Here is a 51,362-nt window from a genome sequence, read left to right as displayed (position 1 = left end):
AGTTCTTTCGAAAAAGAATAAATCAGTCAGCACTCTCATCATCAGAACCACTGGTTCAGACAACACCAAAGCGCCGCCAACATATCCCTTCCATAACCTATTCAATTTTCAAAGAACCCCACCTAACTCACTGATCTTACTCAGTCTTTCAGGCAGTCACCGCGGCGTGTTTCGCTGCGGTGAACGGGCTTTTAGACCCCACACCCACACCCGTCAACATATAATTTCAAAAAAATGACAGCGTGCGAGGAAAAAACTTTCTGCGTGGTTGAACTTCCCGCAGCGCGCCTCACAAAAGAAAAGGAGGCCTGAGCCCCCTCCCCTCTCGCGAAACGAGATCGCTTTATTCAGAAATCGACGCTGGCCGTACCACCCACGAAGAAAGGCGACGCGACGTAGTACGTCGTGCTTCCGGCAGACAATTTGTGTCCATACACCCCGGTCGTTGCCTTGCCGTTTGCAGCAGTGCCATTCACGAAGCCAAGATAGTGGTTGTTCGTGATGTTCTGCAGGTTGAGCTGCAGGACCGGGTTCTTCATGAAGCCAAAATTGTGGAAGCGATATCCGGCATGGACATTCATCGTCACATAGCTCGGGATCGACGTGTCATTGTTGAACGTCGCATACTGCTTGCCGACGTATTTGAGGTTGAAACCGCTGAACAGATGGCCATCGTCGTAGTCGAGGTTGAACGCCACCTGTTGCTTCGGCGTCTGGGGCGCAAACTTGCCCTTGCTGAACACGTAGTCACCGCTGCTGCCAGCTGCGACATTACTGTCCGTCCGGGCGTTGATGTACTCGGCCGAAACATAGGGACGCAGATGATAAAGGATCGGACGCGTACCGATTTCGAAATCAACGCCATCGGCGTGCGATCCACCGCCATTAATGCTCTGTGAGTAATAGGACCCGTTGGGCAGCACTACCGTCTGGGTGTAGAGACGGTTGGTGAAATTGTAGTGGAAATAGGTCAGTGTACTGTTAAACAGGCTTCCCTGATAACGGACACCAGCTTCTTCCGAAATCGAGATTTCCGGCTTCTGGTTCGGGTTCGCCTTCGTGCTGTAGCCCACGCCCTTGGTGTAGGTACCAGCGTCATAGAGCGATGTGTTCATCGGGATGCGGAAGTTGGTCGTCCCGGAAGCAAAAAGCTGGAACTGGTCATTCAGCTTGTAGCGAATGGACGCGGCTGGCAGCGGCTCATTCCAGCTTCCGTTGATATAGGGACCTGTCGACGTGTCCGGCAGATAGTTCTGCCCCTGGCGGGTGATCATCGCATATTTCAGGCCGCCCTCGATGGTGAGGCGATTGTTGAGCAATGAGAGCGAGTCATCGATGAAGAGCGTATGAATACGCGTCTGCGTCAGCGTGTCGCGATATTGGGCGGTTGTACCGTTGGAGAGCACAAGGTTCGGGCCGCCGCCATATTCATCGAGCGGCGCACCGGTCGCAGGATCGACGAGGCTGTAAGGTGCCGTCTGGATCTGTTTCGAATACTCAAACCAGTAACCAATCATCAGACGGTTGGCCCCGGTATGCAGAGCCAACTTTGTTACGGCACCCGGGCGATAAGTCTGGGTATTCGACGGATTGTAGAGAAGCAGACTCTTCGTATTCGATGGATTATATTGACCGATGGAGCCGCTCAGAGATTGCGAGCCGTATTGCTGGCTCGTGAGACTCTCATTGTAGGCGCCACCGCCATTGCCGTTGCCATACCAGAAATACGGTGTTTCCGTCAGCGTCAGATTGTCCGTCAGCGTGAAAGTGGACGGCGCACTGGCATAGATGTTCGTGAACGGATTCTGATGCAGCTTATAGTAATTAGCACTCGGGCTTTTTGGATTCCACTTGGAGTCATACGTGTAGGACGTGCCGTATTTCTGCCAGTTCGCGAGACTCATGGACGGAAAGAGTGTGCTGTCGCTTTGATTGCCGACGATAGCCAGCGCGATACGATTGCCCTGCCCCCATTCATTCACCCATTTGGTCTCGCCGTGCAGCTTCTTCTGTGCACCAGGACCACGCCATGAATCCTCATGAGCAGCCGAAAATGAGATATAACCCTTGAGATGCGTATTGCCGATACGACCAGTATCCACGCGGCCGAAGATGCGCCGAGCGTTATAGCTGCCATAAGTCCCGTCAAGATGGCCGCTGAATTTTTCGGTCGGATCCAGCAGGTACATATTCACGGCACCGCCCGAGGCACTGATATGGGGACTGTCGAGATCTGCCGAACCCTGCTCTACATTAATAGTGCGCAGATTCTCTGAATCGACGATCTCCTGAGGATAAACTGCGTAGTTACCAATGTCGTTGATTGGGAAACCTTCGAGCGTGAAGCCAATCTGGCTGGCATTCAGTCCACGCAGCGTCAGGTTGCCGCCGTTCAGACCAAGAGGATCGACCGAGGTGGTATTGACGCCGGGCAGCGAGGCGATGAGCTGCATCGGGTTGAGACCGGGCGTCTGTTTGGCGATAAATTCCTGCGTGACGGTCGAACGCGACTTTGCCGCATCCTCATGCACCATGAGGCCACCACCCGCAGAGGTGTGACGGCTTGCCCGCACCTGGACGGTTTCACTGCGTGCCGCATCCGCAGGAGAAGTCGAACCCATCATGGACGGCCCTGAGTCCGTGCTCTGCGCAGTTTTGGACGAGGCCGTCTTACGACCGGTTTCGCTTTGCTCTGCCTGTGCTGTAGAGACAGTGAGAGCGAAAACGGACGTCGCACATAAAAAATAGCGGGCGTTAAAGCGCATCATTCTTCCCGAGATACCTACTGGGTTATTAACGAACATCGTTTGTTACGTTAATGTTCCTATCACAGCGCATTGCGGGAGAGGGATGAAAATTTGATGACGATACGTAATATTAAAATTGCTTTATAATAGTTACATAGAGTATCATTGCGATACAATACAAAGCATCCGGAACAACGCAATTACGTCGAGCGAAGTAGTTCCACACAAAGAGAGATTGAAATTCTATATTAGGTTCCGTGGACAAAGGTTGACAGTAACGTCCGCGATTGATTCACGCTGCCTTTTGGAGATGTCGTTGGGCGAGCGAATTGGGCTTTCGGACGAGGAATGGACGATCATTGGGCCGCTGCTTCCGCCTGAGACGGGTCGTGGCTGCCGCCCGGCACGAGGTAACCGGCTGTATTTCGAAGGCATGATGTGGATTGCCCGAACGGGATCGCAATGGCGGCACCTGCCTGATGACTACGGCAAATGGAACAGCGTGTTCCGACGTTACCGGCGATGGGCAATGACGGGCGTGTTCGACGCGATGCTCGAAACGCTGGCTGAAATGGTGGAGCGAGATGCCACCGCTGATATGATCGACAGCACAGTGGTCCGAGCACATCACTGTGCTGTCGGTATAAAAAAGGGTCTCAGGAAACCGAGGAGCTTGGCCGATCGCATGGTGGTGTGGTTTCACCACCAAACTGCACGCCCGATGCGACGCGAGGAGACGCCCTCTCGGTTTTGTCCTGACGCCGGGACAGGCCCACGATATTCAGGGTTTCGGCCCGCCGTTCCACATGATCGCTGACAAGATCGAGGCATTGCTGGCAGACAAGGGTTACGATGCCGACGTCATTCGCGAGGAGCTTGCCAAGGCCGAAATCGAAGCCGCGATCCCGGCCAAAAGTAACCGCCGCACTCCTATCCCTCACGACAGAACCAAATACCGCTGGCGCAATCTCGTCGAGCGCCTGTTCAATAAACTCAAGAACTGGCGACGCATCGCCACCCGATATGACAAAACCAGGGAATCATATCTTGGCTTCGTCAGTCTTGTGTCGACACTCCAGTGGATCCCATTTGTCCACGAAGCCTAGAGAGTCTGTGTTTGGTTATCCTTCGAATTTTATCGCTATATGAATTTTCCAATGCGATCATGACCTCGGAAATTAAGCTCATCTAGGCATAACGTTACACAAATAACGCCGGAGCCGCCCCGATCGCGCGATATCGTTACCCCCCTTTCACGGACTCATCCCAGGTCGCTTTGTGCGCCGCCCCTTGGGAAGCAATGGCGATTGATCCTGCGACAAAGCCCCCTCTCCATGTTCGCGCAATTTAACGCTTTAGAACGCGCCATAGGTACACCGACCGACATACTCTATTCCAACGCGAAGCCCGAGACGAACAATGATCCCCCCCCCCCCTGACGGGAAGATAGACGCGGCAACCAGAGGTATGTGAAGCTGCTCATAGCTTAGCCCCGCGAAACCAAATCCATAGGTGCCGCAATGGCTGATCAGGACCTCTCCCACATGCTGCGCGATGTAGGTCATCGCTGCAGCACCAAGCCTGAGCTATCGCCACCCCACCCGGTCAGGACACCATTTGCACCATTGAGAAGGGCAGAATCATCCGTGATACTCAACCGATTACTCAGCACAGCATCCGAGGAACGGGCAAAGTAAGCCCGAGGGCGGCCTAGCGCCGTGTCGCAGCGCCAAAATTCAGGCTTGCAAGACATTTGAAAGCACCCCGTCGAACGTGGTGCGGGATCTTTGCCAGACGGGAAAAGGCCCATGCAACCGCATCGTTCGCCCACTAACACTTTCAGTGGGGGCCATTCCAGGATCGCATCGGCAGGCGACACAAGCTTCGAGACGTTTCTCACACCAAAAACAGAGCTTTACGGACGTAGACGTCTTGCTCCCCCGATCAAATGCAGGCGAACGGGTCATGCCAATTCGCCCGATCTACGCCTTCCCCATCCAGAACAGGTCTCAGCATACGCGAACCGACCCGCGTCTAGGGTTTCCCGAACTGCGTAACTCGCGAGAAAAGATACCCTACGGGCATGGGCTGCTTTACGGCGGATCGCAAAGGCAGGACACGACCCATGAACGAGGTGGAACCAGTTGAACGCGTCTATGGCTTGTTAGATACGCAGGCATATACCTGTGCAATCCACAATTTGGAGAGTTGAATTTTAAGGAAAATGGCTGGGGGACCTGGATTCGAACCAGGGCTGACCGGGTCAGAGCCGGTAGTTCTACCGCTAAACTATCCCCCAGCAGTTGAGCCGTAGCTCAGTGCCTTGCGGTGGCGGTCAGATAGCATCCACCCCACAGCGCGACAACCCCCCTTTTGACATTTTTTTCCATAAATCCGTCTTTGCCCCGTCACAAAATCCTTGCTGTGCTCTGCCCGCGCCATCACATTGTTTTTTGCAGAAGATTTCTGGTGCGTTGCACCATCACAAAAAGGGGACGATCATGGGCTACCGCCAAAGCGATGCTACCTCCCCCTCGATCGGGGGACACACCCCGAGGCATTTTGCCGCGCTCGATCTCGGCACCAATAACTGTCGCCTCATGATCGCCAGGCGGAGTGGGCACGGCGTGCAGGTGCTGGACCGCCAGAACCGCATGGTCTGTCTTGGCGAGGGTCTGGTGGAGACCGGCGAACTCAGCTCTCGCGCAATGGACCGCGCCATCCGCACGCTTGATAGCTACGCCGCACGCATGGATGGCCTCCCTTCGCTTCAGGTCCGCGCCGTCGCTACAGAAGCGTGCCGCCGCGCCCTTAATCGCGAAAGCTTCCTCTCACGCGTCCATTCTGAAACCGGTCTTTCTTTAGAGATCATATCACCGCGAGAAGAGGTGGAGCTCGCTGTAGAAGGATGCCGCACACTTTTGCATCGTGATCCGGACGGTGGGCGGCGAGCCATTCTTTTTGATATTGGCGGCGGCTCGACCGAAATTGCCTGGCTAAGATTACAGCCCGAGACTCATGAGCACGAAGTTGTCGGGCTGGTAAGTCTGCCCTTCGGGGTTGTTACGCTCTCCGAGCAGTTCGGACACAAGCGCGGTGAAGATGACACCGCAAATCTAGCCGGAGTGTACGAGGAAATGGTCCGCCTCGTGCAGGACCCCCTTTCGGCGTTTGAACGTGTACACCAGATCGGACGGGAAATGCGCCGCAGCGCTGTGCAGATGCTGGGAACCAGCGGCACGGTAACGACTTTGGCCAGCGTCGCGCAGAACCTGGCGCGCTACAGCCGCCATGCTGTTGACGGCTTCACGCTCACAGCGGAAGCCGCTTATGACGCGATCGGCCTTGTGCGTCAGGCTGCCTCAGGCCAAAAGGCGTCACCTCCCGGCCTCACCCCGGACCGTCAGCACTTCATGCTGCCTGGCTGTGCGATTTTCGACGCCATCCATCGTGTCTGGCCATCACGCGAAATCATTGTCGCCGATCGAGGGCTGCGCGACGGGATGGTGGCCCGCATGGCGTCGCAGTCGCGTCGCTCGCGCGTTCACGCTCATGGCGTACGTCAGCACACGGTCCCGCAGGACAGGCACGCGAATTATCGTGGCCATCATGTACCGTCTTCCTTTATGGGACGCGCATGAGCAAAGATAATGACAAGCGCGGCCGTCAGGGCGGCAAGGCGCAGGAGCGCCGTATTCCGGGCAAGGCCCTCAAAAGTTCAGCCGCGCCCGGTGAATCTGACAGCGCATTGGATGGCAGCTCTGTCCAGACGGCGCGCAACAAGACCATCATGCTGCGCACGGCGCGTGGGCGCTCCACAGCGCAGCAGCGTTGGCTGAACCGCCAGCTCAACGACCCTTATGTGGCCGCAGCCCGCAAGCAGGGTTGGCGCTCGCGCGCAGCCTTCAAGCTGATTGAAATCGACGACCGGCTCAAGCTGATCAAGCCCGGGATGAGAATCATCGACCTCGGCGCTGCCCCGGGTGGCTGGACGCAGGTTGCGGTCAAGCGCGGTGCCAGCGCTGTCGTGGGCGTGGATCTGCTGCCGGTCGATCCTGTCAGTGATGCCACGATAATAGAAGGCGACTTTACAGATCCCGAGATGCCTGCCCGTCTGATCGAATTGCTAGGCGGCCCTGCCGATCTGGTCTTGTCGGACATGGCACCCAACACGACAGGCCATGCGCCGACAGATCACCTGCGCATCATGGGACTGGCGGAAGGCGCGCTTGATTTTGCGATGCAGGTTCTGGCGGTTGGCGGCGGATTCGTCGCCAAGGTATTTCAGGGCGGTTCCGAGCGGCAGATGCTCGAGCCCATGAAGCTCGCCTTTTCCAGTGTGCGTCACCTCAAACCCCCTGCATCACGCAAGGAGTCGAGCGAGCTTTACGTTGTGGCGACCGGGTTCCGCCCCGATCGCCTCAAGCAGGACTGAGAGGTGCCCCTTACTCGGTCACGTCCCACAGCCAGGCGGCACCGCGCACGCCTGAGCTGTCGCCGTGCTTGTTCCGCACGATCGGGGTGGTGCAGGTCGGCGTGATCACATGACGCGCCAGCATGGGCGGTACGCGCTCATAGATGCTGTCGAGGTTGGACACGCCACCGCCGAGCACAATGATGTCAGGATCAAGAAAGTTGATCGCGAGAGCGCAGGCGCGCGAGAAGCGGTCCATGTAGCGATCAAGCGCCCCAATGGCAGCGATATCACCGTTTGCAGCGGCTTCCTCAATCCCTGCGGTGTTGTGGTGCCCTACGCCCTTCCAGTCCTTTGCCAGTTCCGGTCCGCAAAGATAGCGCTCAAGGCAACCCTCATTGCCGCAAAAGCATTTCGGCAGAGGGAACTCTTCAAGACGCACCCACGGAAGCGGCGTATGACCCCACTCACCCGCAATGCTGTGTCGTCCACCGATGACCTTGCCGTCAACAACGATACCAGCACCCATACCCGTGCCTATGATGATGCCGAACACCGTGCGGTTTCCTGCGCCTGCACCGTCTGCTGCCTCTGAGAGGGCAAAGCAGTTCGCATCATTCTCGACGCGCACTGAGCGGTTCAGAGCGCGATCAAGATCGATGCCGAAAGGCTGGTTGTTCAGCCACGTCGCGTTTGCGTTCTTGATAAGGCCGGTTTCCGGCGAGATGGAACCCGGAATACCGATGCCGAGTGTCGAGGTGAGCTGACCCGGTGCGGCAAGGTGCGAGGCCACACTGCCCAGGCGCTGATCGACGCTCGCGACGAGATCGCGCACAGCGATCACGGCGTCTTCATAGATTCCCGGGTTCGGTACGCGTTCGCGCAGTTGCAGATCGCCAGCGCGATCGAGAACTGCGATTTCGATTTTTGTGCCACCGAAATCGATGCCGAGGCGATAATCAGCCATCTCTTGCCTTACTGATGTTGCTTCTGAAAACTGCGGCGCATGTTGCGGACGAATACGGTCCGAGTAAAGATGTATTGGTCAAACAGAGCGGTCAAACAGCGCCCGACCTTGAAACACACATGGCGCTGCGCGCATAGTCCTGAAAATGACAGCTTCGCCTTCAGAAACCCTGCTCGATGTTCGTGGGATGGCCTGCCCCCTGCCGGTGCTCCGTGCGCATCGCAGCCTCAAGACCCTTTTGCCGGGTGCGAAACTGCGCGTTCTGGCGACGGATCGGGCCAGCGTTGCTGATTTCCAGGCATTCTGCCGCGAGACAGGCCACGCGCTTGTGGCATTTTCCGAAGATGGCGAGACACTATCCTTCGTGATTCGTCGCAAATCGGACACAGCTGTGTCCTTGCCTGTCACGGAATAATCATAGTCTCTCCACCCTTGGGCTTGGAGAATGGAGTGCGACGGGTTATCCCTCCATCCCAATGGCCGTCATATGCTGACGGCATTTTTCCGAAACAGCGGAGCGGGACGGCAGTTACGGCATGGACGCACAGCTATCACAGCTCTCTTTCGAGGATGCCCTGTCAGAACTCGACAGGATCGTACGCGGCCTCGAAAGTGGCCAGATGAAACTCGAGGACGCGATAAGCGCCTATGAGCGAGGTGCTGCCCTGCGCCGCCATTGTGAAACAAAACTCTCGGAAGCCGAAATGCGCGTTCGGGCCATCACACAGCGTGATGGTACGACTGGCACAACGCCGCTTGCCGAGTTCGACGAGAATTCTGGCGGAAAAGCCCCATGACGACCACCTCATCACCCTCAACTGCATCGCCCGAGACCCTTGCGGCCTCACTTGGCACGGCAGCGCGCGCAATCGAAAGCACGATCGATCGCCTTTTCCCCATGGTCGAAGGCGACGAATCGGTTCTGATTGAGGCCATGCGCTACGCAGCCCTTGGCGGTGGCAAGCGACTGCGCGGCTATCTCGTAACAGAGATTGCCGGCATTTTCGGTGCAGAGCCCGAGGGCGCCCTTCGTGTGGCAGCCTCAGTCGAAATGCTTCACGCCTACAGTCTGGTTCATGATGACCTGCCTGCCATGGATGATGATGATCTGCGCCGTGGGCAGCCCTCAACGCACAGGAAGTTTGACGAGGCCATTGCCATCCTGGCTGGCGACGCCCTTCAGACCTCTGCCTTCGAGATTCTGGCGGATGAAGCCACCCATTCCGATCCTTCCGTGCGTATCGCCCTGGTGACTGCCCTTGCACAGGCTTCAGGTGCGGCGGGCATGGTCGGTGGTCAGGTGGTCGATATCCGCGGCGAGGGCAAATCGCTGCCGCTCGATCAGGTGCGACGCCTTCACGCCATGAAAACCGGCGCGCTGATCCGCTACGCCGCCGAGGCCGGTGCCATTCTTGGCGGTGCGACACGCGTCCAGCGCGACGCCATCATCGCCTATGGTCGTGATATCGGCACCGCCTTTCAGGTGGCCGATGACGTGCTCGACACCACGGCCAGCGCTGAGGAACTCGGCAAGACGGCCGGCAAGGATGAAGCTTCCGGCAAATCCACCTATGTCTCCCTTCTCGGCATTGACGGCGCACGTGCAGAAGCCGCGCGCCTTGTCGAGCAGGCCACACAGGCCCTGACCTCTTTCGGGACCGAAGCAGCCGCGCTCAGAGCCCTGGCACACTACATCGTCGAGCGCAGGAATTAAGAGAATGAGCGATACCAGCAAACCGAACCAAGCCTCGCCCATCCCGACCATGGGTCGTTTTCCCAATCTCGACCGGGTCGTCGTTCCCGCCGATCTGAGAAACTTCTCGACCGATCAGCTGAAGCAGCTGGCTGAGGAGCTGCGCTCCGAGACGGTTGATGCGGTGTCCACCACGGGCGGCCATCTTGGCGCTTCCCTTGGCGTGGTCGAGCTGACCGTGGCCATGCATGCCGTGTTCAACACGCCTGATGACCGGATCATCTGGGATGTCGGCCATCAGGCCTACCCGCACAAGATCCTGACCGGGCGCCGTGACCGTATCCGCACGCTACGTCAGCCAGAGGGTCTCTCGGGCTTCACACGTCGCTCGGAAAGCGAGTACGACCCGTTCGGTGCTGCCCATTCCTCCACGTCCATCTCCGCCGGTCTCGGCATGGCCGTGGCGCATCATCTGCGTGCCAATGATGATCCGTCCTATGAAGAACGCAATGTCATTGCGGTTATTGGCGACGGGTCGATTTCAGCTGGCATGGCCTATGAAGCCATGAACAATGCCGCCGTGGCCGGTCCTGGCGCCAAGCGCCTGATCGTCATTCTCAACGACAACGAGATGTCCATCGCGCCGCCGGTCGGCTCGATGTCCAACTATCTCTCCCGTCTGATGACCTCGCGTCAGTTCCTGAGCCTCCGCGATCTGGCTGGCAAGCTGGCCAAGCGCCTGCCTGCCGGGCTGGAGCGTACCGCCAAGCGTGCTGACGAACTGACGCGCGGCCTGATCACGGGCGGCACGCTGTTCGAGGAGCTCGGCTTCTATTATGTCGGTCCGGTTGACGGTCATGACCTCAACCAGCTGGTGCCGATCCTGCGCAATCTTCGCGACAGCGATGAGGGCCCGGTCCTGCTGCATGTCATCACCGAGAAGGGACGCGGCTACAAGCCGGCTGAATCTGCGGGTGATAAATATCACGCTGTCAGCAAGTTCAATGTGATCACGGGTGAGCAGAAAAAGGCTCCCGCCGGTCCGCCGAGCTACACCTCGGTCATGGCACGCGAATTGCTGCGTCGTGCCGAGACGGATGAGCGCATCACGGCCATCACTGCGGCAATGCCCTCGGGTACGGGTCTGGACAAGTTTGCCCAGAAGCATCCCGAGCGCTTCTTCGATGTCGGCATTGCCGAGCAGCATGCCGTAACTTTTGCTGCCGGCATGGCTTCGGAAGGGCTGCGTCCTTTCTGCGCCATCTATTCCACCTTCCTGCAGCGCGCCTACGACCAGGTGGTGCATGATGTGGATCTGCAGAACCTGCCGGTTCGTTTTGCCATCGACCGTGCCGGTCTTGTCGGTGCCGATGGTGCGACCCATGCTGGCTCGTTCGATCTGAACTATCTGTGCTGCCTGCCGAACATGGTGGTGATGGCCCCGAGTGACGAGGTCGAGCTTACCCATATGACCGCCACGGCCTGCGTGTACGATGCGGGTCCGATCGCGTTCCGTTACCCCCGTGGTGGTGGCACGGGTCTCGACCTGCCGGAGAAGGGCGAGGTTCTTGAGATCGGTCGTGGCCGCATCGTCCGTGAGGCCGTTCGTCAGCCGGGCAACAAATCCGGCGTCGCCATTCTCTCGTTGGGCACGCGCCTGACCGAATCGCTCAAGGCAGCCGATCACCTTGCTGCGCAGGGCATTGCCGTGACCGTTGCCGATGCCCGCTTTGCCAAGCCGATCGACACGGCAATGGTCGAACGTCTGGCCCGTGAGCACGATGTCCTGATCACAATCGAGGAAGGCGCCGCAGGCGGCTTCAGCAGCCTCGTGGTCCGTCATCTGGCCGAGACGGCTCTTCTCGATCAAGTCAGGTTCCGCCCCATGGCGCTGCCTGACACCTATATCGATCATAACCTGCCGGACGTGCAGTATGACGAAGCCGGGCTGAATGCGCCGCAAATCGTCGATACGGCGCTTGCCGCGCTCGGTGCACAGAACGCCCAGCAGACGGCCTGATGGCCAAGAAGCGGGCAGACGTCCTGCTGGTCGAGCGCGGCCTCGTCGAGAGCCGCGCCCGCGCGCAGGCGTTGATCATGGCGGGACTTGTGTTCACCAAGGACCGCCGCATTGCCAAGGCGGGCGATATGCTCGCCGAGGATACCGCGCTTGACCTCAAGGGGCAGGATCACCCCTGGGTCTCGCGCGGCGGTCTCAAGCTGGACCATGCGCTCAGCCATTTCGGGCTCGATCCTGCAGGGGCAACGGCGGTGGATGTCGGTGCTTCCACAGGGGGTTTTACCGATGTGCTGCTGACCAAGGGCGCCACAAAAGTCTATGCCGTCGATGTCGGCCATGGTCAGATTGCATGGAAGCTGCGGTCTGACCCGCGCGTTGTGGTCATGGAAAAGACCAATGCCCGGACGCTGGATGAGACGATCATTCCCGACCCGATTTCCATTGTTGTTTGTGATGCGAGCTTCATCGGGCTACGCATCGTACTGCCCCCTGCCCTCGCTCTCTGTCAGCCAGGTGGATGGGCGGTGGCCCTGATCAAACCGCAATTCGAAGCCGGACGCTCCGAGATTGGCGCGAAGGGCGTCGTGCGTGACGCCGCGGTGCATGAGCGTGTTTGCGCTGAAATCCGTGCCTGGTGGGAAGAACTCGAAGGTTGGGAGGTTCTTGGCATTGAACCAAGCCCCATCACTGGCCCCGAGGGGAACCGCGAATTCCTGATCGCCGCCCGGCGCGTTTGAGGAGTCGGGGGTACTTCATCTGGACGTAGCGAGAGGGTCAGCCCAGAAGCGCCCCGTGCTTTGCAGCGGTTTTGCTTGCGTTCCCGGTGCCTATTCGTGATAGAGCACCCCCATGTCCGACATCTCGACCACACTCGACCTGAATGAGCAGGAGCGCGCGCGCATCCTTGCCAAATCCGCGCTTTTCGCACCGCCCCCGGCTGTCCTGCCCGACGGGCGGCGTGACCTCGTGGGCCTGTCCCGCGAAGAGCTGATTGCCGAGATGGCGGAATTCGGTGAAAAACCGTTCCGGGCCAAGCAGCTCTGGCATTGGATCTATCATCAGGGTGCCACCGATTTCGCCCGTATGAGCAGCATCGCAAAGCCGCTCCAGGCGAAACTTGCAGAGCGTTATGTCGTTGGCCGCCCTGCGACGAGCCTGGAGCAGACCTCCAGCGACGACACGCGCAAATTCCTGTTCCGTTTCCGCGATGGGCAGGAAGCCGAGACCGTCTATATACCGGACCGTCGCGAGGACCGCGGCGCAGTCTGCATTTCGTCTCAGGTGGGCTGCACTCTTTCCTGCACATTCTGCCATACCGGCACACAGAAGCTGGTGCGCAATCTGGGTGCGGCGGAGATCGTGTCGCAGTTCATGGCGGCCCGCGATTCCTACGGTGAATGGCCCAGCCCCAAGGGCGAGACACCGCGCCTGCTCTCGACCATTGTTCTGATGGGCATGGGCGAACCACTCTATAATTACGACAACGTGGCCAAGGCGATGCGTATTGTAATGGACGGCGAGGGCATCGCCTTGTCACGCCGCCGCATCACACTCTCGACGTCGGGCGTGGTTCCGATGATGGATCGCTGCGGTGAGGAACTTGCCGTCAACCTCGCGATCTCCCTGCATGCCGTAACGAACGATCTGCGTGACAAGATCGTACCGCTCAACCGCAAATACCCGATTGAGGAACTGATGGCGGCGTGCCGACGCTACCCGGCAGCCTCGAACTCCCGACGCATCACCTTCGAATACATCATGCTGCGCGGCATCAATGACAGTGAGGCCGATGCCCGTGAACTGGTGCGGCTGATCAAGGGCCTGCCCGCCAAGGTGAATCTGATCCCCTTCAATCCCTGGCCCGGTTCGGAGTTCAAACCCTCGACGCGTGAACAGCTTCAAAAATTCGCCGCCATCGTGATGGATGCCGGGTTTGCTGCGCCAATTCGGATGCCACGCGGGCGCGATATCCTGGCCGCTTGTGGCCAGCTCAAGACTGAAAGCGAAAGACTGCGCCGCAGCACAACCGCCGACGCAGAATAACCCGACACTGGCCAGCCAGTCAGGCTGGCCAGTGCGCGAGGCGAGTGATAAGAATGACTCTGTATTTGTCATTCTATCAGAGGGAAGCCTGGCCTCATGACTGCCCGGGACGTCAAAAAAGTTGTTCTCGCCTACTCGGGCGGGCTGGATACTTCCGTCATTCTGCGCTGGCTGCAGAAGGAATATGGTTGCGAAGTGGTCACCTTCACCGCCGATCTCGGTCAGGGTGAAGAGCTGGAGCCGGCGCGCCGCAAGGCCGAGATGTTCGGCGTCAAGGACATCTTCGTCGAGGACCTGCGCGAAACCTTCGTCAAGGATTTCGTGTTCCCGATGTTCCGCGCCAATGCGCTGTATGAGGGGCAGTACCTGCTGGGTACGTCAATCGCGCGTCCGCTTATTGCGCAGCGCCAGATCGAGATCGCCAAGATGGTCGGTGCCGATGCCGTGGCCCATGGCGCGACCGGCAAGGGCAATGATCAGGTTCGTTTCGAGCTTGGCTATTACGCGCTGCAGCCCGACATCAAGGTCATCGCGCCGTGGCGTGAGTGGAACCTGACCTCGCGCACCAAGCTGCTGGCTTTTGCCGAGGAAAACCAGATTCCGGTTACCAAGGACAAGCGCGGCGAGGCACCTTTCTCGGTCGATGCCAACCTTCTCCACTCGTCTTCCGAGGGCAAGATCCTCGAAGATCCCGCAGTCGCCCCCGATGAGATCGTTTTCCAGCGCACCATCTCGCCCGAAAACGCGCCCGATGTCGCAACTGAAATTGCTATCGATTTCTTCGGAGGTGATCCGGTCGCGCTCAATGGCGTCACGCTTTCCCCCGCCGAACTGCTGACGCGCCTCAACAAGCTCGGCCATGACAACGGCATTGGCCGTCTTGACCTTGTCGAGAACCGCTTCGTCGGCATGAAGTCGCGCGGCATCTACGAAACGCCGGGCGGTACGATCCTGCTCACGGCGCATCGCAGCATCGAATCCATCACACTCGACCGCGAGGCCATGCACCTCAAGGACAGCCTGATGCCGCGCTATGCCGAGATCATCTATAATGGCTTCTGGTTCTCGCCCGAGCGCCACATGCTGCAGGCACTGATCGACACCAGCCAGAAATCGGTCACGGGTCGTGTGCGGCTAAAGCTCTACAAGGGCAACGTGATCTGCGTCGGTCGTGAAAGCCCGAACAGCCTGTACGACACCCGCGTTGTCACCTTCGAGGACGATGAGGGGGCCTATAACCAGATCGACGCTCAGGGCTTCATCAAGCTCAATGCGCTGCGCCTGCGTCTGGGTGGCCAGATTGGCCGCACCGGCGGCCAGCCCTGATCGCCAGCGTCCAGAGGTACACCATGCGTATATCCCGCTCCATCAAGACCCTCGTTGCCGGGGCGTCCTTCCTCGCTCTCGCAGCCTGCGGCGGCCCGAAAGAAGAGCCGGAGCTGACGCCAGAGCAGTTCATGGCCAAGGTCCGCGCGGAGCCGGGGGTCAAGACCCTGCCCGACGGTCTGGCCTACAAGGTGCTGAAATCGGGCCCCAAGGACGGTGAGCAGCCGTCCAAGGGCCGCCAGATGATGCTGATCTATGAAGGCCGCCTGCCGGATGGTGGAATCTTCGACAGCTCGGAGCAGCATGGTAACGGCGCCTATATGCAGATGCCTCTCGACGGCCTCGTGAAGGGCTGGATGGAAGCCCTCCCAATGATGCATGTGGGCGATACCTGGATGCTGTATGTCCCGCCCGAGTTGGGTTACGGCAAGCGTTCCATGGGTATTATCCCGCCAAATAGCCCGCTTGTGTTCAAGATCCAGCTTCTGGGCCTGGGTGGTCAGGAATAGGAAGGGTCTGGTCTTGCGCGCCCCCCTTGCCCTTGCACTTCTTGCCGCTCTCGCTTTGACAGCTTGCGGCAAGAAAAGTGCGGGGCAGAAGATCTACGGTCCCAATTGCGGCATCTGTCACCATGGCGGCAACGGTCTGCCCGGCGAAGTACCTCCCTTGGTCGGGCGTCTTGACCTGATTGCCAAGACGCCAGAGGGGCGCGACTATCTGGCGCGTGTCATGCTGAACGGCCTCGATGGCCCCATCGAGGCCAATGGCGGCCACTATAATTTCTCCATGCCAAGCTTCCGCAGGCTGAGCGACAACCAGCTTTCGCTCATCCTCAACTGGTTGATCTCGCGCGGTGCAACACATCCCGCACCTCAGATCACGCCTGATGTCATCGCAGCGGCCAGAAAAGAAGAAATCGGCTCCAACCGCGTGCATACCATGCGGCAGGCCCTCTCGGCCAAGGGGCAGATTCCCTGATCCAGGAGCGGGCGAACCGGAGCTCTCTGTCTTAACGAGCCTCCTGCCCTGCCCTCACTGTCGCGTCGTGTGGGCGACAAACGTTCAGGGTGGCGCCCAGTGGCTTTCGCAACAGGCTTCGTAAAGATCGTCATCGCCCGTCTCGAGTACATACGCGGTCTGGCGCTTCTTGGCCGTCCAGTACGCAGGCGCTCCGCAAACGTGGCAACGCGCCTGCAACAGGACATACCGATCGGCCATGGCACGCAGCCGGGCCATGACATCGAACTCTTGACGCATGAAATCAGTGTCGAGGCCTGACACACTGACATGAACACCCTGGTCCAGCGTCTGGTTGATATCGTCCACAACGTCACCCGCATAATGCGGGGCGATCATGAAATGCCCCTCATCAAGCAGGATATGGTCGTATTCTGCGGCATCGTCAGGCCATGCCCTTACCGATCGTGCAGGGCGGCTCAATCCCACACGACTATGGATAGCGGCACCTGAACGCGTATCGAAGGCAGGGGCGAGGCACAGTGTGGATCGGACGTCCGGGTGCTCCTGCAACAGATGGGCAGATTTCCCCGCAAACATCGGGCCTGCATAGACTGTCAGAATTCCCCGTACCAAAAATCTTCTCCCGCAGCTTGATGCGCAGGGTCAAACGCGCATTGGCGAGGCATTACAGGCATTTGCATGGGCTGGGCAATCTTTCCACTTGACCGCTATGGCAGCAGATTCGACAACACTGCCCATGCAACGTGTATTTTCCGGCATTCAGCCGACCGGCGTCCCCCAGCTTGGCAATTACCTTGGCGCAATCCGCAACTGGGTCCGGTTGCAGGACGATCATGACTGCGTTTTCTGCCTTGTCGATATGCACGCCCTGACCGTGTTCCGCGAACCCGCACAACTCCGTCATGACAGTCTGGCGCAGGCCGCCTGCCTGATTGCCTCGGGCATCGATCCGCAGAAACACGTGCTCTACAATCAGTCTGCCGTCAGCGCGCATGCGCGTCTCGGCTGGATCTTCAACTGCGTGGTTCGCCTTGGCTGGCTGAACCGCATGACGCAGTTTAAGGAAAAAGCGGGCAAGGACCGTGAGCAGCATTCTGCCGGCCTGTTCGTTTACCCTGCCCTCATGGCGGCGGACATCCATGCCTTTCACGCCACACGCGTACCCGTTGGCGAAGACCAGAAGCAGCATCTCGAAATCGCAAACGACATCGCTGCCAAGTTCAATCATGATTATGGCGTCGATTTCTTTCCCACGATCGAACCGCTCATCCCGCCTTCCGCCGCACGCGTCATGAGCCTGCGCGACGGCACGAAGAAGATGTCCAAATCGGATCCCTCCGCGCAATCACGGATCGAACTGACGGATACGGCTGATGAGATCGCGCTGAAGATTCGCAAGGCGAAATCGGACACGGAACCCTTGCCCTCGGAAAATGCCGGCCTCGCCGAGCGCCCCGAGGCGCGCAATCTCGTGACCATTTTTGCCGCCATGTCCGATTTGCGCAATGACGACGTTCTGGCGCGCTTTGGCGGCCAGGGCTTTGGTCCTTTCAAATCAGCTTTGGCTGAATTGCTGGTGGAAAAGCTCGCACCTGTTGCCAACGAAACCCGTCGTTTGCTCGAAGATCGCGCGCATCTCGAACAGATCCTGCGTGAGGGCGCTGCCCGAGCCAACGCAATTGCCGAGCCGATCGTGACTGAGGCGGAACGCCTCGTGGGCTATCTGCGCTAGAACTGCCAGCAACACACACGAAGCCGGTGCAAACCACTGCGCTCCGGAGGAGGTCCATCTCATGAAGCAGGCATTCCACCGTCTATCGGTACGCACCCGCGGCAAGGGCCTCACCATGATCACTGCCCCGATACTCGACTGGGTATCGGAAAGCGGGATCACCGACGGGCTCCTCACCCTGTGGTGCCGTCATACCTCGGCATCGCTGATCGTGCAGGAAAACGCTGATCCGACAGTGCAACAGGACATCAACAGCTATTTTGAGGATCTGGTGCCCGAAAGCCGGGCCTATCGTCACGACTACGAAGGGGCTGACGATATGCCCGCTCATATCCGATCCGTGCTGACCAATGTTCAGCTCACGATCCCGGTCATGGGTGGGCGGCCGGTACTGGGGACGTGGCAGGGCATCTATCTTTTCGAGCATCGCCGCGCGTCACATGGACGCGAGATCGTGATGCATCTCCTCGGTGACTGAAACCTGACCGGCATGCACCAGACATGCCGATTAAACAAAGCGTCTACCAGCGTTTGACCCAGAATTCCGCCGGGCAGTTATCCTGATTTTGCGGCGATGCCAGATAGCTTCCTGCAGCAGGGAAGAGATGCATCTTGCCGGGTGCCAGCGTAAACCAGAGCTGCGTCAGAACAATACGTCCTTCGTGATCGGTCTCGCATCGCAACTGCAGGGCGCGCGGCAGAGTGGTCTGGCTCGCTGTTCTGAAGAACGCCATGAGCTCGTCATGACGCACGCGCAACCCGGCGCGTTCGGCAAGATAGGTACCCATCGGTGACTGCGCGAAACGTTCGCGCAAGGCACTCGCCTTGGCGAAGAACGGACCCGCAGAATAGCCAAAACACGCCCCGTGCTTGACCCACTCATGTGTAATCAGCGAGGGCTGGGTGTGCGGCATGATCTGGCCGAGCGTCGCGCTCATGGCGTTATCGAGCACGGGAGCCTGAGCATCGGGCTCGAGCAGGCTGCATCCGTCACGCCACCAATGCTCGACCGGAATATTCTGCGCCTCCAGCGAATGGGGTTCTGACGCCCACAAACCGTGAAGCCCGATCAGGGACTGGCGTGGTTGATCAGCGCTGCATCCTTTCCCGACAGTGCAAAAACCGGGCTGCCACGTCAAAGCCAGCGTGTTGTGATCGAAGTCAGCATGACGTGTCGGGGTCAGTGCCGTCGGCCAGGGTGCGGGCCCGGTGCTGCATCCACTGAGCGCCATCACACCCAGTGCGAGGCATGAGAGAGGTCGCCATAACGCGCTAAGGCTATCGGAAAAGGACTTGATCATCGGGAGGAAGCTCCGAGCAGACGCGCATGATGGGCCACATGGTCACTAATAACGGTCTGGATAAACCAGTATGAGTGATCGTATCCCTCATGATAGCGCAACATGAGCGGCTGCCCTGCCGCCGCCGCTGCATTTTCGATCAGATCGAGCCGCAGTTCCTGTGCGAGAAAAGAATCCGCCACGCCCTGATCGATCAGGATGCTGGCAGGATGGCTGTGGCCCGACTCAAGCAGCGAAACCGCATCCCATTGCGCCCAGATGTCACGATCACTGCCAAGATAAGCCGTGAACGCTTTCTCACCCCAGGGAACGACCGAGGGATGCACAATCGGGGCGAGCGCGCTGATCGAGCGCCATTGAGCAGGGTTGCGCAGCCCATGCACCAGGGCACCATGTCCGCCCATCGAGTGACCCATGATCCCGAAAGACGCGCCATTGAGCGTGAACATCCGCTTCAGCAGCGCAGGAAGCTCTGAGTCGATATAGCTGCCCATGCGGTAATGCCGGTCCCAGGGCGCAATCAGCGCGTCCAGATAAAAGCCTGCCCCGGTGCCGAGATCATAACTTTCCTCCTCGCCCGCAATGCCAGCGCCGCGCGGCGAGGTATCGGGGGCGACGAGCATCAGCCCGTGCTCTGCGGCATGGGCAATGATCGTCGATTTCTGCAGGAACGTCTCATGCGTGCAGGTAAGCCCTGCAAGCAGGAACAGCACCGGAACGACCTCACCTCGCAGCGCCTGCGCGGGCTGGAACACGCTGAATTGCGCATCCAGACCCAGGGCTTCGGATCGATGACGCCAGCAGGAAACGCTACCGCCGTGACAAAGCTGATCGGTGATTCTCTCCGGCTTCAAGCGTCGAACTCAACGACGGAGCGGATCGACTTGCCCTGGCTCATCAGCTCGAAGCCATAATTGATCTCGGAAAGCTTGAGATGCTGGGTGATCAACGAATCAATATTGATGCGCCCTTCCATATACATGTCGACGATTCTGGGCACATCGGTGCGCCCCCTGGCCCCGCCGAAAGCCGAGCCGATCCAGCGCCGTCCTGTCACCAGCTGAAACGGGCGCGTGCTGATTTCCTGACCGGACCCGGCCACGCCGATCACGCAGGAAACACCCCAGCCGCGATGGGCACATTCGAGCGCCTGACGCATCAGCTTTACATTGCCGATACACTCGAAGGTGTAATCCGCCCCACCACCGGTCAGCTCGATAAGATGTCCCACCAGATCGCCATCGGGGCCGAGATCGGCAGGGTTGACGAAATGCGTCATGCCGAATTCACGCGCGATGGTGGCGCGCTCGGGGTTGAGATCGACACCAATGATCTGGCGGGCACCAACCATACGTGCGCCCTGCACGACATTGAGGCCGATACCGCCAAGACCGAACACGACAACGGTAGAATCTGCCTCGACCTTGGCCGTGAACAACACAGCGCCGATCCCTGTGGTCACGCCGCAGCCGATGTAGCAGATCTTGTCCAGCGGTGCGTCACTACGCACCTTGGCCAGAGCGATCTCGGGCAGCACGGTAAAATTGGCGAAAGTCGAACAGCCCATATAGTGGTGGACCGGCTTCCCCTTGTAGGAAAAGCGCGTCGTGCCGTCAGGCATCAGCCCCTTGCCCTGTGTGGCGCGTATCGATGTGCAAAGATTGGTCTTGCGCGACAGGCAGGACGGGCAGTTCCGGCACTCGGGCGTGTAAAGCGGAATGACATGATCGCCCGGCTTGAGCGAAGTCACGCCAGCACCGACCTCGCGCACAATGCCCGCCCCCTCGTGACCGAGGATGGCAGGAAACAAACCTTCCGGGTCATCACCGGACAAGGTGAACTTGTCCGTATGGCACAGGCCTGTTGCCTTGATCTCGACCAGAACCTCGCCCGCGCGCGGTCCCTCAAGCTGTACCGTGTCGATTTCCAGCTTACGACCGGCCTCTAGTGCAAGTGCGGCAATCACATCCATCTTATCAAATCTCCGATCACAGGGTGTTCACGATACGTCACAGAACAGATTACGTTTTAACGAGTTTTATCGGGGGCGTCCTGTCTAAGATATTGCCCTAGCCCAATAGTAGCCTTTGAGGACCACGATACCTTGATCGTCGACAAGAATTACGGCCTTTGGATCCTGTTACGTGAGACAGCGGTCCCCCTTGGCATTCTCGCCTTGTGGGATTTCGTCGTCGTTATTCTCTATCAGGTCTATCATCAGGAATGGATGGAGCAACCTGCGCTTCCCATTTCCCTCATGGGATCGGCGCTGGCCCTCTTTCTCGGCGTGAGAAACAATGCCGCCTATGCGCGCTGGTGGGAAGGGCGGTCACTGTGGGGCCTGATCACCAATAACAGTCGTTCATTCGCCCGTGAAGCTGCCACACTACTTGGAGGCCGCCCCGATCTGGCGCGCGCCATGGCCGCCTATCCTTATCTCCTGCGTACGGCACTCTCCAACCTCGAACAGGGGCCGGAAGCCAAACGCTTGCTTACCCCTGAAATGTATGCGCGCATCATGAGCCGTGCAAACAAGCCCAACGCGCTGCTTTATGAAATTGGCCTCGGTGTGGCCGAGGAAGTGGCGCTCAAGAACATCGACGGGGCTGTTCATGGTACCGTTGATCGGATCCTGTCCGATCTGGCCAATGCGCAGGGCGGCCTGGAGCGCATCAAGAACACCCCGCTGCCCATACAATATTCCGTCCTGCCACTTCTTGTGGTGCATGTTTTCTGCATCGTACTGCCGCTCTCGGCCGTGCAGTCGCTTGGCTGGATCACGCCATTAGGTTCGAGCCTTGTGGGCTTCCTGTTCCAGGCGTTGGACAAGAGCGGTCGCGACCTCCAGGAACCGTTCGTCCCCAGCAAGCACGCCCTGCCCATGCTGACCATGTCGCGCAATATCGAAATCGACCTGTTGCAACCCATTGGTGACGATGTTGGCAAGCCCATTCCGCCAAGCCGTGGTGTACAGCCCTGATCACGCCGGATACCTTGGCTGGCTTACGGATACGCACAGGGCAAGAGCCTGTCAGAGACACAAGACAAACTGTGGAGTTTCTGATATAGGCTTTTGCCATGAGCACGTTCAAAACCCCTCCCAAGGGAGGCATGACAGACGCGATGGCGCGTAGCGCCGCCGCGCTGACCGCAACACAGGCCGACTCTCATGCCGGAGACGACGATCCCTTCCAGGAAGGGGATTCCATCGTCTACGCCGCACATGGTGTTGGTCGCGTCGACCGCATCGGTGTCGATGAAATTGCCGGAACGAAGCTGGAAATCATCCAGATCTCGTTTCCCGGCAACCAGATGACACTGCGCATCCCTCTCTCGAAGGCCCGCAAATCGGGACTGCGCAAGATCGTCACGCGCGATATTGTCGAGAAGGCGATGTCGATCATCAAGGGCAAGCCGCATGTCAGCAAGGGCATGTGGGCACGTCGTGCTGTTGCCTATCAGGAAAAGATCAACTCGGGCGATCTGATCCAGATTGCCGAGGTGCTTCGTGACCTGCGGCGCAACGTCGATAGCCTTGATGGCAGCTTCAGCGAGCGCAAGCTTTTCGAGGCCGCTCAGGAGCGCTTCGTCAGCGAAGTTGCCGTGCTGGAAAACAAGGACCCCACCGCGGTTCTCCAGGCGCTGACCGAGACCATGAAGGCAGCCTGAAGTTTCAGGCATCCTTTCGGCAGCGGGTGCGTTTCACTCTTCTATCAAACCTGCCAGCCCTCCGGGGCTGGTTATCCGCAATAGAAGAGGAGCGCCCCGCGTGACGGAAGAGAAAAACAAGCGTTTTGCCCACAAGAAAATCCTGATCACGGGAGCCTCTCAAGGCATAGGCGAAGACGCCGCCATGCATTTCGCCCGTGCAGGCGCACAGGTCGCCATCAACGGTCGCAAGGCGGAAAAGCTTCAGTCTCTTCTTGAAAAACTGCCCAAGCCAGTCGATGGCAGCCATCTCATCGTTGCTGGCGACATGTCGGTCGAGGAAGATGTCGATCGTGTGATGAAGGAAACACTCGAAGGCTTTGGCGGTCTCGACGTACTGATCTGCAACGCGGGCATGCAGATCGAATGTCCTTCAGAGGAAATTGCGCTCAAAGACTTCAACATGGTGATGGCCGTGAACGTGACCGGGGTTGTGCTTTGTGCCCGCGCCGCCCTGAAATTCTGGCGTGAAAACAATGCACCCGGAAACATCATTGTGAACAGCTCCGTTCATCAGCAGATCCCGAAGCCCCATTATCTTGGTTACTCGGCCAGCAAGGGAGCGATCGGCAACATCGTGCGCACTCTGGCGCTCGAATACGGACGCTTCAATATCCGCGTCAATGCCGTAGCCCCTGGTGCCATCGTGACACCGATCAACGACGCCTGGGTCAAGGACCCGGAGAAGTATGAGGCCACGGCCAAGCACATTCCGATGAAACGCCCCGGTGAATGTCGTGAGATCTCCGATGCGATGGCCTTCCTTGCATCCAACGAATCGAGCTATATCACGGGGCAGACCCTGTTCGTCGATGGGGGGCTGACGCTCTACGCTGACTTCGAACAAAACTGGTCGTCCTGAACCGTTTGAGATCCACACTTATGTCACTTCCTCCGACCATCCTTGTTGTTGAAGATGATTTCCTGATCAGGTCGTGCCTGATCGAATTTCTGGAGGATAGTGACGTTCATGTTCTCGAAGCTGATAACTGTGAATCGGCGCGTCGGCTGATTGACAGTGACCAGCCGCTGGATGTCATGATTATGGACATCTCCCTCCCGGATGGGAGTGGCGCTGACCTTGGGCAGGAAAGTCGGACGAAACGGCCAGACCTGCCCATCATCTACACAACCGGTCACGGCGTGCAGATAGACCGCAACTCACGTCTCGATCGCGTCATGACCAAACCTTATCAGCTCGATGCGATCCTGAGCGTGGTTCAGGAGCTTGTTCCGGAGGCCTGATCATGTCTCCCCTTACCGGTGCGGCACCGGCACAAGACGCCGACTTATTTGGCAGACAACTGGCCGACGCTTTCCACCGGCGCGACATGGCGCGCTGCATCGCTCTGTCGCGTTGCACCGCTTACCAACATGGCCCTCACCCGCTTGAGGCATTGTTGGCCATGGCCGAAGCGCAGGACCGGCGTACCGATCTCCTGACACTCGTTGAGGCCGCCGTCACAACTTCGCCACAAGATTGTCGACTGCTTGAACTCGGCGGTGCTTTGCTCATGCAAATTGGCTTCCTGGATGAGGCCATCAAACGGCTGGAACTGGCCGTAGCAAGACGGCCCAGCCACCTCCCTGCCCTGAGTGTTCTGGCGACCGCCTTCAACCAGGCGGGACGATTTGACGAAGCCCGCGCCGTACTTGAACGGATCCACGCCCTCGATCCGCATGATCCGGCTTCGCTCTCCAACATCGCCTATCTGATGTCCGCTGCTGGCAATTTGGACGAAGCCCTCAATATGTATCGCCGGGCTATCCAGATCCGGCCTGACCATCCGCAGATGCGACTCAACTATTCCATCGCGCTTCTTAAGGCCGGGTATTTCCAGCAAGGCTGGACAGAGCACGAATGGCGTTTTCAATTACCCGGCCATACCTCGCTTCCCATGTCGCGCCTCCTGCCGAATATCACGCCGTCACTGGATTTGGGGGGAAGACACGTTCTGGTGACACATGAAGAAGGCTATGGCGATACCTTCATGTATCTGCGTTACATTCCTCTCCTTGCCGCACGTGGGGCTATCATCCGTGTATGGGGAGCTGACATCATGGCTGATCTTTGCCGCCGGGTGAGCGGGGTCGATAGCATACAGGTTGGCGGAGACATTCCCCCATATGATTACCATTGTCCATTCATCAGCCTGCCGCGCGCTTTTGCGGCGAGCGCCTCCCCTTTTGGCATCCAGCCTCCCTATATCACGGCGGATCCGGACAAATCAGCGCGTTTTGCCGCACATCTTGCCCATGATGACCAGTTCAGAGTGGGTCTCGTCTGGGCCGGGGCACCAAGGCGGGACCAGACCGAGTCCTATATGCTCGACCAACGTCGTTCGATGCCCCTGGCCGCGCTGGCCCCGCTTTTCTCCCTTGATGGCGTGAGCCTTTACAGCCTGCAAAAAGGCGATGCAGCGGCGCAACTCGTTTCTCTGCCCAACCCTGTGATCGACCTGATGTCTGAAGTCGAAAGCATGGACGACACAGCTGCGCTGATCGACAATATGGATATGGTGGTTTCGGTCGATACCTCGATGGTTCACCTTGCCGGCGCCATGAACAAGCCAGTTCTGCTGATGGACAGGGTCAATCCATGCTGGCGCTGGATGACCGAGAGGGAGGATAGCCCCTGGTATCCGTCCCTGCGTATCCTGCGCCAGAGCAGGGCCTGGGACTGGCAGGATGTTGTTGCCCGGGTTCGGAATATTCTGTCGGATGCTAGCAAACGGAAATACCATGACGCATGATTACCAGATGGCAAGGGCGCGTGTTGCCCAACTTCTAACGCGACCCGGTCGCGTCATCCTGGGGTTGGTCGGGGCGCCGGGCAGTGGCAAATCCACGCTCGCAGAAAAACTCGCCGCCGATTTTGGCGAGAAGGCACTCGTTGTACCTATGGACGGGTTCCATCTGGCCAATTGCGAACTGGCCCGCCTGGGCCGCGCTGCCCGCAAAGGGGCGCCCGACACGTTTGACGCAGCCGGCTTCGCAAGTCTGCTCTCACGCATACGCCATCAGGAGCAGGAAATCATCTATGCGCCGTTTTTCGACCGTGCGATCGAGGAGCCTATTGCCGGTGCCATTCCGGTGTTGCCAGATGTGAAACTGGTCATTGTCGAGGGGAATTATCTTCTATGCGATGGCCCGTGGCGCCCGGTGCGCACCTGCCTTGATGAGAGCTGGTTTGTCGCGACAGACGAGGCGCAACGCAATCTTTGGCTTGAGGCACGGCACGTCCGGTTTGGGCGGACACCCGAAGAAGCCCGTGCATGGATTGAGAGCACCGATGCACCCAATGCCCGCATCATCCTTGCAACCCGTAATCAGGCAGACTGGGTCTATATCCCTCAGTCCCAGCCCTGACGACAACGCACGCAGGAGCGTGCCCGGTCGCTTACGGTAAGCGAAGCGACCGATCAGCACCCCAAAATCAGTAGTCAAATCCGTAGCTGAGTCCAACGCTCGACCCGGGATCGTTCTCTGGCGTGGTAAAGCCGGTGATCTGACCTCCTGTGCCCACAGTCGTATTCAGCTTGAGCCTCTTCGTCAGATCGACCTGCACCTGCGCCTGCGTACCAGAGCCGCTCGTAGCCTGCTTGGCCCCCACATACACGCCTTTCATGACGTATTTGCCCGCCTCAAGGCTCGCCCCACCATTATTCACGCCACTGCCACCGCCAACAGCCAGACGATCGAGGCCCAGAAATCCTCGTACCTTGTCCAGCGGATCGAAGCTGGAACCTCCCGTGATCTGTGCCACTGCCGCTGCAAGACTGGCAAGCTGGGTAGGTGAGAGCGATGCTGTCGTGCTGCCAAAGAGCAGCATGGCAAGAACCTGATCACGTGGCAGAGACGGCTGCGACGTGAAGTCAATCTTGGGCTCGCTGGCATAACCGCCCACGACAAGGCTGGCGAGTGTGCCCTGCACATTGCGATCGGCACGGAAATCCAGGGACGGATCGAGCTTGTGATCGACCCCCGAGCCATCGAAAGCCACCCGTCCCTTGGTGAAATTGAGATTGACGCCTGCAAGGTTGAAAAAACCGCGCTTGAGGTCAAACCCGCCCGAGATATCGGGGGCTGTGCTGACCCCCCCGATATGAAGCTTGCCGGACATTTCGGCATCCAGCCCATGACCGCGCACGAAGAAGTTGCCCGGTGAGATCACGTCCATATTGAGCCCGACGATCATGGCCCGCGTTGCAGCCTCCCGCTTTTCCCCTGGGCGAATCACGGTGAGTTGAGGCACGGAAGCAGGCATGGAACTTGGGATATTCACGATGACGGAGGGCAGACCTATGGTGCCGTCGACGTCGAGCCGGGTCGAGAGCTGACCGTGCGCACGCAGATCGGTATCGATCACCGCGGTCAGCAGGTCACTGGTGACAGGTTGAGCCTTGCGTGACGTGACCTTGATGTCGAGCGGCAAGCCTGGGCGGAGTACCCCGATACTTCCTGTCAGGGCAATGGTGCCCTTGCCCGCATGCGCAACAACGTCCTGCAATGCAAGAGTATCATTGGCGGCTACGATTGTGCCGTTGATATCGGTCAGCCGCACCCCCTGGCCGTAATGGGCGAAGTTGATGCCCTCCAGCGTTACCCTGCCATTAGCCGAAGGTGCCGCCAAGGCGCCCCCCAGCGCCAGGTCGATTGCTGATCGTCCGCTAAGGGCCATACCCTGTGCACCAAGCACCGCATTCGCAACCGCCAGATCCAGGGCACCATTCACCTTGAGGTCCAGATTGCCTGTCCCGCCGGCCGGCACACTACCCGCCACACGCAGGCCAATACGTTTTCCGGCATCGGCCTGTGCGGCAATCTGTGCGCGTTCGCCCGCGAGCGTAGCGTTGGCCTGCATGTTGAAAGCGGGCAAGGACTCTGCCGGTCCGCTGCGCATATGCAGGCCGGAAAGCGTGACAGCAATGGTCCCCGCTGGACGAGCGATGTCACCGCTGAGGTCCGCCTGTGCGGCCAGTGTACCAGCAGCGTCAAGCGTCGGCATGAATGGCTTTGCAAGCGCAGGCGTCACATGGGCGACGCGCAGATGAATATCGAGACGTGGTTTGATGGACCCTGAAACGTCGAGCGTAGCCGGAGAGATGCCGGGCGGTGCCACAGCGACCTGCAGACGATCCACCGCTGTCTTCTCGCCAAAGCTTATTGTGCTTGCTCCGGCACTACGCAGTGTCTCGCCCTTGAGAAGCGCTGAAAGGTGATCGAGACGCACGGTTTTTCCCGGAAGATCGAGCACCAGCGCCGTATCCAGAGTCGCTGGGGCGCCAAGCACGTGATCGAAGCTGCCTTTGGCAGCGAGGGCGAGCGCGTCAAGCGTACCGTGGGCCGATAACGTCGCACCACCTTTCATCTCCTGAAATACGACATTACTGACAGCAAGCTTCAAACCCAGGTCTGGCTTGTCGACCGGGTCACGCACCGTGCCCGACAAGTCGAGCGTACCGATCCGGGCCTGCTTCGCCTGCACCCCGCCCTTGAGTGACATCGTCAGGACCGGGGGGGTGTCCGGGGTTGGATCGCTTGTCTTCAGGTCAAGTAGTACCCTGCCGCCAAGCCTCTGACCGGCTAGTGCCGAGAAGTCATTGAGGTCGCCCGCTTTGATGGCGAGATTCCCAAGGGGTAACGTTGCGCCTGCGGGCAGCACAAGATGCCCGGCGCCAGTCAGGCTTGCCCAGTCGAGCTTCCTCAGGTCGAGCTCTGCCTTGCCATTCTTCTGCCGGATAAACCCGGCCTCAATGGCAAGCGCGCGGCCATCAAGCTTGCCATCGGCGTGAAGCGTTCCCTCGGGTGCGTTCGGCAGATGCAGCAGGGCAAGATCAAGTGTCAGCGGTCCTGAAGGGACGCCTGCTGTTCCGACTTCTCCCCTGAGTTGAAGCTTGGCCGCCAGATCGTCGAGTGGCCCTTCACCGTGAGCCGTCAGGACAACACGCCCCCGAACCTGCGGCGCTGCGGCCTTGAGGTCCGGCAGGGTCAGCGAAAGATCATTCAGAATGGAAGGCTGTGCGCCAAGCTGTATCGAGCCCTCATCGTGCAGGTGAAGGGCTCGGCCATCAACATGGAGCGCTGCAATCGTGATCTTTTGTGCCGCCCTGGGGGCAGACATCACGGTTGCATCCAGATTGATGGCCGTACTGTCGCCAAGAAGCGCAACCAGCGTCTTCATGCCCCCGGTGATGGCAAGTTTGTTACGCAACGCAACGTGGGATTCACCCGCAGCTCGGTAGGTGTAATCCAGGTGGGCGACATCATGCCCCGTCAGATCGACCTTGCCGATTGCTGCGAGCGGCCTGAGATCAGGCAGAACCAGATCGAGCGCGCCCGTAATGTCCGGCTTGAGCATCCCTGTAGTACTGAGTTGGAACAGGGGATGCGTAACCGAAAGCGAAAACGGTTGCGCCTCTCTGTCCGGGAACGCCTCAAGAAGCGCCTCGATCGGCGCCTGCGCCAGAAGTCCGCCAGGTACACCAGGCGCCCTGACGCCATCAGCGCGTGCTGTCAGCCTTATCTTCGCAGCCCGCGGCCCCTGGCCATCATCACCCGAAAAACGCAAGGCAAGGTGATTGAGCCCGGCGCCCGATGCGGCCAGCGCATCGATATCCAGTGCACCATCACCTGATGGCGCAAGAAGATCACCGCGTAGATTGGCTTTCAGGGTCATGCCGGACCAGGCCACACCTGCAACCGGGGTCATGGCCGGGGTGGAGGCCGAAACACCGAGCGTACCGACGTGCTTCAGCAGATCGAGCGTGCCTTTCGCATCGGCCTGAACGGTACCGGCGCGCATGGACAGCCCAAACTCATTCGCTCGTACCGGTCCATGAAAATCAAGTGCAAGCGCCAGCGGATCGAGCATGTCGAGTTTGGACGCCTGCGCGACCAGCCCATGCGCCTCATCCTGCACGCGAAGACGCAAATCAAGCGTGTCATGGGGTGTGGAAACATCCAGCGCGATCGTCGCCGGTCGATCGAGACGTTTGAGAGTCAGACCAAGATCTGCCTTCGGCAGCTTGTCAATCTTCAGACCATCCAGCACTGGCGCAAGATCGGCGAGTGTCAGATGACCCAGAGCAGACACACTAAGCGGAAACCCTGCCAAGGATTTGCCGAGATCGATACGACGAACATCCAGTCTTGCAAGCGCGACACCGAAATGAAGACCGGAGGGCTTGTTTGAGGCTGGCGCAGGAGTCGGGGCCGCAGGGTCTGCCACAGGCAGCCGCTCGAAACGCAATGACTGCGCCTGAAGGAGCGAAGCCCGAACGGTCATGTGAACAAGGGCGAGCGGCGACCAGTTGAGTCGGGCGTCGTTAACGGTGAGATAAGGTCCAAGGTGATCGTTCAGCGTGACGCGGGCAATGTGCAGTCGTGAGGGTATGAAGCCGCCGACCCCTTCCAGCTGAACCATCCCCCCGGTCAGACTTGCAGTCTGACGCTCAATTACGCGCTGCCCATACGGGATGTTGACGAAGACCATGACCCCAATCAGCACGATACTGATGAGTGCCACGGGCAAACCCACGAGCAGACCTGCGCCCCAAAGCAACAGCCGATGCAGGCGCGAACGACGCGGTTTTATGACATCCGGTGACGCGTTGTCGTGCTTGCTGCCTTCTTTCTGGCGCGCGGAGGCACGTCCGGGGAAATGGATCATCAGAACGTCTCCCCGAGACCGATATAGAGTTCCCACTTGTCACCATGGGGCGGACGATTGGCCGGCAGGGCCACATCAAGCCGCACTGGACCGATCGGGGTGTAATAGCGCACACCAGCGCCATAACCGACCCTCAGCTTGCCCTGGAAAGGGCGGCTTCCTACACCAACCTGACCGGCATCAACAAAAGCAGCCGCACCGAAGCTCTTGAGAAACCGTTGGCGATACTCCACCGTCCCGGCATCCAGCGAGGTGCCGCCGATGCCGTATTTACCGTTTTGTGGTCCAACTCCCTGATACCGGAAACCGCGTACCGTTGCGGGACCGCCTGCGTAGAGCCGCTGATCAGGTGGTATCTGATAGGTGGAGGCGCCCTGCACCGAGCCGACAATACCGCGCACGGCAATGACGGAGCGCCCCGGCGCACTCAGCCCGATCCGGTTGAGATCGAAATAGGTCGAGGCCCCGGCACTCATGATTGTGAAAAACGTGCTGCCGCTCTCGAGTGACTCCGAAGGTGTAATGTTCACATTGGCCCTGATACCATGTGTGGCGGGATCGATCGGATTGACCAGCTCGGTAGAATCATAATTGGCACCAAGCGGCAGCTGCACGATGAGGTAGTCCGTTGAGACGCCGAACTGCTTTATGTTCTCCTGCTCCGCCAGAACGCTGCCGTTGACGCTCCAGTATTTGCTGAGCTTTCTGATCAGGCCACCACGTACGAGAAGAGCCGTCTGGTGATAGGAGTAGAGGAGCTGACGTATTCCCTCCACCCGCAGGCTGAGGTTCTGGTCACGTCGCATGAAGTCTGGTTTGAGAAAATCAGCGTACACGTCATAGCCAAGGCCCTGCTGCGCACTGCCACCAACCCCTGTTACAAGGGCCGTCAGGCGCAGGCGCTCTGCCGCACCCAGCAGATTGTGATGGGTCCAGCTCGCACCAACACGACCGCCCAGATCAGTGGAATAACCTACCTGACCTGAAACCGTATGCCGCTTTGATTCCTCGAGCTTGAAGCGCAATGGCATGGCCTGCGTCACGCCCGGGGTCGCATCACCCTGCGCAAGGGTCACCAGAGGCGGGGCATCGTGAACACCCACAGACGAGAAGATACCAACGCCGGCCAGGTCCTGACGGGCGTCCTCAATCCTGCTCGGCTGATAGAGCTGCCCTTCGTGGATGAGCAGGCGACGTCGAAGGAATTTCTCCCGCGTGTGCTTTTCCCCTGCAAAGCTGATGGGGCCAATATCGACCACCGGTCCCATGCCAACCGCAAATTCGAGGTCGAGCGTATGGGTTGCCGGCCGCAGATAGGCCAGAGGCGTCTCAACGCTGGCCTGTGCGTGCCCCTCTTCAAGCAGGGCGCGCTGCAGCGAGGACTGAGCGCTGAGAATGTCGCCGGCTATGGCTTTCTGCCCTGTTTGAAGTCCGAAGGCCTTGCGTTGTTTTGTATCAAGCGTCACCAGGCGTGCCGAGCCGTGTGTGTTCTTATCTGCGCTGACGCTGTCTGGTCGATGACCCTGGCCAGGCCCAGCTTTGAGATTACGGCCCCTGCCCGAACTACCGAGCTGGTTCTGCGTATCACCAGCCGTATTCGCCCCTGCCATTTTGCTGGCAGCTGCGACCTGACCACCAGCCCCACCCGACGAGGGCACGCCGTCATGAGCGCTACCATCGTTTATCGGCCCACTCACCAGGGTAATCTTGCCAATATGAAATTGCGGCCCTGTTTCCGGCTTGATCGTGATACGCAATTTGCTGGTGCTATGCAGCGCAGCGATCCGGTCTGGCAAAGACGGGTTACGCCCATCGATCTCCTGCCCGTCTGGCAGCTTCACGGTGATGACCACAGTGCCGGCATAGAACCCGCGGCTCTCAAGCGCCGTTTGCACACGATCGTAATCTCCACGAATACGTCCTGCCAGAGCGTAAGGATCGACCGCCTTCGTTTTTTGCAAAGAAACAAGCGAGGAAGCCGAGTTGACCATGGGGTCGAGCTCAGGGTCGCTCGATGGGGTAATTGTCACCTGATAAACGGTATCCGGCTCGCCTGACTTGCCCGAAACATCGCTTGCCTTGTTTTTTGCGCGTGCTGTCTCTGATGCCAACGCGAAAAAAAGGACGCCTATCGACATCAAACGGCCAATAGATACGGCCCAGTCAGACGAGTGTCGTCTGTCTGCGCTGTCGGCACGGACGGAAAAACGTGGGACGTGGTAAAACGACAGCAATATCACCCCTGCTGTAAGCCTAAAGCTTGATAACCGTGGCAAAAAGACGTGTTATGATCATGTCACGGGTCATCAGGCAAGAAAAGGTATGGTGCATCTCGAACGCCATGCGTGAACAGTCGCCTTGACCGTTTGCCCTGGCATTTCGTGCAATCTTAATAAATTCGGCACCGGATGGCTGTTGTCCCACTTCACCATTTCACGCTAGGTATCGCGCGATGACTGACGCGATCACGCGCCGCCGTCCTGCTAGCGACGCGCCCGGCCCCGATTCCTGGACCGCCCCGCTTGAACCTGCGCTCTCCGAAGAGCGTGTTTCTTCGGGGAATGGTATTCTTTGTCGGCTGCGCGCGGTCCGTCGCATGGGCCTGTCATGCCTCTGGACGCTGGTGGCCAGTATCCCGCAACGCATTCTCCTCAAACGCAAGGGCGCGGCCAAAATCGTGTTCGCCCGTTTCTACTGGGCGACCATATGCCGTATTCTGGGCCTGCATGTGCGCGTGATCGGAACACCCGCCGGAACGATACGGGACAGTATTGCCGTGAAAAACGGAGAACGTCCGGTCATTTTCGTGGCGAATCATTCATCCTGGCTTGATATCGCGGTTGCGGGTGGGATCCTGCCCACCGTGTTCGTCGCCAAGCAACAGATTGCCGATTGGCCTGTCATTGGCACGCTCGCTCGCTTGGGCCGTACGATCTTTGTCAGCCGCCAGCGCAACAATACAGGCCGTGAGTTGCTGGCCATGACCGATCGCCTGAACAACGGCGACAACCTGATTCTCTTCCCCGAAGGCACGTCGACAGATGGCACGCATGTCCTTCCCTTCATGTCTTCCTTCTTTGCAGTCGCCAAACCCACGCGTGTCGACACAACCCTGCCGGCACCTCCTTCAGTGCTGATCCAGCCCGTCTCGATCGTCTATGATCAGCTCGAAGGTCTGCCCATAGGCCGCGCCAGACGTACCGCTCTGGCCTGGTATGGCGATATGGACCTCGCACCACATATCTGGTCCGTCACGCAATGGCGCTCTCTGGGAGCCACCGTCATCCTTCACCCTCCTGTCGATCCAGCGGATTATCCTAGCCGCAAGGAACTCTCGATTGCGGTGCAGGAAATTGTGGCGCAAGGCGTGGCGCAGCTGCACCACAACCCCGAACACCCGGAACCGGTGCTGCACTGAAACGGGTCTTTCATGTTTCGATGCCCTCTCGTAGCTCGATCCGGAACGCGACTGTTATCTCCAGCGTCCATCGCTGCGCCATGCGGCACAAAATATTAGAAATGCATTTACCGAAACCTTGCGCTAGAAAGTGACAAGGACACATCAAAACGATCAGCTTCCTATAGTAGACAGCACCCAGCCAGAAGCGGCCCGTGCTCTCCTATCGTTGCTGATACAAACGGACCACTGGGCCAAAGGTCAGGATACGTGAACGTCGAGACTTTGATTGACAGCACTCTTCCCGTGCAGAACGACAGCCAGACCAACACGCGTGGGCTGCATGTCATCACCTGGGGCTGTCAGATGAATGTCTATGACAGCGCACGCATGACCGACGTGCTCGCGCCGCTCGGCTTCAAGCCGGTGACCACGCCAGAGCAGGCAGAGATGGTCATTCTGAACACGTGCCATATCCGCGAGCGCGCTGCCGAGAAGGTGTTCTCTGAACTGGGCCGCCTGCGCAAGATCAGTGAAGAGCGCGAGACCGCCGGGCTCAGCCGCTCGATCATCGCTGTTGCCGGCTGCGTGGCCCAGGCGGAAGGCGAGGAGATTCTCGCCCGTGCGCCCTATGTGGATATCGTTCTCGGCCCGCAGACCTATCACCGCCTGCCCGAGATGGTGGCGCGTGCCGCCCGCGCTGGCGGTGCCGTGATCGACACGGATTTCCCTGTCGAGATGAAGTTTGATTTCCTCCCTCAGGATTCCGCCCCTCAGGTGGAAGGGAACCTGACAGCGTTCCTGACCATTCAGGAAGGCTGCGACAAGTTCTGCTCCTTCTGCGTCGTGCCCTATACGCGCGGCGCCGAAACGAGCCGTTCTCTCTCTTCCGTGCTGGCCGAGGCGCGCCGCATGGTGGAGAGCGGTGTGCGTGAGATCACCCTGCTCGGGCAGAACGTGAATGCCTATCACGGCGATGATGGCGAAGGTGGCACGGCTGATCTGCCGCGCCTTGCGAAAGCCCTGGGCGAACTGCCCGGTCTCGAACGCATCCGGTACATGACGTCGCATCCGCGCGACATGGACCAGTCCCTGATTGACGCGCATCGTGACAATCCTGCGCTCATGCCTTTCCTGCACCTGCCTGTGCAATCCGGGTCGGATCGTATCCTCAAGGCCATGAACCGCGGTCATACGGGCGATGAGTACCGCGCGCTGATTGCGCGGCTGCGTGAAGCCTGTCCCGATCTCGCTCTTTCTTCCGATTTCATCGTCGGCCATCCGGGAGAGACGGAAGAGGATTTCGAGGCGACGATGCAGCTCGTGCGCGATATCGGTTTCGCCCAGGCGTTTTCGTTCAAGTACTCGCCGCGCCCCGGCACACCCGCAGCCGGGCAGCCCTTCCAGATCGAAGAGGCCGTGAAGGACGAGCGCCTGCAACGTCTGCAGGCCCTGCTGCGTGAACAGCAGGACGCCTTCAACGCCGATATGGTCGGCCGGACACTGCCGGTGCTCTTTACCGGGCGCGGCCGCAAACCCGGACAGATCACCGGGCGTTCACCCTATCTGCAACCGGTTCATGTCGAAGGGACCGATGAACTGATCGGTCAAACCGTGCCGGTTGTGATAACCCAGCGTCTTACCAATTCGCTGGCTGGTACACTCTTACGGGAGAGAGTCTGCGCTTGAGCCACCCCACGGCACCCCAGTCGCATCCCGGATACGGGACCAATGACCGTAACTCCAGGCGGCACCTCCCGCCTGAAACCCCTCCTCACGAACAGGGACACCGCACCTCGGCGCTGCGTTTTGGAGATAACATTCTTCTTCAGCAACTGCTGGGCGATCACGACCGCCACCTCATCAGGCTCGAACAGGGTTTCGATGTCCGCCTGACGTGCCGCGGCAACAAGATTGCCATCACGGGTGAAGCGGCTTCTGTCGCTCGCGCTCAGGCCGCCATCACCGCGCTCTATAACCAGCTTGAGCATGGCGGCAAGATTGATGGCCCCGTGGTCGACAGTGTCATTCGCCTGTCTGCCCTGCCGCGGCCAACCCGTGCGGCGGAGCCCCGGAACACGCCCCGCCAGAACGAGGCATCGGCAGCCGAACTGCCACGCACCGAGGCCGAGGGCCCAGCGCCCTTCCTTGACTTGCCCGCCATCAAGACCAAGCGCGGGGCCATTGCGCCGCGTTCGCGCGGGCAGGCCGCCTATATGCAGATGCTGGCCAAGACCGAACTGACGTTCGGGATCGGGCCGGCCGGTACCGGCAAGACCTATCTGGCCGTGGCACAGGGTGTTGCCATGCTTCAGGCCGGTCAGGTGGACCGGATCATCCTCTCCCGCCCTGCCGTTGAGGCAGGCGAGCGCCTGGGGTTCCTGCCCGGCGACCTGCGCGAGAAGATCGACCCCTACCTGCGCCCGCTCTACGATGCGCTCAATGACATGCTGCCGGGTGATCAGGTCGCCCGCCGGATGGCCAATGGCGAAATCGAGGTGGCACCGCTTGCCTTCATGCGCGGCCGGACCCTCGCCCATGCCTTCGTCATTCTCGACGAGGCCCAGAACACCACCCCGGCCCAGATGAAGATGTTCCTGACCCGCATGGGTCAGGGCGCTCGCATGGTCATCACCGGCGATCTCAGCCAGATCGATCTGCCTTCGGGCGTCGCTTCGGGGCTGCGTGAAGCGGTCGAGACCCTTGAAGGCTTGCCGGGAATTGGTATTACCCGTTTCGAGTCCGCCGATGTCGTGCGTCACCCGCTGGTGGCACGTATCGTGGACGCTTATGATCAACGAGTGGCTGCGGCACGGGACTATTCCCGAGGCAGGTCGCGCCGGGAATACAATGGAACCTCGAAGTAGTCTGACCCCATCCGCCGAAGAGCCGTCCTCTATCACGAGGGCGGCCCTTCGTTCACGTCTCGATCTGATCGTGGCCGACCGCCGCTGGCGTGCCAGCGTGCCTAATCTGGAAGCGCTCATCGCCCGCTGCCTCGAGGCAAGCTGGCCGTGGCTCGACCGCGATCGTGTTCCGGCCTTCCTTCTTGCGGGCGACCACGCCATCAAGGCACTCAACGCGACGTTCCGTGACAAGAACAAGCCGACCAATGTCCTCACCTTCGAGGAAAACGGGTCGTTCGGCGATGGCGATATTGCCCTTGCCTTCGAGACCGTCCGTCGCGAGGCCAAGGCAAGCGGCAAGAAATTCTCGCATCACTTCGCGCATCTCGTCGTTCATGGCCTGCTGCACCTCGCAGGTCACGACCACCACCGCCCCGATGAGGCGCGGCTGATGGAAATGACAGAATCCCGCATTCTGGCCCGCCTTGGTGTACCCAATCCCTGGCGTATGGGCGGGGGGCGCGGCGCATGAGCGAGAGCGACGACCATCGCCAGAGATCGGCCAAGGGATTGTTCGGCATCTTCAATCGCAAGGGGCGCGAACAAGGGCTACGACTATCGATTGCAGCTCTTGTGGAAGAGGCGGCGGCACCCCACCCCGAAGCGGGCACCCGTCCGGAGCTGGATCGGCAGGAACGCGCGCTCATCACCAATGTGCTGCATCTGCGCGAAAAAACCGCCGATGACGTCATGGTGCCACGTGCCGATATCGTCTCGATGTCAGCGGATATCACGCTGGACGAAGCGCTGGACTTCATGCGCCGTGAAAACCATTCACGTGTGCCAGTCTATCGCGAGCATCTCGACAACGTCATCGGGATGATTCACGTCAAGGATCTCATTGCCTATATCGGCACCTCGGAGGCGTTCGATATCGAACCGCTTCTGCGCCAGCCCTTGCTGGTCGCCCCGCAGATCCCCGTGCTCGATCTGCTGTTGCAGATGCGCCAGCGTCGCACCCATCTGGCGCTCGTGATCGACGAATATGGCGGCGTGGACGGGTTGGTCACCATCGAGGACCTCGTGGAAACCATCGTGGGTGACATCTCCGACGAACATGACGAGCCGGTCTCGGCCATGATTTCGGAGCGTGCCGATGGGTCCTTCGACCTTGATGCCAGATTGCCGGTGGATGAGCTTGAAGGCTTCATGGGGCCGGTGCTGACCGAGGCGGAACGTGAGGCTGAAATCGAAACCGTGGGTGGTCTCGTTTTCCGCCTTGCCGGGCATGTGCCGATACGCGGTGAGGTGTTTACCCATGAAAGCGGCCTTGTCTTTCGTGTGACCGATGCCGATGCACGCCATATCCGGGCGCTCCGGATGCGCGTCCCGCCCGACTGGATACGTAGCGACAATCCAACGCCCCACCACGGCGACGAGAAACGCTGAACCGTTCACCCCCTCCCGCCTCGTGATGTCCGGCGCCGCGTCGCGCGGGACACTTGACGCGGAGAGGGCTTCCGGTCTTCAAAACTCCGGTATCATTCACGGGGAGAGTTCTTGATGTCTTTGTACCGGCGCAGTTTCCTGGCAGCCATGCCTGCCCTCGCCCTTATGCCGAAGGCCCGGGCTGAGGATGCCCGACTGACCCCGCGCACCCTTGGCAACCCCAAGGCCCCTGTCACGGTCAATGAGTGGTTCTCCCTCACCTGCACCCATTGTGCCCATTTCGAAATGACGGTGTTCCAGGATGTTAAGAAAAACCTGATCGATACCGGCAAGGTGTTTTACGTCTATCACGATTTCCCGCTCGATCAGATCGCCCTGCTCGGGGCGATGGTGGCGCGTTCGCTGCCGGTCGATCGCTATGTGCCTTTCGTGAACTCGATGCTCTCTAGCCAGGATCGCTGGGCTTTCGCGCGGGACGTGAACCCCAAGCAGCAAATTCAGCAGATGGCTGCTCTCGCAGGTATCTCGGCTGAGCAATTCGCCAAGATTGACGCCGATGATACATTCCGTCAGGCACTTGTGGCCCAGCAGGATGCCGATCAGGCGAAATACAATATCGGCGGCACGCCTTTCTTCATGTTCAACAAACAGCCCTATAATCAGGAGCTTCTGACCTATGAGGCCTTCGAGGCCGAGGTCAAGAAAGCCGGCGGCTAAACAGAGGACCCCGCTTTTCGCGTATGTCAGCCAAGATCACGCGCCTGCGGATAGCGGGTTTCAAGAGTTTTGCCGATCCAGCCACAATCGACATTCTGCCTGGCCTCACCGGTATCGTGGGGCCGAATGGTTGTGGCAAATCCAACGTCGTTGAGGCCCTGCGCTGGGCAATGGGCGAGAGTTCCGCCCGTGCCCTGCGCGGCGGCGAGCTCGACGACCTGATTTTTGCAGGGACGAGCGCACGTTCGGCCCGCAGCCTCGCCGAGGTGACGCTGTGGCTGGATGAGGCACAGGGTCTCGCCCCACCCCCGTTCAGCGAGACTGATCGGCTCGAAATCACCCGGCGAGCCGAACGCGGATCGGGCAGTGAGTTCCGCCTCAACGGGCGCGCCCTTCGTGCGCGTGACATCACCACGATGTTTGCCGATCTCTCTTCGGGGGCACGCAGCTCATCCATTGTCAGCCAGAACCGTGTCAGCGCGCTCATCAGCGCCAAGCCCGAAGAAAGACGATCGCTCCTTGAAGAGGCTGCGGGCATCACGGGTCTTCATGCGAGGCGCCATGATGCTGAAATCAAGCTCCGGCAGGCTGAGGGCAACATGGAGCGCTCGGAAGACCTGCGTCAGCAGATCGAGACGCGGCTGGCCACACTCGATGCGCAATCGGTTCAGGCAAGAGCCTATCGCAGCCTTTCCGAAGCGATACGTGCGGATGAACTGACCCTCTCCTGGCTCGTACACCGCCGGGCCGCCTTGCTGGTCGAGCGCACACGGGAGCAGCTTGAAGCTGCGGAAAAATCCCGTGACGATTCGGCGCGCGCTGCTGATGAGGCGGGGCAGCAGGGTGCAGCCGGGCGCGAACGCCTGCTCGCCCTGCGCGAGCATACCGACGCTCTGCGTACCACCCGCGATAGGCTACGCGTCATCAGCGAATCGACCCGCGAGGCCGTGGCGCAGGCACAGGCGCGCCACGAGCAGACGACACAGCGCCACGAGCAGATGGAAGCCGATCACCAGCTGGCACTGGGACGACTGAGGGAACTCACGCAGCGTGAGACGCTGCTGAATGAGGAAGAGCAACGGCTCGCCGTCACCTTGGGCGAGCTGCCCGATACGCTCGTCACCCTGCGCAAGTCCGCTCAGGAAAGCGCCGAACTCCTGTCCCGCCTTGAGCAGACAAGAGTGGCCCTGGCTGACAAGCTGACCACACGGCGCATGACCGCTCAGGCCCTCACACTGGAGCATGAAGCGGCCGCAAAGGCCGTTGAGGCCCTGACGGATGAATCGGCAACGCTCGCGAAGGCGATAGCCGAACTCCGGGATGAGCTTCCCGATGAGACGGCGCTGGAGCAACTCGCCCGACGACTGGACGAGCAGCGTCAGGAGAGAGCCGCGCTCGACCAGCAGATCCAGCAGCAGGCGCAGCTCAGGCAGGAACAGCTCGTCAACACCTCCAAAGCCGAACAGGATCTGGCCCGGATCGAGAAGGAAGCCCGCGAAAATCGCGAGATGCTTGCGCGGTTGACGGCGCGGGCAAGCAACCTCGCCCAGCAGATCGCAGCGCACCAGAATGAACTGGAAGCCCTCGAAGCCGCCCGGCTTGATGAGGCTGCGTTGAACGCGCTTGATGCCAGGGCCGCCACCCTGATGACGGCACGAGATGTTGCCAGAGCGACAGCGGAAGAGAGCCGCTCCGCGCTTGCGCAGATCGAGCAACAGCTGAGCGCCCAGCAGGCCGAGGCACGCAGCATCGCCCGACAACGGGAGCTTCTCGAAAAAGACCGCGATCAGGCCCGCCAGAGTCTCGAACGCCTGAATCAGTCTCTCGAAACCCTTGTTGCCCGGCGGGAAGCGCTCGGCCGCGATATGCCTGACGATGCCGTCATCAGTCACGCCACCGGAGCCCGGGAGGCCGCGCAACGCACGCTGTCGTCCTTGATTCTCGAAATCGAGACGACAAGCCAGGCGCGGCGCGATACGCAGCTGGCGCGGGACGAGGCCGAGAATGCCCTCCGCCTTGCCAGTGCCGATCATCTAGCCCTCGTGGCAAGACGTGATGCCTTGCAGGCCAATACGCCTGACGATGCCCTGCCAGACCCTGCGCTGGCGCAAATGGAAATTCCCGCAGGGCTCGAGCGCGCCGTTGCTGCGGCCCTCGGGCAAACGCTCGAGGCTTCGCTGGATACACTCCAGAATCGCGCATGGCAGTTGCTTCCGCCGCTGACCCCGGAGCAGTTCGGGGCTGGCTGCACATCGCTCTCGGCCCTGATCAAGGCGCCTGAAGCGCTGCAACGCTGCCTCGATCATGTCGGCCTGATTGATAGCACGCAGGATCCTGAATCACTTCAGACGCGTCTCCTCCCCGGTCAGTGTCTCGTCACAAGCGAGGGTGCCCTGTGGCGCTGGGATGGCTATCGCGAAGCAGCCAACCTGCCCTCGACCGCCCTCAGCCGGGTCGAGCATCTGGCCGCGCTCCGGGATCTGGATACCCGGATAACTGCCGCGGAGGCCGCCACTCCTGCCCTGCGGGCAACGCTTGGTTCCTTCAATGATCAGGAGGCCGATCAAGCAGCAAAGCTGACAGCCCTTCGCGAGACGGTACAACGCGAGGAAAAAAACCTGAGCGCTCTGAAACAGGCCGAGACCGGCCTGCTTGATCGTCGGGACCGGCTCGCCGGGCAGATTGCCCAGATCGATCAGAACAGCACCGAGACCACGATCCAGCGGGACGAAACCCGCGACCGCCTGACCAACGCCGTGGCAGGCCTTGAGGCTCTGGGCAATGAAGCGAAACTGCACGAGGCCCTGCACGTCCTTAATGGCGACGTTTCCAGACAGCGCAGCGTGACCGAAGCCGCTATTGCCGCCGCGAGCCAGATTGAGACCGACTACACGACCGCCCAGCAGGATGCGACAAGGCAACGCCTGCAAAACGATTCCTGCGTCGCCAAACTCGCCACAATCGGCACCGTGCTGAAACAGGCTCGTGCTGATCATGATGACGTGGCCGGTCAGCGTCAGGCGCTCTCGCAAAACGATCACGACGCCGCACTGACCTCTGCCCGCACGGTGCTTGAACAGTGCAAGAGCGCTCTTGTTACCGGTGACCGGGAACGCGCCATACTGAAGACGAAGCTCGAAACCCTCAGCCGTGATATCGGCCGTTCCAGCCGCGAGCTTCAAACGCGCCGTGACCTCAAACTCAGCCTGAACAGCCGCCTTGCGGCCCTGACCCCACGCCAGAACATCATCGGGGATCAACTCGCGCGGGCAACGCAAGCACAGATAGCTCTGGCTCCAATCCCGGATCTTGCGCCCTTTGAGGCAGAGCTCAGCTCGGCGCTGGCCGCCGAGGCCGATCAGCGCGAACGCGACCTCGCCGCCAGGACGCAGGTGCAGGAGGCCCAGTCACGGCTGGATCAGGCGACGCAGGAGAAGCACGCCATCGCGCTCAGGCTTGGTGAGACGCGTGTGCAGGGCGAGACGCTGCGCGACGATTGTTCCCGGCTTGAAGAGCGCCTGACACTCAGCCACGAGGAAATCTCCCGTAATGCTGCTGAGAGAGCGGCGCAGGATGAGGCGCTGCAAGCCCATCGGTACGCCCTGCAAAACGCCGAGCAGGAGCACGAACAGGCCACTATTGCGCTCACAGAACTTGACGAGGCCCTACAAAATCTGGCGCGCAGCCAGCGCGATGAGGCGCAACGTGGAGCACAGGCCCGCGAAAATGCCATCCGGTTGCAGGAACGCCTCGCACAGGCGTTGGCGCAACAGGAAAAGCTTGCCGAAACACCCTGCGTCGAGCCAGAGTCACCCCCCGATATTCCCCTTACCGAAGCAAGCGAAACGACGCTTAAACGACGGCTCGCCCGTGCCCAGAAAGACCGTGAGGCTCTCGGGCCGGTCAATCTTCTGGCCGAGCAGGAATACACGCAGGCCAGAGAGCAATCCGACCATCTGACACGCGAGCATGAGGAACTGACCTCCGCCATCCAGCGCCTGCGTGGGTCAATCAACGCACTCAAGAAGGAGGGGCGCGAGCGCCTTCAGGCGGTCTTTGTCGAGGTGGACCGCCATTTCCAGTCGCTTTTCAGCCGTATGTTCAATGGTGGCAAGGCGCATCTGGGTCTCGTCGGCAGTGATGATCCGCTTGAAGCGGGGCTCGAAATCTTTGCGCAACCTCCGGGCAAGAAGCTGTCGACGCTTTCACTGCTTTCCGGCGGTGAGCAAGCACTGACGGCGCTGTCGCTCATTTTCGCCACCTTCCGGTGTCAGCCCTCACCGCTTTGTATCCTCGACGAGGTGGATGCGCCGCTGGATGATGCCAATGTCGAGCGCCTCTGCGGTCTGCTCAAGGACATGGCCGATGAAGCCCAGACGCGCTTTCTGATCGTGACCCACCACCAGTTGACCATGGCCCATATGGACAGGCTGTTTGGTGTAACCATGCAGGAGCGTGGCGTCAGTCAGGTGCTTTCGGTGGATCTGTCGCTGGCGGCCGCTTTTGCAGAAAGCGGTGCCGTGGCTGTGGCGTCCTGACCGCGATCGGTTATAACCATGTGTTCATTGTGTTTTTCGCCAGATGCAGCTCATACTGGCAGTTTCGACATGTGAGACCACTGAAAGGCCCCGACGATTACCTTTTCTCCCCCCCCTCCTCCCGACCTGTCCAGGCTGAGTGCCGGTCGCGGCATACGCGTGGTGGGAGACGTGCATGGAGACCTGACTGCGTTTGAACATGCGGTCGCGACCGATCGGTTCATCATCCAGCTGGGCGATCTGGTCGATCATGGTCCTGACAGCGCGGGCACGCTCAGGCTCATGCTCGACCTGATCGATGATGGTCGCGGCCTGTTCATCCTCGGCAACCATGACCGCAAGCTCGGTCGAGCCCTTGAGGGACGCAGGCTGCGCCGTGATCCCCCTCTGGAGGAGACACTGCACCAGCTTTCCGGGCCCGTTCAGGCGGGACTGCGTGAACGCGCCTATGAGGCGATCGCCACCGCACCTGCCTGGATCATCCATGACAAGCTGATTTTCGTTCATGGCGGTTTCCACACTGACATGCTGGTGGAAGCGCCCCCGCCCGCGCTTGGGAGCATGAGCTCCCTGCTGTCGCGCGCGCTCTTTGGCGAGACCACAGGAAGAATGCAGCCCGATGGCTATCCCGAGCGACGCCTGCGCTGGATCGACCATATTCCCGCAGGCCACGTCGTCTATTGTGGCCATGACCGACGCTCGACCGACGGGCGCCCCTGGATACGCGATGGGCGCAACGGAGGGCGCGCAATATTCACCGACCTTGGCGCCGGCAAAGGCGGCCATCTTGCCTGGATTGATCTCGATGTCTGAAAACGAAACCCGTACTCTTCTCGAACAGCATCGGCAGAGTATCGACAATATCGATGCCGCCCTGATCCACATGCTGGCCGAGCGCTTCCGGCAGACCCAGGCCGTGGGTGAGCTCAAGGCCCGTGCCGGCCTGCCCGCCGCCGATCCGTCGCGCGAGGCGAGGCAGATCGAACGTCTGCGTCAGTTGGCTTCCTCGGCGCGCCTGGACCCTGACTTCGCGGAAAAGTTTCTTGCCTTCATCATCAAGGAGGTGATCCGTCATCATGATTCGATTGCCGGGCGGAGCCCTCGCTGAATAATGGAGACGGCATGAGCATGCATCATCTCATTCTTGCCAGACATGCCGAGGCTGCGCCCGAACTGAGAGGCGGCGGCGATCGTGACCGCGTGCTCACGGCAACGGGCGAGCACGATGCCCTTGGCCTTGCACGCAAGATCGCGGCGCTCGGTATCCCCCTAGATCAGGCGCATCTCTGGCACAGCACTGCCACCCGCACGACACAGACCGCATCTGCCATCATGACGGCGCTCCCCGGCTCAAGTGTCATGCTTGGACTGGACGCGCTCTATGATCTCGATCTGTACGGGATTCTTGAATTGCTACGCGAGACGCCTTGCGCTGTCACGACCCTGATCATCGTTGGCCACAACCCTGCTATTGCAGAAACCTGTCGTCATCTCGCGAGCGACGCCGTGGATGGACCCATTGCCCGTGACCTGATGAGATCCTATGCGCCCGGAACGGCCACCCTGTTTACTGTGGCATCGGACTGGGCTGGCTTGTCGCCCAATACGGCTGGCCTTGGCGCGGTGCTTCATCCACATGACTCATCACCCATATGTTGATTGCCCCCGTCCCGCACAATTCGTAAGGCGTTTCCTATGGCTGAACACGACACTAACGGACCTATCTCCGCAACGGCGGCCCTCAGCATAGGCGAGCGCTCTGCCGAATTCCCCATCCTGAAGGGTACGATGGGCCCCGATGTGGTGGATATCCGCAAACTTACAGCCGAGACCGGGATGTTCTCCTTTGATCCCGGCTATGGTGAAACGGCTTCCTGCCGTAGCGCTGTCACCTTCATTGATGGTGATGAGGGCGTGTTGCTGCACCGGGGTTACCCCATCGAGCAGCTCGCCACCGAGGCCAGCTTCACTGAGACAGCCTATCTTCTGGTCTATGGGGAGCTTCCGAACCGGGCGGATTACGATCGTTTTCAGCACGACCTCAAGGAGCAGGCGCTTCTGCACGAGCAGATCCGCAACTTCTTCAACGGCTTCCGCCGCGACGCTCATCCAATGGCCATCCTGTGTGGCACCGTGGCTGCGCTGTCGGCCTTTTACCCCGATGCCGTGGATATCTCCCACGAAGCCTCGCGTGACCTTTCCACCCGCCGTCTGATCGCCAAGGTGCCAACCATCGCTGCCTGGGCCTATAAGTACACGGTGGGTGAGCCATTCGTTTACCCTGACAACAGCCTGACCTTCTCGGAAAACTTCCTGAAGATGCTGTTTGCCAAGCCAAACGCCGACTACAAGGTCAACCCGGTTCTGGCCCGCGCCATCGACCGCATCCTGATCCTGCATGCGGATCACGAGCAGAACGCCTCAACCTCGACGGTGCGCCTCGTTGGCTCAACCGGCTCGAACCCGTTTGCCTGTATCGCGGCCGGTATCGCAGCGCTCTGGGGGCCTGCCCATGGTGGGGCCAATGAAGCCGTTCTGGGCATGCTTTCCCAGATTGGATCGAAGGAAAACATCCCGGCCTTCATCACTCAGGTGAAGAACCGTGAGAGCGGCGTAAGGCTTATGGGCTTCGGCCATCGCGTGTACAAGAATTTCGATCCGCGTGCGAAGATCATGGAGCAGACCTATCACGAGGTCGTGGCAGAGCTTGGGCTCAAGCACGATCCGATGTTCGACCTTGCTGCCGAGCTCGAACGTATCGCCGTCAACGATCCCTATTTCGTGCAGCGCCGCCTCTACCCCAATGTCGATTTCTATTCGGGTCTGATTCTCAAGGCGATGGGTATACCAACCTCGATGTTTACCGTGCTTTTCGCGGTGGCCCGTACGGTGGGTTGGGTCAGTCAATGGCGTGAAATGATCGAGGAGCCCGGTCAGCGTATCGGGCGGCCACGCCAGCTCTATGTGGGCCAGGCGCATCGTGATTACGTGCCGCTTTGCCGACGAAGCTGAAGACGCCCGGCCAACGAAAAAAACCGGAGCATTGCTCCGGTTTTTGCTTGGCTCGGCGTAAGGGCCGTCTATTCCGTCAGAGATAATGATGTTGCCAGACCTGGCTGCTCATTTAGCCCGCTAGACATAAAAATCTGTCAGCAAGTATCCCGTGCGGGTCTAGCGGGACTTCAACAATCGCAGCCCGGCGTCGCTCCCTTGTCCTGACGCACGATATGGTGATCGATCCATTCCGAAACCAGACGGCGCGCCTCATTGATGGACGCCTCAGGGTGATGGATGCGATAAAGGGTCGTGCATGCGGTAAAAGCCTGAATGTCAGGCTGACCCACTTCCCGCAATTCTTCATACGCCGTGATCACGGCGCGTTCGCACTTTCGGGAAATGCGGTTGAGATCAACAGTCACGCAAACAGATCCTAGTTGAGAATTACTATCAATTGCTGCATTGTAAATCTTTTCCGATGGTGAATGCAAGCGTAGCCTATCGCACTCACGGGAGCGTTTTCTCTACTTATTTGTCTTACTTTTCTCACGAAGGCCGGATAATCCTGCACGGCTAAAGATCATGGAGTGACAAGAGATGGCTCTCAGCAACGAGATCAACGGTGGTGCGGTTCGTCAGACCCAGTGGGACAGGGATGCAGCCCTGACCACAGCGCGCATCCTTCTGGAAATCAAGGCAATCAATTTCCGCCCTGACGAGCCCTACACCCTGACCTCAGGCTGGAAGTCGCCAGTCTATATCGATTGCCGCAAGATCATCTTCTTCCCACGCGCACGCGCCAAGATTGTCGAACTTGCTGTCGAGAAGATCGGCCGCCACATCGGCTATGAGAGCATCGAGTGCGTTGTTGGCGGTGAAACCGCTGGTATTCCCTTCGCTGCCTGGATCGCCGACCGGATGATGGCGCCGATGGCCTATGTCCGCAAAAAACCCAAGGGCTTTGGCCGCAATGCGCAGATCGAGGGCGATGTGCCGGAAGCAATGCGCACCCTGCTGGTGGAAGACCTCACCACGGACGGCGCATCCAAGGTCCGTTTTGCCAATGCCCTGCGTTCGGCAGGTGCCATTGTCGATCACACCTTTGTCGTCTTCTTCTATGGCGTGTTTCCCGGCGCACAGAAGACGCTTGCCGACATGAATGTCTCGCTTCATTCGCTCTGCACCTGGTGGGATGTGCTTGAGGCCTGCTCCGGCGCTAATTATTTCTCCGAGGGCGACATCCATGAGGTGCGCCGCTTCCTTGAGGATCCCTGTGGCTGGTCCAAGGCACATGGCGGTGTCGGCAGCGCTGAGGAAGCTGCAGCCCTCAAGGCCAAGGCGGAAGGCTGACTTGCCCACCGATCCGGGTCGCGTTCTGGCTTTTGACTCGGGCATAGGCGGTCTTGCGGTGGTGCAAGCTCTGCGCACCACCCTGCCGCCCGGCACCCTGATCGACTATCTGGCCGATAACGCGCTTTTTCCTTACGGCGAACAGGACGATGCCGTTCTCGTCACGCGCATCCTAGCGCTCATGGAAGAGCGTATTGCCCGACTTCGCCCCGATGTCGTGCTGATTGCATGCAATACGGCCAGCACCATCGCCCTGGAGGCTCTGCGCGCTCGTTTCGACGTGCCATTCGTGGGCTGCGTACCCCCCGTCCGCTGGGCGGCACGCGTCAGTCAGACACGCGTCTTCGGTCTGCTGGCCACTCGAGGCACGGCACGTCGCCCCTATCTGCGTAGCCTGCGCGACAATTTCGCTGCCGATTGCGAGATGATTGTGCACGGTGCCCGTACCCTCGCCGATCTGGCGGAGCAGGCCTTCCTGGGCCGTCCGATCGATGACGATCTGGTAGCACAGGAACTGCGCCATCTGTTCGAGGCGCCCAATGGCGATCGGATCGATACAATCGGACTGGGCTGCACCCATTACACGTTCCTCAGTAATGCTTTCCTGCGCCTGTGCCCGCCAGACATCAACTGGCTTGACCCGGCTCTTGCGGTCGCCCGGCAGGTCAATCATGTGCTTGAAATGCAGGCGTCAGATCGTCCGGCCAGCACCTCGCCAGAATCGCTCTGCCTGACCGGCCCGGCCGGGGATGAGCAGGCCCTGAGGCGCGCCATTGCTCGCCTGGGGTATAAGGATATCACGGTTCTGGACCCAACCCCCGTATCCTGAACAGGGGCGCGCTGGACCCGCCTCGCGGCTGAGCGGATGAGGCGCGACCTGCCTGACAACAGGTACCAGAAGGAGAGCTTTCTGCTCCCCCTCTCTTCAGTCAGTTGGCGCGGCTGACCGTATAGGAGGCTGCATCAATCATGAGCTGCCGGATCGGGCTGTCAGGGAAAGACGACAGGGCTTCGATAGCGGCATCCGCATAAAGCTGCGCCCGATCCAGGGTCGTCTGGATGGCCCCCGTTTTCTCAATCAGGGCGAGGGCGTGCGGCAGATCCTCGTCGGTCTGCTCACCGGTTTCGATCACACGCAGCCAGAACGCACGGTCTGCCTCATCGCCAGCCCGGAAAGCCGCCAGCACAGGCAGGGTAATCTTGCCCTCACGCATGTCATCGCCCACTGTCTTGCCCAGCACCTGCTGGTCGGCCGCATAATCGAGCGCGTCATCGACAAGCTGGAACGCCATGCCCAGATTGGTGCCATAGGCCTCAAGCGCATCTTCATCGCTCTCCGGGCGCGCCGCCACCACCGCGCCAACCCGACATGCGGCAGCAAAGAGCGCTGCTGTCTTGCCATGAATGACTTCCAGGTATTTTTCGATCGGGGTGGAGAGATCGTTCTGCGTTGCCATCTGCAACACTTCACCCTCGGCAATCGTGGCCGAGGCGGCGGAGAGAATGGCCATGACCTTCAGAGAGCCATCAGCCGTCATCAGCTGGAACGAACGGGCAAACAGGAAATCACCCACGAGCACCGAAGCCTTGTTGCCAAACACGGCATTGGCGGAGGCAAGACCACGGCGCAAGGTGCTTTCATCCACAACGTCGTCATGCAGCAATGTGGCCGTATGGATGAACTCGACGCAGGCTGCCAGCCCGACATGACGCTGGTTCTCGGGCGAAGGCTCATAGCCACACAAACGCGCTGAGGCGAGCGTGAGCAACGGGCGCAACCTCTTGCCGCCAGCGGCAACCAGATGGGCGCCGAGTTGAGGAATAAGCGGAACAGGGCTTTGCATACGCGCGACAATCTCGCGGTTGCAGGCCTCCATATCATCCTTGAGAAAGTCAGAAAGGGCGTTAAGGGCTGAGCGCTCGCCATTGACGGGCACGGCTGCACTGTTGTTTTGCTCGGCCTTCATATCGGCCAGGCTGTCGGCACCACCCAAGGCAACTCTCCACTTCCTACTTGGCCACTGACGACCCTGATGCAGTATAAGGCACGAGCCGATATCCCGCACGGCGTAACAGGACACCGAGACAGAAACCGGATTTCATGCATGAGCCATTCAGACCGACGAACCGGCCCTCTGACAGTCAAATCCATATGAGCGGCAGGACGGCCCCGGTCAACCCGGCAACCCTCAAAGCTGATGCTGCTGCAATCAATACAACCGAGACGATGCCCGGTTATCTGCTTGACCGACGCGTCCAGTATCACCAGTTCACGAAGGGGTATCGCACCGGCATAGAACCAGTCTTGATGGCCGCCTTCGTACCCGCCCGACGTGGCCAGAGCATTCTTGAAGCCGGATGCGGCGCAGGTGCCGGTCTGCTCTGCCTCATGACGCGATGCCCAGAGACCAGTGGCGCAGGTATCGAAGCCGATAGCGCGACGGCGGAACTGGCGAGACTGAACATGGAGGCCAATGGTCTGGGCGCCCGCGTCTCGATCATCCAGGGTAGCCTGCCCGACATCCCCCCTACCCTACGCTTGATAACGCCGGGGGCAAACGGCCGCTTCCATCACGCGATGGCCAACCCTCCCTGGCATCCTGCCGATCACACCGGAGCTGATGATGCACGTCGCCGCCTTGCCATGACCATGCCAGAGGGAGGCTGGACTACGTGGATCGAGACGCTATCGAAATGGGTACTCCCCGGCGGTAGCCTGACTCTTGCCCTGCCAGCCTTTGTCATTGACACAGCCTGCGAGGCCATGCGCCAGGCAGGGTTCGGGAGCCTGGCACTTTGTCCGCTCTGGCCCAAACAGGGGCGCGCAGCGAAGATCGTCCTGCTGCGCGGGATATGGGGAAGCAAGGGTACGTTTCGGCTTCTCCCCGGTCTTGTGCTGCATCGAGAAGATGGCGGGTACACCGACGCGTGTGAATCCGTCCTGCGCAAAGCCTCCCCAATCGTCATGCCTTGAGAGTTTGTCGCACGCTACCCTGACCATGCCGGCATGTAGATGAATACAAGGCTCAGCACACAACCGGACGTAGTTAGACTGACGGGTGTGCTGATGGCGCGTCTACTGCCGTTTTTTCTCGGAAACAACGGCAAACCTCGCGCCGACGAAAGCCACTCGCTGCACGGTTCTGCTTTTACAAACCGCGGCAGCCCTATGCAGGCGTCGTACCCCCCGAGAGCGCAGCCCGCACAAGCTAGTCTGCGACAGCCAATGGCGTTGGGCGATATGAGATCTCCCATGAGGATGATGGCTAGAGCGTTTTCTTTGCTGATTGAATCATTTGGGATTCCCAATCTGTGTGTGATCTGATTCAAGGTGACGGCCGGGATGGAGGCCGGCGCTGGATGTCGTCACGCACCCTGTCTCTGGATTTACGCGCCCGCGTTGTCGCGGCGGTTTCAAAGGGCCTGTCCCGCCGGCAGGCTGCCGAGCGCTTCGGCGTCAGCCC

At 59.8% G+C, this 51,362-nt stretch carries 45 protein-coding genes, 1 tRNA gene and 2 pseudogenes; 36 read left to right on the top strand and 12 right to left on the bottom strand.

Going from position 1 to position 51,362, the window contains the following annotated elements; all coding sequences use genetic code 11:
* Positions 1–347: 347 nt before the first annotated feature.
* Positions 348–2,768 carry a TonB-dependent receptor gene (locus ACWNRM_RS13195; RefSeq protein WP_485171210.1) on the bottom strand — a complete coding sequence of 807 codons (2,421 nt, stop codon included), beginning with the start codon at positions 2,766–2,768 and terminating at the stop codon, positions 348–350.
* Between the two features lie 289 nt (positions 2,769–3,057).
* On the opposite strand from ACWNRM_RS13195, the pseudogene ACWNRM_RS13190 reads away from it, so the two are divergent.
* Positions 3,058–3,423, top strand: a pseudogene (locus ACWNRM_RS13190) (IS5 family transposase); the annotation flags it as partial.
* Positions 3,422–3,853: pseudogene (locus ACWNRM_RS13185) on the top strand (IS5 family transposase); the annotation flags it as partial. The pseudogenes ACWNRM_RS13190 and ACWNRM_RS13185, both read left to right, overlap by 2 nt.
* Before the next feature lie 249 nt (positions 3,854–4,102).
* On the opposite strand, the gene ACWNRM_RS13180 reads toward ACWNRM_RS13185, so the two are convergent.
* A complete protein-coding gene (locus tag ACWNRM_RS13180; RefSeq protein WP_485171211.1) occupies positions 4,103–4,312 on the bottom strand; it encodes a hypothetical protein in 210 nt (69 codons plus the stop codon).
* Between the two features lie 660 nt (positions 4,313–4,972).
* Positions 4,973–5,046 (bottom strand) — tRNA-Gln (locus ACWNRM_RS13175).
* 202 nt (positions 5,047–5,248) lie between these two features.
* Between ACWNRM_RS13175 and ACWNRM_RS13170 the strand changes: the two genes are divergently transcribed.
* Both ACWNRM_RS13170 and ACWNRM_RS13165 read left to right on the top strand, forming a co-directional pair.
* Positions 5,249–6,388, top strand: coding sequence for a Ppx/GppA phosphatase family protein (locus ACWNRM_RS13170; protein WP_485171212.1), 1,140 nt, complete (start codon positions 5,249–5,251; stop codon positions 6,386–6,388).
* On the top strand, positions 6,385–7,182 hold the full coding sequence (locus tag ACWNRM_RS13165; protein ID WP_485171213.1) for an RlmE family RNA methyltransferase: 798 nt from the start codon (positions 6,385–6,387) through the stop codon (positions 7,180–7,182). The genes ACWNRM_RS13170 and ACWNRM_RS13165 overlap by 4 nt, the downstream gene beginning before the upstream one ends.
* A 10-nt stretch (positions 7,183–7,192) precedes the next feature.
* Here ACWNRM_RS13165 and ACWNRM_RS13160 read toward each other — a convergent pair whose 3' ends face one another.
* Positions 7,193–8,128 carry an ROK family protein gene (locus ACWNRM_RS13160; RefSeq protein WP_485171214.1) on the bottom strand — a complete coding sequence of 312 codons (936 nt, stop codon included), beginning with the start codon at positions 8,126–8,128 and terminating at the stop codon, positions 7,193–7,195.
* Between the two features lie 145 nt (positions 8,129–8,273).
* On the opposite strand from ACWNRM_RS13160, the gene ACWNRM_RS13155 reads away from it, so the two are divergent.
* The 9 genes from ACWNRM_RS13155 (at position 8,274) to ACWNRM_RS13115 (ending at position 16,188) form a co-directional block, all read left to right on the top strand.
* Positions 8,274–8,543 (top strand): sulfurtransferase TusA family protein, encoded by a 270-nt coding sequence (locus tag ACWNRM_RS13155; protein ID WP_485171215.1) that lies wholly within the window; start codon positions 8,274–8,276, stop codon positions 8,541–8,543.
* A gap of 121 nt (positions 8,544–8,664) precedes the next feature.
* Positions 8,665–8,925 (top strand): exodeoxyribonuclease VII small subunit, encoded by a 261-nt coding sequence (locus tag ACWNRM_RS13150; protein ID WP_023978694.1) that lies wholly within the window; start codon positions 8,665–8,667, stop codon positions 8,923–8,925.
* Positions 8,922–9,842, top strand: coding sequence for a polyprenyl synthetase family protein (locus ACWNRM_RS13145; protein WP_485171216.1), 921 nt, complete (start codon positions 8,922–8,924; stop codon positions 9,840–9,842). Before ACWNRM_RS13150 ends, ACWNRM_RS13145 begins: the two co-directional genes overlap by 4 nt.
* A 4-nt stretch (positions 9,843–9,846) precedes the next feature.
* Complete coding sequence (gene dxs, locus ACWNRM_RS13140; RefSeq protein ID WP_485171217.1) at positions 9,847–11,841, top strand: 1-deoxy-D-xylulose-5-phosphate synthase; 1,995 nt, start codon at positions 9,847–9,849, stop codon at positions 11,839–11,841.
* On the top strand, positions 11,841–12,578 hold the full coding sequence (locus tag ACWNRM_RS13135; protein ID WP_485171218.1) for a TlyA family RNA methyltransferase: 738 nt from the start codon (positions 11,841–11,843) through the stop codon (positions 12,576–12,578). Before dxs ends, ACWNRM_RS13135 begins: the two co-directional genes overlap by 1 nt.
* Positions 12,579–12,690: 112 nt before the next feature.
* Positions 12,691–13,884, top strand: a complete 1,194-nt coding sequence (rlmN, locus tag ACWNRM_RS13130) for a dual-specificity RNA methyltransferase RlmN (protein WP_023978698.1) — start codon at positions 12,691–12,693, stop codon at positions 13,882–13,884.
* 96 nt (positions 13,885–13,980) lie between these two features.
* The gene (locus tag ACWNRM_RS13125; protein ID WP_485171219.1) at positions 13,981–15,210 is read left to right on the top strand and encodes an argininosuccinate synthase; all 1,230 of its coding nucleotides are present in this window, start codon (positions 13,981–13,983) and stop codon (positions 15,208–15,210) included.
* Positions 15,211–15,233: 23 nt separating this feature from the next.
* The gene (locus ACWNRM_RS13120) at positions 15,234–15,719 is read left to right on the top strand and encodes an FKBP-type peptidyl-prolyl cis-trans isomerase (protein ID WP_485171220.1); all 486 of its coding nucleotides are present in this window, start codon (positions 15,234–15,236) and stop codon (positions 15,717–15,719) included.
* 13 nt (positions 15,720–15,732) lie between these two features.
* Positions 15,733–16,188 (top strand): c-type cytochrome, encoded by a 456-nt coding sequence (locus tag ACWNRM_RS13115; RefSeq protein ID WP_485171221.1) that lies wholly within the window; start codon positions 15,733–15,735, stop codon positions 16,186–16,188.
* Positions 16,189–16,272: 84 nt separating this feature from the next.
* On the opposite strand, the gene ACWNRM_RS13110 is transcribed toward ACWNRM_RS13115, so the two are convergent.
* Positions 16,273–16,803, bottom strand: coding sequence for a thymidine kinase (locus ACWNRM_RS13110; RefSeq protein WP_485171222.1), 531 nt, complete (start codon positions 16,801–16,803; stop codon positions 16,273–16,275).
* Between the two features lie 124 nt (positions 16,804–16,927).
* Here ACWNRM_RS13110 and trpS point away from each other — a divergent pair, with 124 nt between their 5' ends.
* Together trpS and ACWNRM_RS13100 are read left to right on the top strand one after the other, a co-directional pair.
* The gene (gene trpS, locus ACWNRM_RS13105) at positions 16,928–17,923 is read left to right on the top strand and encodes a tryptophan--tRNA ligase (protein ID WP_485171223.1); all 996 of its coding nucleotides are present in this window, start codon (positions 16,928–16,930) and stop codon (positions 17,921–17,923) included.
* Positions 17,924–17,984: 61 nt separating this feature from the next.
* Positions 17,985–18,401: a secondary thiamine-phosphate synthase enzyme YjbQ gene (locus tag ACWNRM_RS13100; protein ID WP_485171224.1), complete on the top strand. Its 417-nt coding sequence runs from the start codon at positions 17,985–17,987 to the stop codon at positions 18,399–18,401.
* Positions 18,402–18,444: 43 nt separating this feature from the next.
* Here the strand turns inward: ACWNRM_RS13100 and ACWNRM_RS13095 are convergent, their stop codons facing one another.
* From ACWNRM_RS13095 to ACWNRM_RS13085, 3 genes are read right to left on the bottom strand one after another with little or no spacing between them, the layout of a single operon-like run.
* Positions 18,445–19,224, bottom strand: coding sequence for a ribonuclease T2 family protein (locus ACWNRM_RS13095; protein WP_485171225.1), 780 nt, complete (start codon positions 19,222–19,224; stop codon positions 18,445–18,447).
* Positions 19,221–20,078, bottom strand: a complete 858-nt coding sequence (fghA, locus tag ACWNRM_RS13090) for an S-formylglutathione hydrolase (protein ID WP_485171226.1) — start codon at positions 20,076–20,078, stop codon at positions 19,221–19,223. The genes ACWNRM_RS13095 and fghA overlap by 4 nt, the downstream gene beginning before the upstream one ends.
* Positions 20,075–21,196, bottom strand: a complete 1,122-nt coding sequence (locus ACWNRM_RS13085) for an S-(hydroxymethyl)glutathione dehydrogenase/class III alcohol dehydrogenase (RefSeq protein ID WP_485171227.1) — start codon at positions 21,194–21,196, stop codon at positions 20,075–20,077. Before ACWNRM_RS13085 ends, fghA begins: the two co-directional genes overlap by 4 nt.
* 132 nt (positions 21,197–21,328) lie before the next feature.
* Here ACWNRM_RS13085 and ACWNRM_RS13080 point away from each other — a divergent pair, with 132 nt between their 5' ends.
* The 6 genes from ACWNRM_RS13080 to ACWNRM_RS13055 all read left to right on the top strand — a co-directional run bounded on the left by ACWNRM_RS13080 (position 21,329) and on the right by ACWNRM_RS13055 (position 26,301).
* Positions 21,329–22,204, top strand: coding sequence for a bestrophin family protein (locus ACWNRM_RS13080; protein ID WP_485171228.1), 876 nt, complete (start codon positions 21,329–21,331; stop codon positions 22,202–22,204).
* Between the two features lie 98 nt (positions 22,205–22,302).
* Positions 22,303–22,893: a CarD family transcriptional regulator gene (locus ACWNRM_RS13075; protein WP_023978709.1), complete on the top strand. Its 591-nt coding sequence runs from the start codon at positions 22,303–22,305 to the stop codon at positions 22,891–22,893.
* A gap of 100 nt (positions 22,894–22,993) precedes the next feature.
* Positions 22,994–23,794: a glucose 1-dehydrogenase gene (locus ACWNRM_RS13070; RefSeq protein ID WP_485171229.1), complete on the top strand. Its 801-nt coding sequence runs from the start codon at positions 22,994–22,996 to the stop codon at positions 23,792–23,794.
* A 20-nt stretch (positions 23,795–23,814) separates the two neighbouring features.
* The gene (locus tag ACWNRM_RS13065; protein ID WP_485171230.1) at positions 23,815–24,177 is read left to right on the top strand and encodes a response regulator; all 363 of its coding nucleotides are present in this window, start codon (positions 23,815–23,817) and stop codon (positions 24,175–24,177) included.
* Between the two features lie 2 nt (positions 24,178–24,179).
* Complete coding sequence (locus ACWNRM_RS13060) at positions 24,180–25,685, top strand: glycosyltransferase family 9 protein (RefSeq protein WP_485171231.1); 1,506 nt, start codon at positions 24,180–24,182, stop codon at positions 25,683–25,685.
* Positions 25,675–26,301 carry a nucleoside/nucleotide kinase family protein gene (locus tag ACWNRM_RS13055; protein ID WP_485171232.1) on the top strand — a complete coding sequence of 209 codons (627 nt, stop codon included), beginning with the start codon at positions 25,675–25,677 and terminating at the stop codon, positions 26,299–26,301. Before ACWNRM_RS13060 ends, ACWNRM_RS13055 begins: the two co-directional genes overlap by 11 nt.
* A gap of 67 nt (positions 26,302–26,368) precedes the next feature.
* Here the strand turns inward: ACWNRM_RS13055 and ACWNRM_RS13050 are convergent, their stop codons facing one another.
* Complete coding sequence (locus ACWNRM_RS13050) at positions 26,369–30,604, bottom strand: translocation/assembly module TamB domain-containing protein (protein ID WP_485171233.1); 4,236 nt, start codon at positions 30,602–30,604, stop codon at positions 26,369–26,371.
* Positions 30,604–32,742, bottom strand: coding sequence for an autotransporter assembly complex protein TamA (locus ACWNRM_RS13045; RefSeq protein WP_485171234.1), 2,139 nt, complete (start codon positions 32,740–32,742; stop codon positions 30,604–30,606). The genes ACWNRM_RS13050 and ACWNRM_RS13045 overlap by 1 nt, the downstream gene beginning before the upstream one ends.
* 314 nt (positions 32,743–33,056) lie before the next feature.
* On the opposite strand from ACWNRM_RS13045, the gene ACWNRM_RS13040 reads away from it, so the two are divergent.
* From ACWNRM_RS13040 to ACWNRM_RS12990, 11 genes are all read left to right on the top strand, one after another.
* Positions 33,057–34,022, top strand: a complete 966-nt coding sequence (locus ACWNRM_RS13040) for a lysophospholipid acyltransferase family protein (protein WP_485171235.1) — start codon at positions 33,057–33,059, stop codon at positions 34,020–34,022.
* Between the two features lie 264 nt (positions 34,023–34,286).
* Positions 34,287–35,690: a tRNA (N6-isopentenyl adenosine(37)-C2)-methylthiotransferase MiaB gene (gene miaB / locus ACWNRM_RS13035; protein ID WP_485171244.1), complete on the top strand. Its 1,404-nt coding sequence runs from the start codon at positions 34,287–34,289 to the stop codon at positions 35,688–35,690.
* A 113-nt stretch (positions 35,691–35,803) separates the two neighbouring features.
* Positions 35,804–36,868, top strand: coding sequence for a PhoH family protein (locus ACWNRM_RS13030; RefSeq protein WP_485171245.1), 1,065 nt, complete (start codon positions 35,804–35,806; stop codon positions 36,866–36,868).
* Positions 36,852–37,379, top strand: coding sequence for an rRNA maturation RNase YbeY (ybeY, locus tag ACWNRM_RS13025; protein ID WP_485171236.1), 528 nt, complete (start codon positions 36,852–36,854; stop codon positions 37,377–37,379). The genes ACWNRM_RS13030 and ybeY overlap by 17 nt, the downstream gene beginning before the upstream one ends.
* On the top strand, positions 37,376–38,296 hold the full coding sequence (locus tag ACWNRM_RS13020; RefSeq protein WP_485171237.1) for a hemolysin family protein: 921 nt from the start codon (positions 37,376–37,378) through the stop codon (positions 38,294–38,296). The genes ybeY and ACWNRM_RS13020 overlap by 4 nt, the downstream gene beginning before the upstream one ends.
* Positions 38,297–38,410: 114 nt before the next feature.
* Positions 38,411–39,013 (top strand): thioredoxin domain-containing protein, encoded by a 603-nt coding sequence (locus tag ACWNRM_RS13015; protein WP_023978721.1) that lies wholly within the window; start codon positions 38,411–38,413, stop codon positions 39,011–39,013.
* A 23-nt stretch (positions 39,014–39,036) separates the two neighbouring features.
* Positions 39,037–43,551, top strand: coding sequence for an AAA family ATPase (locus ACWNRM_RS13010; RefSeq protein WP_485171238.1), 4,515 nt, complete (start codon positions 39,037–39,039; stop codon positions 43,549–43,551).
* A gap of 96 nt (positions 43,552–43,647) precedes the next feature.
* Positions 43,648–44,364, top strand: a complete 717-nt coding sequence (locus ACWNRM_RS13005) for a metallophosphoesterase (protein WP_371861649.1) — start codon at positions 43,648–43,650, stop codon at positions 44,362–44,364.
* Positions 44,357–44,659 carry a chorismate mutase gene (locus ACWNRM_RS13000; RefSeq protein WP_122050069.1) on the top strand — a complete coding sequence of 101 codons (303 nt, stop codon included), beginning with the start codon at positions 44,357–44,359 and terminating at the stop codon, positions 44,657–44,659. The genes ACWNRM_RS13005 and ACWNRM_RS13000 overlap by 8 nt, the downstream gene beginning before the upstream one ends.
* A 14-nt stretch (positions 44,660–44,673) precedes the next feature.
* Positions 44,674–45,210 carry a SixA phosphatase family protein gene (locus ACWNRM_RS12995; protein ID WP_485171239.1) on the top strand — a complete coding sequence of 179 codons (537 nt, stop codon included), beginning with the start codon at positions 44,674–44,676 and terminating at the stop codon, positions 45,208–45,210.
* A 36-nt stretch (positions 45,211–45,246) separates the two neighbouring features.
* Positions 45,247–46,563 (top strand): citrate synthase, encoded by a 1,317-nt coding sequence (locus ACWNRM_RS12990; RefSeq protein ID WP_485171240.1) that lies wholly within the window; start codon positions 45,247–45,249, stop codon positions 46,561–46,563.
* Between the two features lie 170 nt (positions 46,564–46,733).
* Here the strand turns inward: ACWNRM_RS12990 and ACWNRM_RS12985 are convergent, their stop codons facing one another.
* Entirely contained in the window at positions 46,734–46,970 is a 237-nt protein-coding gene (locus ACWNRM_RS12985) for a hypothetical protein (protein WP_023978727.1), read from the bottom strand.
* 175 nt (positions 46,971–47,145) lie between these two features.
* Here ACWNRM_RS12985 and ACWNRM_RS12980 point away from each other — a divergent pair, with 175 nt between their 5' ends.
* Positions 47,146–47,898, top strand: coding sequence for an orotate phosphoribosyltransferase (locus ACWNRM_RS12980; RefSeq protein WP_485171241.1), 753 nt, complete (start codon positions 47,146–47,148; stop codon positions 47,896–47,898).
* A gap of 1 nt (position 47,899) precedes the next feature.
* Positions 47,900–48,727 carry a glutamate racemase gene (gene murI, locus ACWNRM_RS12975; RefSeq protein ID WP_485171242.1) on the top strand — a complete coding sequence of 276 codons (828 nt, stop codon included), beginning with the start codon at positions 47,900–47,902 and terminating at the stop codon, positions 48,725–48,727.
* A 100-nt stretch (positions 48,728–48,827) separates the two neighbouring features.
* Here the strand turns inward: murI and ACWNRM_RS12970 are convergent, their stop codons facing one another.
* A complete protein-coding gene (locus tag ACWNRM_RS12970) occupies positions 48,828–49,865 on the bottom strand; it encodes a polyprenyl synthetase family protein (RefSeq protein ID WP_485171246.1) in 1,038 nt (345 codons plus the stop codon).
* A 185-nt stretch (positions 49,866–50,050) separates the two neighbouring features.
* On the opposite strand from ACWNRM_RS12970, the gene ACWNRM_RS12965 reads away from it, so the two are divergent.
* On the top strand, positions 50,051–50,872 hold the full coding sequence (locus ACWNRM_RS12965) for a tRNA1(Val) (adenine(37)-N6)-methyltransferase (RefSeq protein WP_485171243.1): 822 nt from the start codon (positions 50,051–50,053) through the stop codon (positions 50,870–50,872).
* A 386-nt stretch (positions 50,873–51,258) separates the two neighbouring features.
* A partial coding sequence (locus tag ACWNRM_RS12960) for a helix-turn-helix domain-containing protein (protein WP_485170605.1) occupies positions 51,259–51,362 on the top strand: 104 nt, incomplete at its 3' end.

It is taken from the genome of Asaia sp. A2 (assembly GCF_057319415.1).
This window is presented reverse-complemented; position numbering and strand designations above follow the sequence as displayed.

Coding starts and splice junctions, on each gene's coding strand:
- ACWNRM_RS13195 (WP_485171210.1), bottom strand. CDS start 2,768: ATGATGCGCTTTAACGCCCGCTATTTTTTATGTGCGACGTCCGTTTTC.
- ACWNRM_RS13180 (WP_485171211.1), bottom strand. CDS start 4,312: ATGACCTACATCGCGCAGCATGTGGGAGAGGTCCTGATCAGCCATTGC.
- ACWNRM_RS13170 (WP_485171212.1), top strand. CDS start 5,249: ATGGGCTACCGCCAAAGCGATGCTACCTCCCCCTCGATCGGGGGACAC.
- ACWNRM_RS13165 (WP_485171213.1), top strand. CDS start 6,385: ATGAGCAAAGATAATGACAAGCGCGGCCGTCAGGGCGGCAAGGCGCAG.
- ACWNRM_RS13160 (WP_485171214.1), bottom strand. CDS start 8,128: ATGGCTGATTATCGCCTCGGCATCGATTTCGGTGGCACAAAAATCGAA.
- ACWNRM_RS13155 (WP_485171215.1), top strand. CDS start 8,274: ATGACAGCTTCGCCTTCAGAAACCCTGCTCGATGTTCGTGGGATGGCC.
- ACWNRM_RS13150 (WP_023978694.1), top strand. CDS start 8,665: ATGGACGCACAGCTATCACAGCTCTCTTTCGAGGATGCCCTGTCAGAA.
- ACWNRM_RS13145 (WP_485171216.1), top strand. CDS start 8,922: ATGACGACCACCTCATCACCCTCAACTGCATCGCCCGAGACCCTTGCG.
- dxs (WP_485171217.1), top strand. CDS start 9,847: ATGAGCGATACCAGCAAACCGAACCAAGCCTCGCCCATCCCGACCATG.
- ACWNRM_RS13135 (WP_485171218.1), top strand. CDS start 11,841: ATGGCCAAGAAGCGGGCAGACGTCCTGCTGGTCGAGCGCGGCCTCGTC.
- rlmN (WP_023978698.1), top strand. CDS start 12,691: ATGTCCGACATCTCGACCACACTCGACCTGAATGAGCAGGAGCGCGCG.
- ACWNRM_RS13125 (WP_485171219.1), top strand. CDS start 13,981: ATGACTGCCCGGGACGTCAAAAAAGTTGTTCTCGCCTACTCGGGCGGG.
- ACWNRM_RS13120 (WP_485171220.1), top strand. CDS start 15,234: ATGCGTATATCCCGCTCCATCAAGACCCTCGTTGCCGGGGCGTCCTTC.
- trpS (WP_485171223.1), top strand. CDS start 16,928: ATGCAACGTGTATTTTCCGGCATTCAGCCGACCGGCGTCCCCCAGCTT.
- ACWNRM_RS13100 (WP_485171224.1), top strand. CDS start 17,985: ATGAAGCAGGCATTCCACCGTCTATCGGTACGCACCCGCGGCAAGGGC.
- ACWNRM_RS13095 (WP_485171225.1), bottom strand. CDS start 19,224: ATGATCAAGTCCTTTTCCGATAGCCTTAGCGCGTTATGGCGACCTCTC.
- ACWNRM_RS13085 (WP_485171227.1), bottom strand. CDS start 21,196: ATGGATGTGATTGCCGCACTTGCACTAGAGGCCGGTCGTAAGCTGGAA.
- ACWNRM_RS13075 (WP_023978709.1), top strand. CDS start 22,303: ATGAGCACGTTCAAAACCCCTCCCAAGGGAGGCATGACAGACGCGATG.
- ACWNRM_RS13065 (WP_485171230.1), top strand. CDS start 23,815: ATGTCACTTCCTCCGACCATCCTTGTTGTTGAAGATGATTTCCTGATC.
- ACWNRM_RS13060 (WP_485171231.1), top strand. CDS start 24,180: ATGTCTCCCCTTACCGGTGCGGCACCGGCACAAGACGCCGACTTATTT.
- ACWNRM_RS13055 (WP_485171232.1), top strand. CDS start 25,675: ATGACGCATGATTACCAGATGGCAAGGGCGCGTGTTGCCCAACTTCTA.
- ACWNRM_RS13050 (WP_485171233.1), bottom strand. CDS start 30,604: ATGATCCATTTCCCCGGACGTGCCTCCGCGCGCCAGAAAGAAGGCAGC.
- ACWNRM_RS13045 (WP_485171234.1), bottom strand. CDS start 32,742: ATGTCGATAGGCGTCCTTTTTTTCGCGTTGGCATCAGAGACAGCACGC.
- ACWNRM_RS13040 (WP_485171235.1), top strand. CDS start 33,057: ATGACTGACGCGATCACGCGCCGCCGTCCTGCTAGCGACGCGCCCGGC.
- ybeY (WP_485171236.1), top strand. CDS start 36,852: ATGGAACCTCGAAGTAGTCTGACCCCATCCGCCGAAGAGCCGTCCTCT.
- ACWNRM_RS13020 (WP_485171237.1), top strand. CDS start 37,376: ATGAGCGAGAGCGACGACCATCGCCAGAGATCGGCCAAGGGATTGTTC.
- ACWNRM_RS13015 (WP_023978721.1), top strand. CDS start 38,411: ATGTCTTTGTACCGGCGCAGTTTCCTGGCAGCCATGCCTGCCCTCGCC.
- ACWNRM_RS13010 (WP_485171238.1), top strand. CDS start 39,037: ATGTCAGCCAAGATCACGCGCCTGCGGATAGCGGGTTTCAAGAGTTTT.
- ACWNRM_RS13000 (WP_122050069.1), top strand. CDS start 44,357: ATGTCTGAAAACGAAACCCGTACTCTTCTCGAACAGCATCGGCAGAGT.
- ACWNRM_RS12995 (WP_485171239.1), top strand. CDS start 44,674: ATGAGCATGCATCATCTCATTCTTGCCAGACATGCCGAGGCTGCGCCC.
- ACWNRM_RS12990 (WP_485171240.1), top strand. CDS start 45,247: ATGGCTGAACACGACACTAACGGACCTATCTCCGCAACGGCGGCCCTC.
- ACWNRM_RS12980 (WP_485171241.1), top strand. CDS start 47,146: ATGGCTCTCAGCAACGAGATCAACGGTGGTGCGGTTCGTCAGACCCAG.
- ACWNRM_RS12970 (WP_485171246.1), bottom strand. CDS start 49,865: ATGAAGGCCGAGCAAAACAACAGTGCAGCCGTGCCCGTCAATGGCGAG.
- ACWNRM_RS12965 (WP_485171243.1), top strand. CDS start 50,051: ATGAGCGGCAGGACGGCCCCGGTCAACCCGGCAACCCTCAAAGCTGAT.